46 protein-coding genes and 1 pseudogene (2 of these 47 cut by a window edge) are annotated in these 47,158 nt (G+C 53.0%); 42 read left to right on the forward strand and 5 right to left on the reverse strand.

Annotation, left to right across the window (positions count from 1 at the left end; genetic code table 11):
- From E1757_RS13095 to E1757_RS13170, 16 genes are all read left to right on the forward strand, one after another.
- Window positions 1-502: the end of a glycosyltransferase family 4 protein gene (locus tag E1757_RS13095; protein ID WP_133228716.1), read on the forward strand. Its footprint begins 665 nt before the window's first position; 502 of the gene's 1,167 nt are visible here — the last part of the coding sequence; its start codon lies off the left edge, out of view; its stop codon occupies window positions 500-502.
- A gap of 180 nt (window positions 503-682) precedes the next feature.
- A complete protein-coding gene (locus tag E1757_RS13100) occupies window positions 683-1,339 on the forward strand; it encodes a chromate transporter (RefSeq protein WP_133228718.1) in 657 nt (218 codons plus the stop codon).
- A gap of 31 nt (window positions 1,340-1,370) precedes the next feature.
- Window positions 1,371-1,910 (forward strand): chromate transporter, encoded by a 540-nt coding sequence (locus tag E1757_RS13105; protein WP_133228720.1) that lies wholly within the window; start codon window positions 1,371-1,373, stop codon window positions 1,908-1,910.
- 169 nt (window positions 1,911-2,079) lie between these two features.
- On the forward strand, window positions 2,080-2,754 hold the full coding sequence (locus E1757_RS13110; RefSeq protein ID WP_133228722.1) for a WIAG-tail domain: 675 nt from the start codon (window positions 2,080-2,082) through the stop codon (window positions 2,752-2,754).
- A gap of 306 nt (window positions 2,755-3,060) precedes the next feature.
- Window positions 3,061-3,498 (forward strand): MarR family winged helix-turn-helix transcriptional regulator, encoded by a 438-nt coding sequence (locus tag E1757_RS13115; RefSeq protein WP_133228724.1) that lies wholly within the window; start codon window positions 3,061-3,063, stop codon window positions 3,496-3,498.
- Entirely contained in the window at window positions 3,495-4,151 is a 657-nt protein-coding gene (locus E1757_RS13120) for an HlyD family efflux transporter periplasmic adaptor subunit (RefSeq protein ID WP_133228726.1), read from the forward strand. Before E1757_RS13115 ends, E1757_RS13120 begins: the two co-directional genes overlap by 4 nt.
- A gap of 13 nt (window positions 4,152-4,164) precedes the next feature.
- Entirely contained in the window at window positions 4,165-5,484 is a 1,320-nt protein-coding gene (locus tag E1757_RS13125) for an efflux RND transporter periplasmic adaptor subunit (RefSeq protein WP_246079175.1), read from the forward strand.
- Window positions 5,485-5,495: 11 nt separating this feature from the next.
- Window positions 5,496-7,154 (forward strand): DHA2 family efflux MFS transporter permease subunit, encoded by a 1,659-nt coding sequence (locus tag E1757_RS13130; protein ID WP_133228728.1) that lies wholly within the window; start codon window positions 5,496-5,498, stop codon window positions 7,152-7,154.
- A 66-nt stretch (window positions 7,155-7,220) separates the two neighbouring features.
- Entirely contained in the window at window positions 7,221-9,677 is a 2,457-nt protein-coding gene (locus E1757_RS13135; RefSeq protein WP_133228730.1) for an S-layer homology domain-containing protein, read from the forward strand.
- A 99-nt stretch (window positions 9,678-9,776) separates the two neighbouring features.
- Window positions 9,777-10,247 (forward strand): MarR family winged helix-turn-helix transcriptional regulator, encoded by a 471-nt coding sequence (locus E1757_RS13140; protein WP_165972097.1) that lies wholly within the window; start codon window positions 9,777-9,779, stop codon window positions 10,245-10,247.
- A gap of 99 nt (window positions 10,248-10,346) precedes the next feature.
- Complete coding sequence (locus tag E1757_RS13145; RefSeq protein ID WP_133228734.1) at window positions 10,347-11,312, forward strand: ROK family protein; 966 nt, start codon at window positions 10,347-10,349, stop codon at window positions 11,310-11,312.
- 226 nt (window positions 11,313-11,538) lie between these two features.
- Entirely contained in the window at window positions 11,539-12,261 is a 723-nt protein-coding gene (locus E1757_RS13150) for a sugar phosphate nucleotidyltransferase (protein WP_133228736.1), read from the forward strand.
- Entirely contained in the window at window positions 12,258-13,352 is a 1,095-nt protein-coding gene (gene rfbB / locus E1757_RS13155) for a dTDP-glucose 4,6-dehydratase (protein ID WP_181956644.1), read from the forward strand. The genes E1757_RS13150 and rfbB overlap by 4 nt, the downstream gene beginning before the upstream one ends.
- The gene (gene rfbD, locus E1757_RS13160) at window positions 13,352-14,329 is read left to right on the forward strand and encodes a dTDP-4-dehydrorhamnose reductase (protein WP_133228738.1); all 978 of its coding nucleotides are present in this window, start codon (window positions 13,352-13,354) and stop codon (window positions 14,327-14,329) included. The genes rfbB and rfbD overlap by 1 nt, the downstream gene beginning before the upstream one ends.
- Window positions 14,277-14,738 carry a dTDP-4-dehydrorhamnose 3,5-epimerase family protein gene (locus tag E1757_RS13165; RefSeq protein ID WP_133228740.1) on the forward strand — a complete coding sequence of 154 codons (462 nt, stop codon included), beginning with the start codon at window positions 14,277-14,279 and terminating at the stop codon, window positions 14,736-14,738. Before rfbD ends, E1757_RS13165 begins: the two co-directional genes overlap by 53 nt.
- A gap of 70 nt (window positions 14,739-14,808) precedes the next feature.
- Window positions 14,809-15,939 carry a CgeB family protein gene (locus E1757_RS13170; protein WP_133228742.1) on the forward strand — a complete coding sequence of 377 codons (1,131 nt, stop codon included), beginning with the start codon at window positions 14,809-14,811 and terminating at the stop codon, window positions 15,937-15,939.
- A 629-nt stretch (window positions 15,940-16,568) separates the two neighbouring features.
- On the opposite strand, the gene E1757_RS13175 is transcribed toward E1757_RS13170, so the two are convergent.
- Window positions 16,569-17,267: a C40 family peptidase gene (locus tag E1757_RS13175; protein ID WP_133228744.1), complete on the reverse strand. Its 699-nt coding sequence runs from the start codon at window positions 17,265-17,267 to the stop codon at window positions 16,569-16,571.
- A 281-nt stretch (window positions 17,268-17,548) separates the two neighbouring features.
- Between E1757_RS13175 and E1757_RS13180 the strand changes: the two genes are divergently transcribed.
- The 6 genes and pseudogenes from E1757_RS13180 to E1757_RS13205 all read left to right on the forward strand — a co-directional run.
- Window positions 17,549-18,127, forward strand: coding sequence for a class I SAM-dependent methyltransferase (locus tag E1757_RS13180; protein WP_133228746.1), 579 nt, complete (start codon window positions 17,549-17,551; stop codon window positions 18,125-18,127).
- Window positions 18,128-18,542: 415 nt separating this feature from the next.
- A complete protein-coding gene (locus tag E1757_RS13185; RefSeq protein ID WP_165972098.1) occupies window positions 18,543-19,049 on the forward strand; it encodes a glycosyltransferase family 4 protein in 507 nt (168 codons plus the stop codon).
- A 145-nt stretch (window positions 19,050-19,194) separates the two neighbouring features.
- Window positions 19,195-20,181 carry an SDR family NAD(P)-dependent oxidoreductase gene (locus E1757_RS13190; RefSeq protein WP_133228750.1) on the forward strand — a complete coding sequence of 329 codons (987 nt, stop codon included), beginning with the start codon at window positions 19,195-19,197 and terminating at the stop codon, window positions 20,179-20,181.
- Window positions 20,178-21,023 carry a dTDP-4-dehydrorhamnose reductase family protein gene (locus E1757_RS13195; protein WP_133228752.1) on the forward strand — a complete coding sequence of 282 codons (846 nt, stop codon included), beginning with the start codon at window positions 20,178-20,180 and terminating at the stop codon, window positions 21,021-21,023. The genes E1757_RS13190 and E1757_RS13195 overlap by 4 nt, the downstream gene beginning before the upstream one ends.
- Window positions 21,020-21,280 carry a hypothetical protein gene (locus tag E1757_RS36450; RefSeq protein ID WP_246079176.1) on the forward strand — a complete coding sequence of 87 codons (261 nt, stop codon included), beginning with the start codon at window positions 21,020-21,022 and terminating at the stop codon, window positions 21,278-21,280. The genes E1757_RS13195 and E1757_RS36450 overlap by 4 nt, the downstream gene beginning before the upstream one ends.
- A gap of 25 nt (window positions 21,281-21,305) precedes the next feature.
- A pseudogene (locus tag E1757_RS13205) lies at window positions 21,306-21,608 on the forward strand (glycosyltransferase family A protein); the annotation flags it as partial.
- Between the two features lie 279 nt (window positions 21,609-21,887).
- On the opposite strand, the gene E1757_RS35775 reads toward E1757_RS13205, so the two are convergent.
- A complete protein-coding gene (locus E1757_RS35775) occupies window positions 21,888-22,046 on the reverse strand; it encodes a hypothetical protein (RefSeq protein WP_165972100.1) in 159 nt (52 codons plus the stop codon).
- Between the two features lie 120 nt (window positions 22,047-22,166).
- Here E1757_RS35775 and E1757_RS13210 point away from each other — a divergent pair, with 120 nt between their 5' ends.
- Complete coding sequence (locus E1757_RS13210) at window positions 22,167-23,885, forward strand: proline--tRNA ligase (protein WP_133228754.1); 1,719 nt, start codon at window positions 22,167-22,169, stop codon at window positions 23,883-23,885.
- Window positions 23,886-24,107: 222 nt separating this feature from the next.
- Here E1757_RS13210 and E1757_RS36455 read toward each other — a convergent pair whose 3' ends face one another.
- Genes E1757_RS36455 through E1757_RS36465 form a run of 3 tightly spaced genes read right to left on the reverse strand, consistent with a single transcriptional unit; the run spans window position 24,108 to window position 24,900 of the window.
- On the reverse strand, window positions 24,108-24,521 hold the full coding sequence (locus E1757_RS36455) for a glycosyltransferase (protein WP_246079177.1): 414 nt from the start codon (window positions 24,519-24,521) through the stop codon (window positions 24,108-24,110).
- Window positions 24,518-24,661: a hypothetical protein gene (locus E1757_RS36460; RefSeq protein ID WP_246079178.1), complete on the reverse strand. Its 144-nt coding sequence runs from the start codon at window positions 24,659-24,661 to the stop codon at window positions 24,518-24,520. Before E1757_RS36460 ends, E1757_RS36455 begins: the two co-directional genes overlap by 4 nt.
- Before the next feature lie 29 nt (window positions 24,662-24,690).
- A complete protein-coding gene (locus E1757_RS36465; RefSeq protein ID WP_246079179.1) occupies window positions 24,691-24,900 on the reverse strand; it encodes a hypothetical protein in 210 nt (69 codons plus the stop codon).
- 369 nt (window positions 24,901-25,269) lie between these two features.
- On the opposite strand from E1757_RS36465, the gene E1757_RS13220 reads away from it, so the two are divergent.
- From E1757_RS13220 to yhfH, 19 genes are all read left to right on the forward strand, one after another.
- Window positions 25,270-26,043: a glycosyltransferase family 2 protein gene (locus E1757_RS13220; RefSeq protein ID WP_133228757.1), complete on the forward strand. Its 774-nt coding sequence runs from the start codon at window positions 25,270-25,272 to the stop codon at window positions 26,041-26,043.
- A 6-nt stretch (window positions 26,044-26,049) separates the two neighbouring features.
- Entirely contained in the window at window positions 26,050-27,243 is a 1,194-nt protein-coding gene (locus E1757_RS36470) for a glycosyltransferase family 2 protein (RefSeq protein ID WP_246079180.1), read from the forward strand.
- Complete coding sequence (locus E1757_RS13230; protein ID WP_133228759.1) at window positions 27,243-27,971, forward strand: glycosyltransferase family 2 protein; 729 nt, start codon at window positions 27,243-27,245, stop codon at window positions 27,969-27,971. Before E1757_RS36470 ends, E1757_RS13230 begins: the two co-directional genes overlap by 1 nt.
- Before the next feature lie 79 nt (window positions 27,972-28,050).
- Window positions 28,051-28,191 carry a hypothetical protein gene (locus E1757_RS35780; RefSeq protein ID WP_165972101.1) on the forward strand — a complete coding sequence of 47 codons (141 nt, stop codon included), beginning with the start codon at window positions 28,051-28,053 and terminating at the stop codon, window positions 28,189-28,191.
- Window positions 28,188-28,529, forward strand: coding sequence for a hypothetical protein (locus tag E1757_RS13235; RefSeq protein WP_246079181.1), 342 nt, complete (start codon window positions 28,188-28,190; stop codon window positions 28,527-28,529). Before E1757_RS35780 ends, E1757_RS13235 begins: the two co-directional genes overlap by 4 nt.
- Window positions 28,530-28,651: 122 nt before the next feature.
- Entirely contained in the window at window positions 28,652-29,131 is a 480-nt protein-coding gene (locus E1757_RS13240) for a ferritin-like domain-containing protein (protein WP_133228761.1), read from the forward strand.
- Window positions 29,132-29,378: 247 nt separating this feature from the next.
- Window positions 29,379-30,599 carry an S-layer homology domain-containing protein gene (locus E1757_RS13245; RefSeq protein ID WP_133228763.1) on the forward strand — a complete coding sequence of 407 codons (1,221 nt, stop codon included), beginning with the start codon at window positions 29,379-29,381 and terminating at the stop codon, window positions 30,597-30,599.
- Window positions 30,600-31,520: 921 nt separating this feature from the next.
- A complete protein-coding gene (locus E1757_RS13250; RefSeq protein ID WP_165972102.1) occupies window positions 31,521-37,052 on the forward strand; it encodes a CARDB domain-containing protein in 5,532 nt (1,843 codons plus the stop codon).
- Between the two features lie 72 nt (window positions 37,053-37,124).
- The gene (locus E1757_RS13255) at window positions 37,125-37,946 is read left to right on the forward strand and encodes a sensor histidine kinase (RefSeq protein ID WP_133228767.1); all 822 of its coding nucleotides are present in this window, start codon (window positions 37,125-37,127) and stop codon (window positions 37,944-37,946) included.
- A 5-nt stretch (window positions 37,947-37,951) separates the two neighbouring features.
- Window positions 37,952-38,629: a response regulator gene (locus E1757_RS13260; RefSeq protein ID WP_133228769.1), complete on the forward strand. Its 678-nt coding sequence runs from the start codon at window positions 37,952-37,954 to the stop codon at window positions 38,627-38,629.
- An 82-nt stretch (window positions 38,630-38,711) separates the two neighbouring features.
- Window positions 38,712-39,359, forward strand: coding sequence for a YcnI family copper-binding membrane protein (locus tag E1757_RS13265; protein ID WP_133228771.1), 648 nt, complete (start codon window positions 38,712-38,714; stop codon window positions 39,357-39,359).
- Between the two features lie 159 nt (window positions 39,360-39,518).
- Window positions 39,519-40,622, forward strand: a complete 1,104-nt coding sequence (locus tag E1757_RS36475; protein ID WP_246079182.1) for a peptidoglycan-binding protein — start codon at window positions 39,519-39,521, stop codon at window positions 40,620-40,622.
- A gap of 197 nt (window positions 40,623-40,819) precedes the next feature.
- Window positions 40,820-41,290, forward strand: coding sequence for a large conductance mechanosensitive channel protein MscL (gene mscL / locus E1757_RS13275; protein ID WP_181956648.1), 471 nt, complete (start codon window positions 40,820-40,822; stop codon window positions 41,288-41,290).
- 275 nt (window positions 41,291-41,565) lie between these two features.
- Window positions 41,566-42,660 carry an alginate lyase family protein gene (locus E1757_RS13280; RefSeq protein WP_133228775.1) on the forward strand — a complete coding sequence of 365 codons (1,095 nt, stop codon included), beginning with the start codon at window positions 41,566-41,568 and terminating at the stop codon, window positions 42,658-42,660.
- 137 nt (window positions 42,661-42,797) lie between these two features.
- Window positions 42,798-43,022 carry a helix-turn-helix domain-containing protein gene (locus E1757_RS13285; protein WP_089200926.1) on the forward strand — a complete coding sequence of 75 codons (225 nt, stop codon included), beginning with the start codon at window positions 42,798-42,800 and terminating at the stop codon, window positions 43,020-43,022.
- A gap of 220 nt (window positions 43,023-43,242) precedes the next feature.
- Entirely contained in the window at window positions 43,243-43,935 is a 693-nt protein-coding gene (locus E1757_RS13290) for a TraX family protein (RefSeq protein ID WP_133228777.1), read from the forward strand.
- Window positions 43,936-44,030: 95 nt separating this feature from the next.
- Window positions 44,031-45,881 carry a PAS domain-containing sensor histidine kinase gene (locus E1757_RS13295; protein WP_133228779.1) on the forward strand — a complete coding sequence of 617 codons (1,851 nt, stop codon included), beginning with the start codon at window positions 44,031-44,033 and terminating at the stop codon, window positions 45,879-45,881.
- Window positions 45,882-45,913: 32 nt separating this feature from the next.
- Window positions 45,914-46,756 carry an alpha/beta hydrolase family protein gene (locus E1757_RS13300; protein ID WP_133228781.1) on the forward strand — a complete coding sequence of 281 codons (843 nt, stop codon included), beginning with the start codon at window positions 45,914-45,916 and terminating at the stop codon, window positions 46,754-46,756.
- 178 nt (window positions 46,757-46,934) lie between these two features.
- Window positions 46,935-47,158, forward strand: the 5' portion of a protein-coding gene (yhfH, locus tag E1757_RS13305) for a protein YhfH (protein ID WP_246079183.1). The gene runs 34 nt beyond the window's last position; 224 of the gene's 258 nt are visible here — the first part of the coding sequence; its start codon is at window positions 46,935-46,937; its stop codon lies beyond the right edge, outside the window.

The following is a 47,158-nucleotide window of genomic DNA, read 5'->3' on the forward strand; positions in this document are numbered from 1 at the left end:
GCCGCGTATCGTCGCGCAGGTGCCTGAGGCGATGCTGATCGTTGTGGGGAGTGCGTTTTACGGCTCCAAACGAATGACTCCGTATGTCCGGCGGCTTCGCCGGTCAAGCAGGCGAGTTCGACGCCACATCAGGTTCATCCCGTATATCCCGCATTCGAGCATTCCGGAATGGTTCCGGTTGGCGGATGTGCTTGTCGTGCCGTCGCCTTCGAATGAAGCGTTCGGGCTTGTCAATGTGGAGGCAATGGCCAGCGGGGTTCCTGTCATTGCATCGCGGTCGGGTGGAATGAAGGAAATCATCGAGCATGGGGTGACCGGCTTATTAATTGCCCCTTCGGAGCTCCGCAGAGACCTCGCGGCGCAGATCATCGCTTTGCTGAACGACGACGAAATAAGAGAGCGGATGGGCGAGGCGGGTTCGCAGAGGGTGGAGGAGCACTTTACATGGTCGAATACGGCAGAACGGCTGCTTCAACTCTATAAAACAGATATGAAAATTTAAAAATGGAATAAAGTCCTCAAATTATTCATAGTATTCCGCTGAAAATAGACTTATTTATGACTTATAATTCATTATTTATTAGTAATTCAAAAAGAATTATGCGATAGTTTATTCCAAAAAGGAATAAAGTCGGTTATAATATGGACATAGAGCGGCAACATGACAGGGGATGCTTGAGCCATGAAAATAACCGAAAAAAAACATGCGCAATTGCTTTGGCATATTTTCGTATCATTTTGTAAAATCAGTCCAATCTCGTTTGGCGGCGGCTATGCAATGATTCCCGTTATCGAGAAGGAAGTGGTGGAACAACGAAAATGGATGGACAGTGATGAAATGAATGACGTGCTATCCATTGCGGGTTCCTCGCCGGGCGGAATTGCCGTCAATGCCGCAACACTGACCGGCTTCAGGCTCGCCGGACTTCCGGGTGCCCTGGCGGCCGTTTTAGGGATATCTCTGCCTAATTTTATCATTATGCTCGCCTTGACGATCGGTTATGCGGCCGTGCAAAACTTGCCGAAGGTGACGGCTGCATTTGAAGGGATTCACGCAGCTGTCGTGGGCTTCATTGCAGTGGCCGGCTGGAGAATGTGGCGCTCAGCCGTATATGATAGAAGCACGCAGTTGATTTTTATCGGTGCCGTCGCCGCGCTGCTGTTAACTCACCTGCACCCGGCCGTACTGTTGATTATCGGAACCGTCATCGGCGTTATGCTGTATAAATGGCAGGTGAAGCTGGGAAAGCTCGCTGCCAAGGAAGACGAGCAAGACAAGGCGGCTTCCGGGCATCCTCCGATTGTATCCGGTCAATATATATGGGGAGATGGAATTTAAATGAAATTCCACGGCCGGAAAGGGGAGATGGGTGTTGCTTCTATCGTTGTTGTGGACCTTTTTTAAGGTTGGTCTTGTTTCGTTCGGCGGCGGCTATGCTATATTGAGCATCATTGAGCGCGAGGTGATGCTTCATCACTGGCTGTCGGCGGCAGATTACGCCAATGCGGTTGCACTGGCCGGCATGTCGCCGGGACCGATTGCAACAAATATCGCCATTTTGATCGGCTATCAAACATCCGGCATTTTGGGCGCAATTGCCGCTGTAGCCGGAATTATTTTACCGTCGGTGCTGGTGGTCATCCTGATTGCTATATTTCTATTTAAAGCGGGACGGGAGCGCTGGCTTCAGGTTCTGCTTTACGGGCTCCGTCCGATGGTGGCTGCGTTGATCGTATATGCGGCGATCCGGGTCGGCATGAGGGGACAGTCTTTTCTCGGTATAAACGGATACACGCTCGCGTCACTCGGCATATTTTTGTTTGCCGTTATTGCCATCATGAAATACAGGCTGCATCCGTTATTGGTACTATCGGTGTCAGCTCTGCTCGGAATCGCTTTTTTTATGTAAGCATACAACGGTCAGCCGGAACTTCGGCTGGCTTTGTTGTTAGGCGCCTATTTTGGTCAGCCATAATAACTTCCGTTTAGGTGTATGCATATGTTACAAATGACTGCACATAAATTTGAAGCATGCCTTGAATGCATTTCCGGGTACAACGATCAGGGAGGAAAATCGGATGAACAAACAGAGCGGACGAAGCAAGAGGACGCCGTTTCGGGGCAAACGTATCGGCACTTATGTGAATGAATTGAAATGGCTGGATGAAGCGCCGGCCAGAACGAAAACAAAGACGAAATCAGCAGCATCGCCATCCAAGGCGATTGTGCACGCCCAATTGCTCGAAGAGGCTAAGGAAAAGACAGCGCCTGCTATACCCGCGGGGGCTGTAAAATCGGAGCATATTGCCGCAGGCGCCGTAAACGGCGAGCATCTCGTCAATGATTCGATTGACGGCCTGCATGTCAGACAGGAATCGCTTTCAGGCTATCATCTTCTTCCGGGAAGCATAACGCTGCTTCATCTCGACCGCGGGCTGCAGGCCAGGCTGCAGACGGCCCGGGCGCTCATGACATCGGCGCACACCCAGCTGTCGATTACCGCCCAGCAGTACGGACTATCCATGTTTAAGATGAGTTTTGAAGATGAGAATATTTATTTGACGGTTACGTTCGAGCAGCCGTTCGCGGATGAGGAATACGTATTGGTTGCAACGACGGATCATGAAACCTGCTTTGCGGTAGTCGAAGAAAAACGGAGAGACAGCGCTACCATACGGATTGTGCGAACCAAATTTACATCGGAGCTGCGCGGCAACGTCAACTGGATTGCGATCGGGGTGCTCGCACCATAAAAGGAAGGAAACCATCCGGAAAATCGGGTGGTTTTTTTCTTTGCCAAGAAAACATAAAAATGTCTTTTCAAAATGAATGAAAAGTGATACTATTTCGTGTATGAATATTTCTTATACGAAATATACAGAGGTTCAATGATTTTTTTTATAGTTGATTAACACAATACGGAAAGGGTGATTCGGTTCGATTTTTTGGCATGGATTTTATCTTGTTCAACCTCCATCGATATGATATATTTTTATGAGTAAATATTTCGTTTACGAAATAATTAGAATTTGCGAAATAAATGAGGAGTTGAAATTATAATGAGCCGTGCTACAGAGATCGGACATTTCCTACGAAGACTTACCAAGATGTTTAACATTACAATGAACCGCGACCTTAAAGAGCTGGGGCTGACCAAGCCGCAGATGATTGTGATTGGCACAGTGTACATGGAACGCAAAACAATCGGTCAAATCGCGGAAAGCACTGAGTTGTCTTACAGTACGGTTTCCGGCATTATCGACAGATTGGAGAGGGATGGGTGGTTAGAGAGAACCCGCGACGATTCGGATCGGCGTATCATTTGGATCAGTAAGACAGATAAATTTGAGCAGCTTAAAGAAAAGCTCCAATTTTTCCAGGAAAGCTTTTATGAAAAAATGCTTGCCGATCTTTCGGAACAGGAGCTCGATACGGTCATCCACTCTCTGGAGCTGCTAACTACTTATTTGGAAAAGAAGGTTGAGGAGAAACCATGAAGAGGAAACAAGTCTTGTATTTGATCCTTGCAGTTGCAATACTGGGGGCAGCAGGCGGGGGAGGTGCCTATTGGTATCAAGCACATTATTTTATTAAATCGGAAGACTCCCGCATTACCGGCGATATTTATCGCGTCATGCCGCGTATTTCCGGCAAAATGACCTCGCTGCAGGTGTCCGAAGGCGACAGCGTGATCACCGACCAAATCGTCGGTCAGCAGGACAACACGAATTTGTCAACGAGCATGCTGGATCAGGCCGCGCTCCGTTCGCCGATCAGCGGTACGGTTATCAAGACGATGGCCAAGGCGGGCGAAGTGGTATCCCCTGGGCAGACCATCGCAATGGTTGTAAATAAAAAGGATCTTTACATTTCAGCCAATATCGAAGAGGGAGATATTCACCGGGTGAAGGTCGGTCAAACCGTCGAATTTACAGTCGATACTTTTTCCGGCGCCAAGCTTATGGGTACAGTCAAAGAGATCGGCGAAGCGACAGCATCGACATTCTCATTGCTCCCCGCGACCAATACAAGCGGCAACTTTACAAAAGTAACGCAGCGAATTCCGATTAAAATTTCGATCGACGACCAACAAGGACTCGATTTGGCTCCGGGTATGAGTACAACCATTAAAATACATTTGAAAGACTAGGGGACATAAGACCATGAGAAAAAAACAAATGACATGGATCCCGGCGATCCTTTCATTGTGCGCAGTAATCGTATTGCCGGCATGTGGGGCTGCCGATTCGCCGAAAGCAAACGCCGCTCAGGCGATATCCGTCAAATCGATAAAGCTGGGACAAATAACTGAATCCGGACTCAGCGGTAAGGTTATCCCGGATCAGGAAGTAAAGGTCGTAGCGAAAACGACCGGTAAAGTATTGGAAGTCAAAGTGAATGAAGGCTCTGTCGTGAAAAAGGGCGATGTGCTCGTCCAATTGGAGACGGATGATTTGACCCAGCAGGTCAAGCAGGCCGAATCCGGAGTTATTGCCGCACAAGCCAAGCTGGCTGATACGCAAGCAGGCGCCAGAAGCCAAGAAATTCAAGGTCTGGAGAGTGCCGTGCAGAGCGCGAAAGCGGCCAACGAGCAAATTAAGGCCGCTGCCGATACAGCGAAGTCGGCCTTCGATCTGGCGCAAAAAAATTACAACCGTCTGCGCAACATGTACGACAGCTCAAACAGCGTGAGCAAGGACGATATGGATAAAGGCACGTTCGAATTTGATAAAGCCAAGTCCGCCTACGATCAAGCGCTGGCTCAAATGCAATCGTCGTCGGCACAAGTGACGGCTGCCCAGTCGAAGCTTGATTTGGCACGAAGCGGTCCTACCGGCAATACGGTCGAAGCGCTCCAGGCTGAGGTCAACCGGTTGAATGCAGGTTTGGAATTGGCGACCAGCGCATTAAATAATGCTACTATAATTGCGCCGATGGATGGTATTATTGTGAAGCGAAGCATCCAGCCTGGCGAGATGGCGCAGCCTGGGGTCACGTTGATCAATCTGGTCAAAATGGATCAAGTGCAGATCGAACTCAGCGTACCGGACACGCTGATCGGAACATTAAAAAGCGGTGCCGACGTTAGCGTGAAGATCAGCAATTTGCCTGATAAAACTTTTACAGGTAAACTAAACTTTGTAAGTCCGGTATCCAATACGAACAGCAGCACCTTCCCGGTCAAAGTAACCGTCGACAATAAAGACGGCCTCATATTGGCCGGTATGATGGCCGAGGTTCGTTTAAAGGATACCCAACAAAGCAAGATGGAAATACCTAAAGCCGCATTGGTAAAAAAAGACAATAAAACGTACGTTTATCTCATCCAAGATAAAACAGCCAAGGCCGTTGAAGTTTCCGTACAGGACAAAAACCAAGATTGGGTCTATTTGCAGCAAGATGCCGGTATCCAGGCCGGACAGCAAATTATTATTAATCCATCGGAAGCACTGACGGACGGCAGCACTGTGAAAGTTGAATAGGGGGCGATGGCATGTCTGAGGATGCTCAAAAAAATGCCGCTCCCGATGCTCCTGCCGAAGAAAAGGAACCGAGCTTCTGGCTGCCGCTAATTGCGATTATACTGGGGACCTTCGTTTCCGTTCTGAGCAGCAGCTTGGTCAACGTGGCTCTTCCCAAGCTGTCGACGGTATTCGGCGTGCCTACCTCGACCATTCAATGGGTCGTGACCGGATTTATGCTGGCCTCGGCAGTCGTCATTCCGGCCAGCGGCTTCCTGTCCGCACGGTTTGGCAGCAAGCAGGTGCTGGTGCTTTCGGTTATAGGCTTTACCATTGGCTCCTTGCTGTGCGGCATTGCCTGGAACGATTCCAGTCTGATCGCGTTCCGTATTTTTCAGGGCTTGACCGGCGGTTTTATTATGCCGGTCGGGATGTCGGTCATCTACACCATGGTGCCGCGTAACCAGATCGGGCTCGCGATGGGGATCTGGGGGGTAGCCGCGATGGTGGCCCCGGCGCTGGGGCCGACACTGGGCGGTTACCTGATCCAGTATTACAGCTGGAGAACCTTATTCCTGCTAAATGTACCTATCGGCATCGTAGCTGCTACAGCCTGTTTTTTCCTGCTGAAAGAATCGGTCAAGAACAAGGATTTGAAATTTGATGTGGCCGGCGCCATTTTTTCAGTCACGTTCTTCGGGACGCTGCTGCTCGCTTTAAGTAAAGGTCAAACCGAAGGCTGGACGTCGCTTTATATCATGTCTTTATTTTTTACCGCTGCGGTTAGCCTTGCCCTGCTGCTATGGGTGGAACTGACTACCAAGCAACCTTTGCTCAATTTGGCCGTATTTAAGAATATCAAGTTTTCCGCAAGCACCTTAATGTCGGGTCTTGTCATGATGGCGATGATGGGCGGGACGTTTCTCATGCCGATTTATTTGCAAAACGTCCAGTCGATGACCGCCTTGGATGCAGGCATCCTGCTGCTGCCCCAATCGGTGGCGATGGCGCTCATGATGCCGATCAGCGGAAAGCTGCTCGAGAAAGTCGGCATCATGCCGCTTGCCATCGTGGGTCTGCTCGTGCTTGGTGTCACCACGTATGAGCTCCACTCTTTAACGGCCGATACGTCGCATATCTGGATCAACGTAGTGCTGACGATCCGGGGCTTTGGCATCGGACTTTGTATGATGCCAGTGTCCACGGTCGGGATGGCGGATATACCGAAGGCGCAGATCAATGATGCATCGCCGCTATCGAACGTATTCCGTCAAGTTATGGCTTCCATGGGGATTGCGGTGCTGACCACCATCATGAGCAGCCGTCAGTATTTGCACTACTACCGGATCACCGAGAATGTTCCGTCCACTTCCGAGCCGGCCAATCAGTTTATGACCGCGATCTCGGGAGCTTACTTCTCGGGCGGTGTCGATTTGGCGACGGCAAGCGGAACCGCGGCTGCGTACCTGGCTGGCCTTATGCAAAAAGAAGCCATGGTCCGCTCGATTGCCGATACGTTTTATGTTTCAGCGATTCCGGCCTTTTTATGTCTTCCGCTCGTGTTTTTTCTTCGTTCGAAGAAGCAGCCGAAAGAGCAGCCGGTACAACAGGCCGCTTCGGCTCCTGCCGAGCCTGCGCCTGCGGCAGCCGGACGGACTCCGGTAAAAGTTCCGGAAACCGTCAAGGCATAGGCAGAGGCGCAAAAACACGCAAGGCAACGAACCATTTTTTATACTATTTTTAGGAGGAATACGCTAATGAAGAAAAGTTTATCTTTAATTTTGTCGGCGGCAATGGCATTTTCCATGTATTCATCGGTTGCCTTGGGTGCGGGCAAATCTTCCGCCGATTTTAGCGATCTGGCCAATTTGGATGCAGCAGCCAAGGTGAAATTCGATGCGATGATTTCAGCGGGCATTTTTGATGGAGTAGGAGAAGGCAATTTTGGCTTGAAGGATAAAATGAATCGGGCACAATTCGCTAAGGCGGCCGCTTTGGTATTCGGGCTTCCGGTCGATTCGTCACTGACAACTTCAAGCTTCGGCGACGTACGTGCCGACGATCCCGCTAACGGATATGCGCTGCCTTACATCGAGGCATTGAAAAAAGCGAATCTTACGGACGGTTACGGCGCCAATACGTATAATCCGGCCGGGGAAGTAACCAAGGAACAGCTGGCCGCTTTTCTGATCCGCGGCTTGAATAAGGATGCGGAAGGCAAAGCCGCTCAAGGTGCAAATGACGCTACCGTTTCCGGTTGGGCGCAAGGATATGCTTCATTGGCGAAGCAGCTGAAATTGATGGACAACGGCTCCGACGGTACATTCGGCGGCACTGCCGCTGCAGATCGCGAGCTGCTCGTAACATCCTCTTATGCAGCGAAGCAGCAATACGTACCGGGCTCCGGCAGCGCAAGCAAGCCCGTACAGCCGTCCGGCGGCAACGTTATTTCGACCGGCGATTTGCCGACCTACAACTTGAATGCCAATGTTAAGGCTCAGGCCAAAGGCGTTCTGCAGGAGAAAACAGCGAACGGCTGGCGGTTCGGTGCCGTTGTCAAGCTGTCCAATACGTCCGGATCGACGACCCGCGTACCCGATCATGAGCTTCGTGTCAAAGCTTCCGACGGTTCCGTATATACGTTGAAAGCAAGCACGGACAACGTGAAATCGATCGAGCCGCAAAGTACGGTAGAATTGACGTTTATGACGGAAATCGATAAAACATCCGATTTCAACCTGACGAATTTGCTTTGGGTCGATGTGGATGACGAAGTGTATCCGAAGAAAGAAACGGTGCTTGCCGATGCGCCGATTGAAAATTTCACATGGCACGGGACAGATGCCGTTATTCAAGATTCCGCTTTGCTCGGCAGCTGGGGCACCGGCTTTACGGTTCCTGGCGAAACGTCGCCGTTGAAGTATACCGCGACGAACTTGACCAAGCAGTTTAGCGGTCAGTCGCCGACCTATATCGTTCAGGTGAAAGTCGAGAATCCGAGCAATTATGCCGCTACCGTTCCTAATTTTACATTAAGCGGTAAAGCGAAAGACCGTTCCTATGTCGGGAATCGGGTAGAGCAGTCCGCGGTAGTCCTGAATCCCGGAGAGCAAAAATATATTAATTTTGCCGTTACAACCGAACCGGATACGCAGCTGACCGCTTTCTATGTGCTTTCGACGAGCAACTTCCTGAAACAGGGCGCAACCGCTCCGGTGCAGTTCTATACCGGCAGAATCGGATTTACGGTGCCGGCTTCCGGACAAAATCAGGCCAATTTGCCGGCTTACACGCTGGGCAGCCCGATTGCGATCGATACGCTTAGCAAAGCCGTTAACCCGCAAATGCAAGTAGCGCTGCAAGATATAGAATGGTTTGAAAATGACGGCAGAGACTACAAGACGGCTGTCGCCAAAATCAAATTTACGAATAATAGCGGAAATGTCATCCCTGTTCCTCAATTAGGCGCCGAAATTGTTTCGGATAGCGGGGTATCTTACGACGGGGTACAAAGCACAAGCTCCGTCAACGATGTGCTCCCTGGAATGGGCTCGGTTCAAATGTTTGCTTTCACTGTGCCTCAATCGGAAAAAACGAATCAGTTTACATTGCGATTGCTTGAGCAGCAAGGCAAGCAGACTCAGCCAGCCGGTCAATCGTCACAATCTCAAGCGCAGGCTGCACAAGGCCAAGCGGCACAAGGGCAAGCGGCGCAAGGACAGGCAGGCCAATCGGCTGCAGCTCAGGCTCAACCAAGCGCGGCTCAAACGTCGCTTTACAAAACGCCGATTGCACAAGTGTATGTAACGATCAACACGACCAGCTCGGTTGATAATGTATTCTCGTTCTATCCGTACGAAATGAGAATGGATAGCTTCAACGTTTCGAACTACGCCGCGAAAAACGGGGTAACGAACAGCTACGGCTACACCTACAAGCTGGAAATGGGCATCGATATTAAATCGACGGATGCTGTTTTGGCCGATCCTTCCAATCCGAAATTGCTGTTCCAGTTGGAAGGTCCTGACGGCAAACGTCTCGGCTCCAAAACATTCGCATTAACCGGCGATAACCGGTTGATGAGCGGTAATCAGTCGATCATGTTCGACAGTACTTCCGACACGCTGGAAGCTCCGGTATCCATCAAAGTTTACGAATTGGTAACAACGCCGTACGGCGACGCCAGACATTTGCTGACAACTTTAAAAGATTAATCCCCCATAAAGGCATTACGAATTCAAAGCACCTTAGGAATGCTTATTCCTAAGGTACTTTTTTTAAAAGAGCATTCAATACGTAAGGAGGGTTGTATCATGGAAACGATTCAATCGGATGGTGATCTGCAGCAAATTTTTCAGCGCATACTTCGGAAGCTGGTCGTCTACGGTAAATATGTAGATCCACGCTTTTCCGGATCGCAGGTTGCGGCATTGGACGTCATTCACGCTCAGGGACCGATTAAAGTGACTCATCTGGCGGAAAGCTTGACGTTATCCTTAAGCGCTGTCACACTGCTTTGCGACAGGCTGATCCATAACGGATATGTAAAGCGCGAGCGCGATGATGAGGACCGCCGCGTCGTTCATTTAAGAATAACCGATGAGGGCCGCGAAGCGCTCGCCGCCGTATTGGCCGCCGAAGGAGAAATTATATGCCGGTGGCTGAATGGCATTTCGAAGGCGGATTTAATTCAGTTCAATAAAACGTTTCAACAAATCGTTGATAATGTCGATCTGGACAGGCAGGTCAAAAAGAAAACCGATGATTCGGTATGCTGTCAATAAAAATGATGAAATAAATCAAGTTTTTGATTGAATATGTCAGATGAAACCCCTATAATATCGGTGATGGAAATGTGCCGGCAGAGAGGGGAACGATCTGGAATGAGTTATTTAATCGGTATGGATATTGGCGGAACGAATATCGTCTGCGGATTGACCGACGAAAATGGAAAGCTTCTTGATAAAATCAAGGAGCCGACCGAAACGGCAAAAGGCAGCGGATATGTGTTCGATAAAATAGAGCGTATGGTCGGGGAGCTGCTGTTGAAATCAGGCATCGACAAGTTCCATGTACGGGCGATTGGCGTAGGGACGCCGGGGTTTATCGATCCTGTAAAAGGCGTCACCGTGTTTGCCGGCAACCTGCAATGGCGGCAGGTACATACGGCGGACGAAATATCACGCCGTACAGGACTGCCCGTTTTTATAGACAACGATGTACGCATGTATGTTTACGGCGAAGCGATCTGTGGGGCTGCGCAGGGCTTCAGCCATGTTCTGGGTATCACGATTGGAACGGGGCTGGCCGCCGCCATGATCAATGACGGCAAGCTGTACTATGGCGGCGGCTACATGGCAGGGGAGCTCGGTCATATTTTGCTGCCGGACATTCCGTACCCATGCGGCTGCGGCATGACCGGCTGCCTGGAGACTGCGGTGTCCGGCACCGGAATTGCCCGGCAAGCAAGAGATCGAATCGCTGCGGGACAACCAAGCGTGCTGCAGCAATGGCTGGAAGGCAGGCCGCTTGAAACGATTACGGCGGCCGACGTATCCAAGGCATACGATGCGGGCGATGCAATGGCGATCGAGGTGCTGAACCATACCGGCATGCTGCTCGGTAAAGGCTTGGCCACCGCGGTTACGTTGTACAGCCCCGATATAATTATAATCGGGGGCGGCGGCGCGTTGGCCGGAGAACGGTTGTTTGCGCCAATGCGGCATTATTTGCAGCAGTCCGTATACAGCGGATACTGGGAAAGGCTGACGATCCGGACCGCGCAATGGATCGACGATGCCGGCATCGTCGGCAGCGCCATGGCCGCAAAGCAACGGCTGGGAGCCTGATTGTACGGCAGCTTAAGAGAATAAGATAATTGAATTAGCCTGAGAGTCGGGTTTTGCGACTACTTAGGCTTTTTCTTATGTTAGGCTAACACACATTATTTTACACGGGTCATCAGCCAATTTTCCGCTATTCGTGGTATTCGTCCACTTGAGGGCTGAGGCAAGCGCATATTATAGCAGCATGGAATTTTACAGCAAGCAATACTTTAGGGAAAGGGGAGATACCATGAAAGGCGTTATATTGGCTGGCGGTACAGGTACAAGGTTGCGCCCTTTAACCAATATTATAAATAAGCATTTGCTGCCAGTAGGTAAATATCCCATGATCCATTACGCGATTGAAAAAATGGCGAATGCGGGCATTCAGGATCTGATGCTCGTTACAGGCAAGCACTCGGCGGGACTGTATACGGAATACGTGGGAGACGGCCGGCAGTGGGGCTTGGAGGTTAGCTATAAAATTCAGGAAGAAGCGGGCGGAATTGCACAGGCTTTGTCATTAGCGGAAGATTTTGTCGCTCCCGACAAGCAGGTGCTTGTCATTCTCGGCGATAATTTGTTCGAAGATTCGCTCCGTGAAGCGGTAAATGATTTTAAAAGTCAGGAGCAGGGGGCCCGCGTTTTTTTGAAGCAGGTACACGACCCGTATCGTTATGGTGTCCCCGTCATGAAAAAAGGCAGGATTGAGACGATTATGGAAAAGCCGGAGATACCGCCGTCGAATTATGCGGTAACCGGTATTTATTTATATGATTCGCAGGTTTTCGATATTATCCGTCAGCTGCAACCGTCGGAACGGGGGGAGCTGGAAATTACGGATGTAAACAACGCTTATGCCCGGCAGGGCTTGCTGTTCCATTCGCTGCTGACAGGCTGGTGGACGGATGCCGGGACGCATCAGGCGCTGCTCGCGGCCGGAGCTAGACTTCTGGAGCGTGAAGCGCCATGACGGGGATCACAATGCTTGTCACCGGCGGAATGGGGTTTATCGGCAGCAATTTTGTCCTTTATTGGCTTGACCGCCATCCCGAGGATCGTATTATAAACCTGGATGCCCTTACCTATGCGGGAAATCCGGATAACGTCGCGAGCGTATGCCATCTGCCGAACTACCGGTTCATCCGCGGAGACATCTCCGACGCCGCATGCGTCCAGCGCATATTCCGGGAAGAGCGTATAGATACGGTCGTCCATTTTGCGGCGGAATCTCATGTCGACCGCAGCATTGCGGATCCGCAGCTGTTCGTCCGCACGAACGTCCTCGGCACGCAATGCTTGCTGGAGGAAGCGCGGCGCCATTGCGTAACGAAGTTCGTGCATATCTCAACCGACGAAGTATACGGAACGCTCGGCCAGGAGGGACGGTTCACGGAATCGACGCCGCTTGCACCCAACAGCCCTTATTCGGCGAGCAAGGCGGGCTCCGATCTGCTGGCCCGCGCCTACTACGAAACGTTCAACCTTCCGGTTGTCATCACCCGCTGCTCGAATAATTACGGTCCATATCAATTCCCCGAAAAGCTGCTTCCCACCGTCATCACAAGGGCATTGCAAAATATGCCGATCCCGATCTACGGAAACGGATTGAACGTACGGGACTGGCTGTACGTCGAAGATCACTGCTCGGCAATCGAGCGTGTCATCCGGAGCGGAACGCCGGGCCAGGTTTATAATGTCGGCGGCGGCAATGAGCGCACGAACCTGCAGATCGTGCAGAACGTACTGGCCGAGCTGGGCAAGCCGACGTCGCTTATTCAATTCGTCCCCGACCGGCCAGGACACGACCTCCGCTATGCGATCGACGCCGGCAAGCTGCGGCGGAAGCTTGGCTGGCAGCCGCGCTATACGCTGGAGCGCGGATTGAAGCTGAGCGTTGCGTGGTACTTGGAGCATGGGTCGTGGTGGCGCAAGCTGCTGAAGGCTCCATCTCCGGACGATCCGGCTGCGGCGCCGGACACGGCCGATTCCTCCGGACCGTCCGGCACATCGGCCGCGGCGTCCGTGTTGTCAGAGAAAACTGCGAAAGGGGGCGGGACGTGATGCATATTCTCATCACGGGTGCCGGCGGACAGCTTGGCTGCGATTTGATCCGCGTGCTTGACGGCCGGCATCGTCTGACCGCCAAAATGCGCGATGAGCTTGACGTCGCGGATGAAAGCGCGGTCCGGGAGGCGGTGCTGGAAAGCCGCCCTGACGCGATTATTCATGCAGCCGCATACACCGAGGTTGATGCGGCCGAAAGCAGGCCGGAGGAGGCGTACTCCGTCAATTCCAACGGCTCGCGCCATATTGCACTGGCGGCTCAAGCGGTTGGCGCGAAGCTCGTCTATATAAGCACGGACTATGTATTTGACGGCGCCAAAGGAGCTTCCTACCAGGAGCACGACCGTACGAATCCGCTCGGCGTTTACGGCCATTCCAAGCTGCATGGCGAAAAGTTCGTACAGCTGATCTGCGACCGCTATTATATTGTCCGGACATCCTGGCTGTACGGCAAATACGGCAGCAATTTCGTCAGCAAGGTGCTGGCGCTGGCCGACCGGCGGAATGAACTTTCGATGGTTGACGACCAGCTCGGTTCGCCGACTTATACGTACGACCTCGCGCAATTCATCGGTCAGCTGCTGGAGAGCGAGCATTACGGGATTTATCACGCCTCGAACAGGGGCTGCTGCTCCCGTTATGAATTTGCTCGCGAAATATTGCGCATTGCGCACCGCAGCGATATTCGCCTTAATCCGGTGAGTGGAGATGCCTTCCCGCTCCCGGCGGCCAGGCCTTCCCGTTCGGATTTGGACGATCTGGCCATCCGCCAGCGCGGGTTTATGAGATTCCGTACGTGGCAGGAAGCGTTGCTCCGCTTTATGCTGGACGATTTGGGGATTGCCGGCGGGGAGAGCCATGCGGGCAATCGGACGGATAGAAAGGACGATACGAAGGTTACTGAAAAGGAGGATCCGGGCAATGGCAAGCATTCAAGGCGTTATGAAAAAACAGCTCGTCAAGCATTCCGATGACCGGGGCTACTTTATGGAGCTGCTGCGCAATGACGATGCGATGTACGGAAGCTTCGGGCAAGCTTCCTTGTCAATGTCGTTTCCGGGAGTCATTAAGGCGTTTCATTACCATCGCCTGCAGGATGATATCTGGTATTTTCCCAGCGGTCATGCTCAAGTCGTGCTTCATGATATGCGCAAAGACTCGCCAACCTATAGGCAGACCGATGTTTATTATATGGGCGAAGACAATTCGTTTTTGCTGTTTATTCCCCGCGGCGTCGCTCACGGCTATCGGGTGCTTGGGCCAAAACCGGTATCGATCGTCTATTTCACGAATATGGCGTACAACGCCAACGAACCGGATGAATCTCGGCTGGCTTACGATGATCCGGAGATCGGGTTCGACTGGTCGACCAAAAACCGGTAGCCCGTCCGTTCAAACTGTTACGAAGGCCAGATACGAATCATACATCTGAATCGGAAAGCGAGGAGCTTGCATGGCAAGGAAGACTGTACGCAGACGCTTACAAGTTCGGCATATGACCGCCGGCTGGCGCAAAGGCCGGTCGAAAGGGCTTGAACTGGGTAACGAACACGGCTATCACTTGGGTCGGTGCGAGGCAGCCATCCAAAAGTCCAAACCGTCGCCGCCGGGATGGTGGAACGTTAGGGTCCTGTATATTACATCCGGTAAAGGAGTCCCTTATTCGCCGCTCGACCAGTCCATTATCGAAGCATTCCAGCTGCTGGTAAGAGAGCTCGTTATTGTCACGCCGACGCAGGACTTCGTCAGTGCGGCCAGGCAGCTGCGGCCCGATTTTGTACTGGTGCTGGACGGCATGTACATTCCGGCCTATCAGGTCGACCAGATCCGGGCGGAAGGAATCCGGACCGCGGTCTGGTTTACTGACGATCCCTACTATACGGATGCGACGGTGCAGATGGCCGTTCATTACGATTTCGTGTTTACGCTGGAGCTGGAATGTGTCGACTTTTACCGGCAGAACGGCTGCGCGCAGGTGCATTACTTGCCGTTTGGCTCCAACGTTTCCGTCTTTCGGCCAAAGCGAATCCCGCTGAAGTACCGCAAAGATATCAGCTTTATCGGCTCGGCCTACTGGAACCGGGTCGGCGTGTTCGATCATCTTGCAGGCTATTTCAAAAACAAAGACTGCTATATCTCGGGTATTTGGTGGGACCGGCTGCGGCATTACAGTAAGCTGTCCTCCAAAATCGATCTGAACAAATGGATGGATGCGAAGGAAACGGCGAGCTATTATAACGGGACGAAAATCGTCATCAATCTGCACCGCGCCAGCGACGATACGACATTTAACTATACCAGCCGGTCGATCGGCGCCGTTTCTCCGAATCCGCGAACCTTTGAAATCGCCGGCTGCGGCACGCTGCAGTTGTCGGATACGCGGAGCGACCTGCCGCGGTTTTATACGCCGGGAGTGGAGATCGTGACCTACAGTTCGCCGGATGAGCTTAAGGAAAAAATCGATTATTACTTGAACCATGAGGAAGAACGCCGTGAGATTGCGCTTAACGCGCTGCGGCGAACGATGCAGGAGCATACGTATACCCACCGGATTGCTTCGATGCTGCGGCTTATATTCGGTTAATATGGGTGGCTGCCCTGTGCGCATGCCCGCATTGCCGCATATTGTATAGTGAGGCTGCTCGCAAATATGCCGTTTCGTCCGGAATCGGAAGGCCCCTGTCCGAAACAGGAAGGCGTGGCTGCGGTCGACAGCTCATCTCACAAGCAAGCGTCAAGGAGGTTCGGGAAATGGCCCGAAGAAAAAAGGGCAGGAAGACGCGTTCTCAAAGCGGAGCAGGCAAACGAAGACGAGTTCTGAAGGCGAGAGGGCGGCGCCCGGCTCCCGGCACGGCCGTCCCGGCAGAACCATGAAAGGAAAGCTGCATGCACGGCGGCGCAAAAGGAACTCGGAAGACTCACGCCGGGGCAGACGCGCGCACCGCCGCGGACATCACAGGCTATCCGGCTATAAGCGGGCTTATAATAAAGCGTTCAACGAAGCTTATAACGAAGGCTTTAACGCAGGATTCGCCAAGGGGGTTCAAGACGGACAGCAGGCTTAGGCGACAAGGATAAACGGCTTCGCCGTCCTTCGAAAACGAGCCCGTTTGTCAAGGTTGTGCAAAGCAAAGTATAAAAAACTTATACTTTCCATCCAACCGGCAAAAAAACCTAGCGGTTTGGCATCCGCTAGGTTCCGTTCAGTCTATGTTAATGCTCGCCGCGTTCATTTTCACCCTTGGACGATTTCGCTTTTGCATGCGTTCCGTGCGGCTTGGATGAAGACGATTTGGACGATTTGGATGGCTTGGACGAAGTTGTTTTGTACGGCTTCACAGACGGTGATTTGGACGGCGTGCTTACTGGCTGCGGAGCGGGTGCGGCCACAGCTTGTCCGTTGTCGGGAATTACGCGGCGCGCAGTCACGAAGGTTTTATCCCAGGTGCTGCCCGCATAATTGGAAATCGTTACGCCGATACCGACGCGGTACGTATGAAGAATTTGACCATTGCCCATATAAATGGCGACATGATTGATTATACCGTCATGATTCGTATCGGAGAATACCAGATCTCCGGCCTGCAGTTGGCTTTTCGCTACCGGCGTACCGGCAGTGGCCTGTTGTCTGGACGAGCGCGGCAGGCTGATGCCATTTTGCTGGAATACATACTGTGTGAACGATGAGCAGTCAAAAGCGCTCGTATTGCCCTTGCTGGCGCCAAATTGGTAACGGACGCCCATAAATTGTTTGCCTGTTGCGATAACATTGTCCGCCACGGACGAACTTGAAACAGTCGCGGCATGGGCGGATTGCGGTGTTATTAGCATACCCCCGGAAAAAGCAATCGATAAACTAAGACCGATTCCAACGAAAGTTTTAACAAATTGGCTTTTTTTCGCGTTGTTCATAACTTCCTCCCTGACGAATGTTTTGAGGTGGGGTGATCACCTGAAATCAGCATACCACAAATAAAAAATCCACTATTTTACAGGGGGCGTGAAAACCATTACAAAGCCTTGCATTTTCCGTTATTGTTAGAAAACCGTGAGAATTCTCTCATTAAAAATCCATTGACAACCTAAAAAGTTAATTATACTTTAAGAATTTCTTAAGGACTTCCCCCCTTAAATCCTTAAATGTTTAGGATAAGATAACTAGCATAGATGGAGCCAAGGGGAGCGATGACGAGATGTACAAAGAAACGATAGTAAAAACGACGCGATTGGATAGATGGCTGTTTTTCAAAAAGTTTTTTCAAAATCCGCGTGAAATCGGCAGTTTGGTTCCAAGCTCCGCCAGCCTTGCAAGACAGATGCTCGCGCCAGTCCGGTGGGACGAAGCAACCTCCATTGTCGAGCTGGGAGCCGGGACAGGCGTATTTACCCAAGCGATCCATGAGAGCAGACGGCCGGAATGCAGCGTCGCCGTGTTTGAAAAGGATGATGAGCTGCGCGGCAAATTGCAGAAGCAGTTTCACGGACTTCATATGTTCAAAAATGCAATGGAATTAAAAAAGAATATAGACCGGCTCGGCCTGAGCGAAGTGGACTACATCATTTCGGGCCTGCCGTTTGCCAATTTTTCGGTTGCGGACCGGTGCGAAATTATCGGCCAAATCAAGCAAACGCTGCGCAAAGACGGTGTGTTCGTCACGTTTCAATATTCGCTGCAAATGAAAAAAATGCTTCAAAACGAATTCGGCAGGGTCAACATTTCGCTCGTTCCATGGAATGTGCCGTCGGCATTCGTGTATGAATGCAGACCATAAGGGCCAGGGAGGCCCTCCTGTATTGGAAGGCAGCGCAAAAAAGGACCCTGTCTTCCAATCGGTCTACGAATCGAAGCACAATGTCTAGTAAACCATGCTTCGAAGGAGAAGGTTAAATATAATCGAATGATAGAAAAAAGAAGCAGAGATGCGCCGGTTTCAGGCAAATCTCTGCTTCTTTTTGTCCCCAAATTGTACGAATGGATGGGGGATATGTGTCGTGCCGATACAGTTGTCCAACTAATATATTGGTAGTACTTAAGCGGGGATGCTTACGAACATAGCTTTCCTATGGAAAGCTTCAAGAAAGATATTTCGGAAACGACGCTCCGTCCTTTTCGGCAGGCGGGACTCGACGGCAAGCTCCTGGAGCCAGGAAGAACTACATCCGGAGGCATGGGCATTTTTACGCTATTTGAAGCGTAATGAGTGGGCAGTGAATGACGGCTGCCGAATAGTCGGCTTTATCGCCTCCAGTCTGCATTCGGAGAAAGGGTTGGAGCATTTTGTCCACATGGCCTTATCGGTGTGCCCAGAGGTGCAGGATGTTCAATTTCTGATCGTGGGCAATGCCTTCGACGCTTATTACATGACGTACTGCCAGCATATAATCGGCCAATCCGGTTACGCCTCGCGGTTTCATCGGATGCCGTTTGAAGCGCGGATCGAGCTTGTGTATCCGGCGATGGATCTGGTCATCATTCCGAACCTGATTGATGAGGGATTCGGCATGACGGCGCTGGAGGGGCTTGTCTTTGGCAAAGGCGTAATTGCTTACCGCGCCGGCGGGCTTGAGGAAATATTGCGCACGACGGGCAATGCCGACTGGCTGGTCGAGAAGGGCGATTCCTCGTTGTTAACCGCCAGCGTGAAGGGCAGCAAGCGGCTCCGGTCCTCGGAAGCTTGGGCACAATGGACTTGAATCTGGCTAAGCAGCCGTTCACGATATGTTTCCAGACCGAATGCGGACATGGCTGACTTCAAATGGCTGTTGGCCGCTGTCCGCCTGTGGTCGTCGCTGCTGTGTCTGCAAAGGTCGTTAAATTTGTACTGGGAGGAAAGTGATCATGTTTACGAACAGCCGAATATTAGTTACGGGAGGCACTGGCTCCTGGGGCTATGAGCTGGTTAAGCAGCTTTTGAATAACAACCCGCGGGAGATCGTCGTTTTTTCCCGCAACGAATCCAGTCAAGTGGCGATGAAGCGGGCGTTTGAGGATTCGCGGCTCAGCTTTTGCATCGGGGATGTGCGCGACGCGGATGCTGTGCTCAAGGCATGTCAGGGGATCGATTATTTATTCCATCTGGCTGCGCTGAAGCATGTTCCGGTTTGCGAGGATCAGCCGTACGAAGCGCTGAAAACGAATGTTGTCGGCACGCAAAACGTTATCGAAGCGGCTATCGATAGCAAAGTCAAGAAGGTCATCAATATTTCAACCGATAAAGCGGCCCACCCGTCCAATTTTTACGGGATGACTAAGGCGATCGGCGAAAAGCTGATCATTCACGCCAATTTGCTGCATTCGGACACGACGTTCATCTGTGTCCGCGGAGGCAATGTGCTCGGCACGAACGGCAGCGTTATCCATTTGTTCCGCAAGCAGATTATGGAACGCGGTCAAGTCGGCATTACGCATAAGGATATGACGCGTTTTTTCCTGACGCTCGAGGAAGCGATCGGCATGCTGCTGCGGGCGGCGGCGGGAGGCCGGGGCGGCGAAACGTTCGTGATGAAGATGCCGGCATGCCGCATTATGGAATTGGCCGAAGTGCTCGCCGATGCGCTCGGTAAAAAAGATGTGGAGTTCATCGAGCTGGGCGTACGTCCCGGCGAAAAAATTCATGAAATTTTGTATTCCGATTATGAGGCGCAGAGCGCCGTCAGCTTTGATGAAGAATATTTGGTCATTTTGCCCCAGCTGAATATTCCCGGGTTGAAGGAGTTTTACTGGAGCTATCCTTACGTCAGCTCGGAGAGCTACTCATCGGCGCATTCGCTGATGGACAAGGAGCAAATCTTGAAGATGCTGGAAAAAGGGGGGTTATTATTATGAGAATATTAGTGATCGGCGGCAGGGGGATGGCCGGTCATCTGCTGCTCCAATACTTAACCGGGACCGCCTCATATGAGCTGTTCCATACGACACGCGAAACGACCCGGCCGAATCGGATCGGCGGGCTGTATTTGGATGCGCTGGATTCGCCGGCCGTAGAAAAGCTGGTGGAGGCGGTGCGGCCGGATGTCATCGTAAACTGCGCCGGTATATTGAACGATGCCGCCCGCCGGCATGAGCTGGACGCTTATCGCATCAACGGGCTGCTGCCGCATCTGCTTGCCGGCTTGGCGGAGCGGGTCGGCGGGCGGCTCATTCATATCAGCACCGATTGCGTGTTTTCGGGCTGCCGGGGGAAGTACGAGGAACGGCATGTGCCGGACGGGACATCCGTCTATGCGAAGACGAAGGCGCTCGGCGAAATATTCGCCAAGCCGCATGTGACGATTCGCACGTCCATTATCGGGCCGGAAATCCGCAGCCACGGCATCGGGCTGCTGCACTGGTTCATGCAGCAGCAGGGTGTCATCAAGGGCTTTTTGCAGGTGCCCTGGAACGGGGTTACGACGTTGGAGCTGGCCAAATTCATTCATTATTTGCTGGGGACGGGCAGTCCGGTTACAGGGCTTGTCCATTTGACCGCTGCGGAGACGGTGAGCAAGCACGAGCTGCTGCACAAGTTCCGGCGCATATTCGGGAAGACGGATGTCGACATCCAGCCGGACGACGCGATTGTGCTGGACCGGACGCTTAGGAGCACGCGCACGGACATAACCGGCTACACACAGGCCGGATACGACGCGATGCTTGCTGAGCTGCGCGATTGGATGCGTGCGGAATGAACGGGAGACGGATTGTCATTACCGGCGCTTCCGGGTTTACCGGCCGGCACGCATGCGCCCACTTTGCCGGCCTCGGCTTCGAGGTGGTCGCCGCCGTGCCGCTGCGCCTCGAGATCGGCAGCGCTTCGGCCCCGCCGCCGGAGCCGGTCGACAGCCTCGCTCTGCACAGGCTCGGCTGGGTACCCGAAGTGCCGTTCGAGCAATCGATCGGCGATATTTTAGCTTATTGCCGCGAGCAGTACCGAGCATTCGAATAAACCGGACAGGGAGGGGAAGCCGCCAATGTTTCCGAAAGTGTCGATCATCATCCCGTTTTACAATGACCCGTTTGTCGGCCATGCGATTCATAGCGCCTTGGCCCAGACATATCCGAATGTCGAGATCATTGTCGTCGATGACGGCTCCTCGTCCCATGTCGATCAGTTAGCCCCCTTTCGAAACCGGGTTTATTATTTGGACAAAGCGAACGGCGGCACCGACTCCGCACTGAACCACGGTATCCGCATGTCATCGGGGGAGTATATTGCCTGGCTCAGCTCGGACGATTTTTTTTATCCGCACAAGCTGTCCATGCAAATCCCGTATTTCTGGATCAGGCGCTGATTCAGTACCGGGTTCATTCGCAGATGGGCACGGTGTGCCACCGCCCGGCGATCGATCGCGAGGTTCAGGCAATCCGCAAGCATTATTATCCGTACCTGTACGCGTATATCAAAGAACTGGGAGGCTGAGGCATTCCGATAGTGCGCCCTGCTATTGAACCTTGGCCTGTTTTGGTGTAAAGTAATGGAAACCGTCATTTGCATATCGCAGGCTTTGACCAAGGGCATAAGCGCATGTACGCCGCTGACAGAGAGGAATTCCTCAGGCTGAAAGGATTCCCGGACCGTCATGATTGCTTTCCGCCTTGCAGCCGCAGCGGGGAATCGAAGTATCCGCTGCCGGATTAAAATCCGTTATCGTAACGAAGAACCGCCGCAGCGCGTATACAGCTGCCGGCCGGTTGAATTTGGGTGGTACCACGAGCGCATTCGTCCCTTACGAATGGGCTTTTTTTGAGTTCGCACAACCTTGATAAACGCGCCCGCCTTTGATGGCCGGCGAAGCCGTAAGGAAAATGACATTAGCCGAGGAGGATATCCGATGAGACAACAATTCATGCTGCTGCCGACGTTGCGCGAAGCTCCGGCCGAGGCGGAGGCGGTCAGCCACCGCTTGATGATCCGCGGGGGATATATCCGTCAGGTCGCCGCCGGAATTTATACGTACCTGCCGTTGGGACGGCGGGTGCTGAGGAAGCTGGAACGCATCGTCCGCGAGGAGATGGAGCGCGCCGGAGCGCAGGAGCTGCTCATGCCCGCGATGCAGCCGGCGGAGCTGTGGCGGCAGTCCGGCCGATATTCGGAATACGGCCCGGAGCTTGTCCGGCTTAAGGACCGCCACGACAGGGAATTTGCGCTTGGACCTACGCATGAGGAAGTCGTTACCGCGCTGGTCGCCGGGGAAATTAATTCGTACCGGAAGCTGCCGGTCACGTTATATCAGATTCAAACGAAATTCCGCGACGAGCGCCGGCCGCGGTTCGGACTGTTGCGGGGCAGGGAGTTTTTGATGAAGGATGCCTACTCGTTCGATACGGACTGGACGGGGGTGGATCTGACATACCGGAGCATGTATGAGGCGTACAGCCGTATTTTTACAGCTTGCGATTTACGGTTCCGCGCCGTTGAGGCGGATGCGGGGACGATCGGTGGTGAAGGCGGGACCCACGAGTTTATGGCGCTTGCCGATATCGGCGAAGATACGGTCGTCAGCTGCACGCACTGCGGCTATGCGGCTAACCTTGAAAAAGCGGAAGGACGAGCTGAGCCGGTTCGACAGGATGAGCCGGCGCCGGAGAACCGGGCCCGTATGGAAAAGCTTCATACCCCCGGCATCCATACGATCGAACAGTTGGAGCAAGCCCTGGGAGTGCCGGCATCCGGATTGATTAAAACGCTCATTTTTCTCACTGCCGACGGTACCCCTATTGCGGTTGCGGTGCGGGGCGACCACGAGGTGAACGAGCTTAAAGTCAAACATTATTTGAACTGCGGCGAGCTGCAGCTCGCCGATGCGGAGACGACGCTCCGGGTGACCGGCGCTCCCGTCGGTTTTGTCGGGCCGGTCGGTTTGCCGGACGGGCTTATGCTTTTGACGGATCATCGGGCTGCTGCACTGTCGGATGCGATAGCAGGCGCGAACGAAGCCGAATATCATCTGCGTCATGTGCAGCCGGGTGCCGATTTTCCGTTGGAGCGGATCGGCGATTTCCGCAACGTGACGGAGGGTGAGTCTTGTCCCCGCTGCGAAGGGTCCCTCGTATTTCACCGCGGCATCGAGGTCGGCCAAATTTTCAAGCTGGGCGCCAAATACAGCGAGAGCATGGGCGCCCGTTTTCTGGACGCCGACGGCCGGGAGCAAACGATGCTGATGGGCTGCTACGGGATCGGCATTTCCCGTCTGCTGTCGGCTGTTGCCGAGCAGCATCATGACGATAGCGGCTTGGTGTGGCCGGCGGCCATTGCCCCGTTCCAGGCGCATCTTATTCCGGTTTCGAACAAACGGGACGACCAGATGAAGCTGGCGGAGGCTATGTATGAGCGACTGAGCGGACAGCGGATCGAGGCGCTGCTTGACGACCGGGACGAACGGCTTGGCGTCAAGCTGAACGATGCCGATTTGATCGGCTGTCCCATCCGGATCGTAATCGGCAAGGACGCGGCGAATGGCCTTGTTGAATATAAGGAGCGCACAGCAGCGGAAACGCGGCTGGTTACCGTTGACGAGGCGATTGAGCTCATCGCAGCCGCCGCCCGATAAAGCAGGCAGCCGTTATCGCAAGACAGGTAAGCCTTTCGGAGGCAGGCGGCAGGCAGAGCAGGCCGGCATCGGGACCAGGGAGCGCGCAGGTTGGCACCAGGGAAAGCGCACGGGTTGGCACCAGGGAAAGCGCACAGGCCGGGACCAGGGAAATCATGCCGGCCGGCTCTTCGGCTTGAAGCCGCGTCTGCCGCCGACAGCTTGCGTGCGGATCGCAGCGCCTCAGCGCACGCCGAGCGCGCGCAGCATTTGGGTAAAATGATCGCAGTACGCCTGCGGCGTAAACTGTTGGCGAATGCGGCCCACTCCCTGCGTCTGTATTTTTTCCCGCAGCGATTTGTCGGCGAACAGCTCCATAGCCTGGGAAACCGCTTCTTCATTGCGGCCCAGGCTGAAAAATTTCCCCGTTTCGTTATGCGTAATAAAACTCCGCATGCTGTCCGAGTCCGTCGAGATGACCGGGCACCGGCAGCTCATCGCTTCTGTGACGGCATAGCCGAATTCTTCCATAATCGATGTCGAAAGCAAAAAGCCCCCGGAGTCGCCGATTACCGAGAAGTAATCCGGCATTTGCCGGTGCGGCACATTCGAAAACCGCGATAAATAGCCGGACATGCCGCTTCGGCCAACCATCATTTCGAAAGCTGTTTTTCCTCCGCTTCAAAAAGCGTCACATCCTCAAACATCCACAGCCGCAATTTCGGAATCGCCGCCCGCAGCTCTTGACCGATCTGCAAAAAGGTGCGCCAATTTTTATTGCGTTGGATTCTCCCCACCCAGCCGATCACCGGATTGGAGATCTGACTCAGCTTGCGGTAGCGGAAGCGCTGCGTATCGACGAAATTTCTTGTAGTTCCAGCCGCGAACCCGCTCCACCATCCAATAATCCGACGATGGCATCGTACTTTTGCTGATGCACCAATTGGAACAGCTCATGATCGCTGTTCGTAATAAAGGTCGGAATCTTGCTGATGTTTTGCATGCCGGAACCGCTGCGCTGGTAATAAGATGGCATTCGATTCCACGGGCCGTTAACGCTTCCGCACGGATTCGGTTTAAAGTTTCCACTCCGCCGCTCGGAAGGTAGTACGAGAATAACAGCTTCAAGTTTTGCAGCCCGTTCCATATTAAGGACATGTCATGCCGGGTTATGGTTCATTTTATAAGTGTGCCGCTCATCGGGTGTAGCTCCGCCGTAGGCGGCTAACCGCTGGGCTCAGCCTATATTTGAAGCCGCTGTACTTTTGCATCGCGTTGGCCGGGCCGCCCAAGAGCGCCTTTTTCGCCGCGTTTACGCTATAGCCCTTGCCCTTGTGACAACCGCTCATACACTAATACGGAAATGCTGCAACTGACTTTGCGATGATGGGAGTTGAGTCAACGGATGCGTGCAATACGCAAAAACGATTCTGCGGGCATGCGGGCAATCCGCTCCAAAGTGTCCGTTATCATCCCTGTCATGAATGAAAGCCGCACGCTGAAAAGGGTGCTCCTCGAAGTGAAAAAGCTGCAGCCTCACATCGAAATCATCGTCGTCGTCAACGGCTCGAGAGACGGTTCGGCGGCAATCGCCCAGGCATTCGGCGCGCGCGTCATTTTTTTCGAGCAGCCGCTGGGCCACGATGTGGGCCGAAGCGTCGGCGCGCGACATGCGAGCGGAGATATCTTGCTGTTTATGGACGGCGATATGGTGCTGCCCGCCGCCAAACTGATGCCGTTTCTCCGGGCAGTGGAACGAGGCGCGGATCTCGCGCTTAATCAATATAACGGCCAGGTGCTGAAGCAAAAGGTGCACCCGGTCGTTGTGGCCAAGCACGCATTGAATGCGGCCCTGCGGCGGCCGGACTTGAAGGGGGCCTCGATGACGACCGTACCGCATGCGATGAGCCGTCGCGCGCTCGAAACGATCGGGGCGGAGCATCTGGCCGTCCCGCCCAAGGCGCAGGCGATAGCCATTCAGCGGCGGCTAAGGGTAAGAGCCGTCTGCTTCATCCATGTCGGCGCACTGAACCCGGTCCGCCGCCGGAGCCGAAAAGGCGACCCGCTCGCGAAGCTGATCGTCGGCGACCATTTGGAAGCGATAAGCTGGCTGACCGAGGCAACCGACGAACGGGGATTGCATTCGGATTTTTCAAGAAACCGCAGTATCGTGAGGTGAATGAATGTGCAGCGTAAGGCAAAAAGAAAGACGGCGGCAGTTTTTCGAATATCAGTTGCCCGAGCGATCGGGAAGAGAGCTGTCGCGAACGGCTCTGTTACCGGTATGCGCAAACGTCGAAGAAGAAGGAGCACGGTAACGGCAGGCGGCAGCCGGAAGGCGACGCGCCTGCGGTCCGCGATCCGGCGCGGCAGAAGCGCTGCGGTGCCGCTGCATACGGCTTCCGCTGCGTATCAAGCGGGTTTCCGCGCAGGCATTGCGGATGCGGCGCATCTGTCGATCGAACAGGAGCCCGATAGAAAGAAGGCATTGAACCGTCACTGGCTGGAGCGAGTCCGCGCGATGCGATGGCTGGGGCCTCCATGGGACCGCTATGTCGAAGCGGCGCGAGGCTATGTGAAAGGCTTTTTCATCGGGAAAAAGAAGCCGGCCCCCGACTGGCTGATGCTGCCGACGGCGCAATCGGTCGCCGCCATTGTGGCAGTCATGAATGAGGAGCGTACAATCGCAAATATAATGAAACAGCTAAATCGGCTACCTTTTGACGAGGTGTTCGTTATTGTGAATGGTACCTCCGACCGCAGCTTCCTGAAGGCGCGCCAGGCATCCCAGGCCGTTATTGCAGCTTATCCGGAGCCGTTGGGCCATGATGTAGGGCGGGCATTGGGAGCGAAGCTGGCGCAATCCGACATTTTGCTGTTTTTGGATGGGGATATGGTACTGCACGCGGAGGACCTGATTTCTTTTATCGGCGGCGTCGAAAGCGGCCTGGACGTGGCGTTGAACAATATTACTCCTTATATGCGGGTGTTCGCCAAGCGCGATTCGGTTACGCATATGAAGCAGTTTTTGAATGCATCGCTGGACCGGCCCGATCTCGAAGCGAATTCGATGACGGCCGTACCGCATGCCTTGTCGCGAAAGACAGTGGCGACGCTCGGCATTCCTAACCTGATGGTACCGCCGAAAGCGCAAGCGCTCGCCGTCCATCACGGTCTGCGCGTAGGCATCGCCGGCAGTATCGACGTGATTCGGAGCAATAAGCGCAGGAAGCATAATACAGGCAAAAAAAACCGGCTGGCCGAGCTGATCATCGGCGATCATCTGGAAGCGCTGAAGGCGGTCGGAGGGCTTACCGGCGAACGGTTGGCGTTCGTTGACAACCTGCGCAGCCGCGCCGGGGCAGGAGGGGAAGTCTGATGCAGCTGACAAGCGTCATTATTCCTAATTATAACGGTCTTCATTGGCTGAAGCCTTGCGTGCAGTCGATTCGCCAGCATACCCGCATACCGTACGAAATCATCGTCGTCGACAACGGCTCAAAGGACGGTTCGCTTGAATACTGTCTGGCCCACCGGATCAAGCTGATTTCTTTGCCGGCCAACCGTGGTTTCCCGGCCGCATGCAACATCGGGATCCGTGCCGCCAGCGGGGATGCGCTGCTGCTGCTCAACAACGATACGCTGATGACGCCGGGAGGCCTGGAAAATATGGTGCGCTGCCTGTACAGCAGTGAAGAGATCGGCATCGTCGGTCCGATGACCAATTATGCGAGCGGCAAGCAGCAGATTACCGAGCCGTTCACGAATGTGGCGGATATGGCCGCACGGATGAACGAGCCGGACAGCGGCAAATGGCTGGAAGTGGATCGGATCGTCGGTTTATGCTTTTTGTTCCGTCGGGAGCTGATAGATCGGATCGGGCTGCTTGACGAACGGTTTTCACCGGGACATTTTGAAGATGACGATTACTGCTACCGCGCCAGACAGTCGGGCTTTCGGCTGATGATCGCAGGAGATTCGTTCATTTACCACCATGGGAGCGCGAGCTTCCAGAAAGAAAACGGGCAGACGGTGAAACAACTGGTCCTTCGCAACCGTCAGCAGTTTATCGACAAATGGGGCGTGGACCCGCTGCAGTTTATATGAGCGCCGCCAGGACAAATGCGGATCTGTGCGGCAGCGGCAATTTTTTGCGGCAGTATATCTGATCGAGGTCGTCGACGGTATGACGAAGATGGAGCAATTATTTTCCAATAATTTACAAATATTACTCAATTCCCAGGAAGACGAATCCAATAGCGATAGCGGAAGTGGCGGAGCGGGTGATTTTGGCGACATGTTTCCTTTTGGGGGCGGCGGCAAGTGAACTGGCATGAAGAGGAGAACCGGGCCAAGCTTCATATCCTGATCTCGCTGGCCCGAAGCCAGCGGGCAGTGGCCCGCATCATCGAAAGCATGGCGGATATGATCGAAGGCGCCACCTCCTCGGGGGACGCTTCGGAGCAGGTAATTTCGGGCAGCTGGAGTCCATCAGCCGCTTTCAGCAGCAATTGTCTGGTACCATTGCGGGCATGCGCGTTCATAAGTTCCGTCCGGGAGCGCCGGGCAAGCCTTGGCTTAACGAGCGGGAGCTGCCGACCCGGGAATAGCGGCAGACTGCCAGTGGCATACCGTCCGGCTGTGACAATCAATTGTCCTGTATGAAAAAACTCGCCGACGCGGGATTTTTTCTGCGGGCCTATTTTTGTTGTGACTTAGGCAGGCTGTAGCGAATACGCTATATTATAGTGGTTTGCCTATCCTGTGTTAGGAATGGAGGAAACAGCATGAGCCTACAACCCCTCTCCGAACAAGCCGGTTACCCATCTGTCGTCAAGCTGCCCTACCGTGATGTCCGTAAATTTCTGGAGCAGATCGCATGGTGCGTCGATCATACGGCCACGCTTATCCGCGCATATGCGCAGCTTGTTAAGCTGGCGCCAAGCGAAGTCGAGGCCGAAGAAGTGAAAACGATGATGCAGCAGGAGAAAAAGCAATTCACGCTGCTCGAATCGCTGTACCGGGAGCTTATGGGAGGCGAGCCTATGGCCCGGCCTGAACCGCATGATTTTACGACATACGAGGATGGCCTGAAGTACGCCGTCAGTTTGGAGCGTGTGGCAATCCGGCATTACAGGGATACTTATTTATTGACCCCGAGTATGAAGGTGCGGGATATTTTCTTTTATGCGTTAAGCGACGGGACGGAGCATATCGTCGGTCTTTTGATGCTTCAGCTCGGAAAGCCGCATCAAACGGACATATAGGCTGACGCGGCTTGCTTCGAGCCGTTTTGCAATCGCTTGCCGGAGCTCGCTCCGTACAATTTCGTTATTGCATAATCGGACAGCGTTCGGGTATAATCGACTCACAAAGGAAAGTTTTGGAATTGATGTGGGATATTTCATATTCATTGGACGGAAGCACCGCCGATCAGAGGGTTTTTTACCTATGCTTGGGGTGCTTTTTTCATGACAATGTGGAGGTCTCCAACCGACAAAGGAGCGAATAATAATGAGAAAAACAATTTTAGCCGCAGCAGCACTCTTAACAATAACCGTTCTGGCCGGTGGAGCCTACGCCTCCAAAGATTTTACCGATGTTTCCGGCCATTGGGCCAACAGCAGCATTAACGCAGCCGTCAGCAGAGGGTATGTGGACGGCTACCCGGACGGCACGTTTAAGCCGGAGCAGTCCGTAACCCGAGCGGAATTTATTAAGATGGCTATCGATGCCATGGGGTATAAGAAAGCAGCAGGCGCAGCTTCGCCGTGGTACAGTCCGTATGTGGACGCAGCGATTACGAACGGGCTGAGCATAAAGGGGGAGATTTCCAATTATGATCAACCGATCTCACGGCTCGAAATGTCCAGGATCGCCGTTCGTTCAACCGGCGAGCAAAACACGGATGCCCTGAAATGGATGTATCTCGCCACAAGCAAGGGCATTATTAACGGCATGGACAATCAAGGAACGCTTGGCGAAGATCAGCCGACAACCAGGGCGCAGGCCATTACCGTCATCGAACGCATGTTGAAGCTGAAGGCTGGCGAAAAGCTGCCTTGGGACCGATACGCAACTTCGGCCGCAGAGATTGCTTGGCATAAGGCCAACGTGTATACGATGGCGCCGGAGTATTTCGGCTACGGTAAGGACCGGAACAGACCGTTTCGAACGGATCTGTTGCGTTATGACGGACCGAACGGCTATTCCGAGGTTGAAAAATACGTCATTGTCGATCTGGATGATCCGAACGATCCGAACCGAAAGCTGATTCCGGAGGGGATGATGTGGGAAAGAGTAGGTCCCAGCACTCCAAGAGGTGTATTCGATAAAACTACAGAGTTACCGACCAAGGCCTACTTATTTTTGAGCTTTAATCATTTTGTGGTGGATTTGGATAAAACAGCAAATCCTTTTCGTTTTGCTTACTTAACGGTTCTTCCTTTCAATTCCTCAGGTGTTAATTTGAATGAGAATGGTGATCTAAGCAACATTACAGGGTACATGATCTATGAACCAAAATATAAATCTTTTCTCGCAGGAGTAATGCCTTGGTTGGAACCGGGCCATTACGATACTCGAATCATCACAGGCACTTTGGTTCCAAAAGGGAAAGGTGGTATTGATGGTGATGGGTTTGGAGTAAAACGGGAACCAGCGCAAGAATTGGGAGAAGATAGGGTTACGGTTATATATTCCTCCCAAATCGATTACAGCCTCTCCGGGAGGTAAACGAACTTGAGAAAGTTACTTCATTGTTTGCTTATTTGTTCTATACTGCTTTCCTTGTTTCCCGGATTAGATTTGAGCGTAAGTGCAGCCAGTAACGAGCACGATCTCGGAAATGTTACTTTTGGATCAGGGGACGCACTCTTTGAATTGGATGGCAACGCCTTCGCATCTGGAAAAAGCGGCATCACACCAAATACCGTTACGGTCCCATCGCTACCGGACCCAATTGCCAGAGTGGAGTTGCGGGATATGAACAATACCCCTATTCAGCAGCTAACGAATATTGGTGGGAACAATTACAAAGTATCCACTCCGGTTAGTCCCATTGGAGAAATAGACGTTAAAACGGAGTTTCCTGTAGATATTCCAGAGGGGTATTTTGAATGGTTCCGTGACCCTAATCAAGTAGTATGGATGTATGACTATGCTAAAGAAGGAGAAGCTGCCAAAAGATATCATGTTAGCACTCGACCGAAAACTTTTGATCAGCCTCCAAATGATTCAGAAGTGCCGGGGGGCTGTAAAGCAGCAACTAGTCCGACCGATACGACAACCACAACTGTACGTCCTTGTAATATTGCAGAAGATTATCGGTCTGGGAATCTGTATCTTTCTACCCTGAAGGTTGTTGGGATGGATCAATACATTCCGATTTCTGAGGCACATGCTTTAGAGTTCGATAAAAATTTTACTTTTGTCCAAGGCTCGGGTAAACATCTTTCTGAAAACAATATTATCCGGGACTCCTTCGACACAGTAAATGATATTGATCCAGTTACTCAAAACTATCGGTTTAACTTTAAGATAAAGTTTGATGTTGAGCCAGATAATATTTATCCTGATACTGGTAACGGCTTAGTACTACGCTGGTACAACAAATGGGCGCTGAACGTCAACGGAAAAATCTACAAGTACCCAAAAATGAAAGTCGTAGCCATTACGTTGCCGCCAACGGCCAAACCCGATCTGATAGCCGAATCTTTTACCCCGCCAGCTTGTGTTAAGGTGGGCCGGTCTGAAACGTACACCTACAAAATCAATAACGTGGGAGCTTCAACGAATCAATCGTTTAAAGTTAAAGTTACGGCAGACGGAACGGAAATCGCGACCCATACGTATCCGTCCGGCATCGCGACGAACCAATCGGCGGATGGAACGTTCTTGTATACCTTCTCGACCGCCACAACGAAATCGTTTACGATCAACGTCGACAGCGACAACAGCATTGCCGAAGATAACAAAAGCAATAACGTTCTGATCGTGCCCGTCACGGCCAAAAGCTCCTGCCCCGGGGACGGCGGGGGCGGTGATCCGGACCCGACCGTCTCGATCAGCGGCGATTTTACGATCAGAAAGCCGACGGTTGTTTGGGGAACCGGCAATTTTATCGAACCCCAAGATATTACCGTCACCGGCAATTGCGCCTATGCAGCGCATACCTTTAAATATGCGCAAGGGACCAACGGCTACACCACCGACAACTTGACGCCAAAAGACAAGGATGATGCCTTTGCGTACGATCCCGGCTTGCGCGGCTATGACGGAGGAATTAAGCTGGGAACGGTCAGTGTGACGATGACCATCAAAACGACCTGCGGCCAGTTTTCAACTATCGGCCCGAAGACGTTCGAAGTGATCCCCGATCCGAACAAACGGCCGCCTGTCATTGAAATTAAATGGTTTCGCAGCGGCGAAAGCACACCGGTTACATCGGTTACACAGGATGAATTCGTGGAGCTGCGGGTAACGCAGGAATCCTCTCCGGACGGGGACCGTACAACGCGATTATGGGACTTCTCCAAGGATACATGGACGAGCAGCTTACCGAGTACGTACCGCTGGTCAACACCCTACGATAGCGTGAGATACACCGGGATTAAGGCGACGGTGGAAGGGGCGCATATCGTCTGCGCAACCGCCTACGATATGAGCGGAACGCCGTCCACGCCTTCCTGTACCACTTTGTTTGTTGAAGGGAAATCGCCGATCCCGGTCATCAAGGGCGGAACGGTCGTGAAAGAAGGGAGGAAGCTGAATCCGCCGCTCGACTCGAACGACAGCTATACGAAAGTGCCGGGACGAACTATCGACCATAGCCGCGACGAGTGGACGAACTGGTATGGCCCCAACCAAGTGTTTGTTACCGAGGGCACGATACTTGTCCAGTTGCATGTATACGACAATACGGGACTGAAATCCGAGCGCCCGGCGTACCATGAAATTACGGTCGTACCGGATTTGCCACCCGTCATCAATTTCGAATATACGGCCACCATGACACGGATGGAGCGGCAATTCCGGAATACGTCCTACAGTCCGGACGGAGATCCAATTGAACAGTACCGGGTTACCTACGGATACGACTGGTATAATAATGGAGCTTGTAACCCGTTGGAAGCAACACTTTCCAACAACAACAACTATTTTGCGTTCCGTCCGGATCGGGTCGGCAACTACTGCTTCCGCGTCTATGCAAAAGAGGCCGTTGTCGAGGGAGCAGGTGGGAAAGATGCGTTCAAGGATTATATGGTGAACGTTATCAACGATGGTCCAACCGCGGAATTTACCGCAACCGGAACGTCAACCGAGCCGCTGCCGGTCAACGTGACGCCGTATAAGGCAACCAACTTGGCCGGATGGCCAACCAGCAGCCTCGATACGTCATCGATGATCAACGGGTGGTCGGCCAACAGTGACGGCCTGCTGATCAGCCCGCGTCGGGAAAGCATTTTTGGACGCACGACCGGCAGCAACAGCTCATTTGATTTCATAAGCCGTTTTTCGCTGCCTTTGGGTACGGCCAATTACGGATTATCCAAGCAGGATATCGTTCTGTCCGTTAATGATTATAATGAACCGTTTAGTCAAGCTTATCCGCTCGGAAACGGCCGGATGATTGTTCGAAACACTGTAACCGGTCAAGGAGCGTCGGGTCGGTATTATTTAACCGGAGTAAGCCAATCGCCTGTCCTCCTCACCTGCGGTACGAACAATATGTGCACCGATATGGCCATCCGAAAAGAATTGGACGAAGTGATTATTGCCTATATCAATGACGGTTCGTTAAGCGGTGTGATGCGGCATTCTAACTATTGGACGCGTTACAAACTGAGCGATCTAAGCAATGGGGTCATTTCATCCCAAGGCAATTCGAATTTCATTGCCAATGAAAGTTTAACTGCGGGCTACGCCAGTTCAGGAACACCCGCAACATTCAGCAATGGCGAGCGGATGATCGGCAATTATGAAGGGGGATACAGCGGGCGGGTCGGCGGTTTTTCGAGGCTCAAGTTTAACTCGGATTACAAAATGATCAACTTGACCACCCGAACCATTTCATCCTTTAAGTACGGCAGCGCGACCGCTTATAAGACCGATACGTATACGAGCCTACCGGCCTTGACGCCAAAACGATCAACCCTGTGGCCGTACCGAACCTTAGGCCAGCTGGACGAAATCTTATATCCGATGCAGGACACGACAGATAAATCGCAGCCGAAAGGCGTCTCGGACGCCAAGGGCAATTACTATTCGGTCGTGATTATGTCGGACATGACGAATCGGTATCTGGTTCGCTGGGATGGCAATACGGGAATGCCTACGGAATTGAAGCGCACGACCGATTTGATTACGTTGAAAGGCGTGTCGGGAGATGGCAAATACGTCTATCTCGTTTCAGGCGTTTACGATTACGATATTTACGATTACGTGTATTCCGACCACTATATCAACACGTCCAACGGCGCCGACACGACATCGAAGCCATGGGATTATACCGACTATTTGCCACAGCTGAACAACTGGATCAACACGTACCAAAACGGCTTTGGCGATACGTACACCGGTTCTAACCCAAACAACGCGGCGCTGATCGACCGAGGTTCAGGCGTCATGATGAGCGAGAGCACAAACATTACGGACAGCTCCGCCACCGGTTCTGCAGGAACATTCAATGCCTTTATGAGTGATACCCAGTATATCGGCAGACCGGTCGGAAAGATGCTTCCGCTCTATACGTACGTTCCGTTCACCGGTCAATCGCTGTACAGCAATGAAGCGTTTACGTTCGGCCAACTAATCAATCCGGCCTCGCAGCGCGTTGTGAACGGGACGGTCGCCTGGAGCGTGCTGCAGCATGGTTTGACAACTTCCAATATTCATGCGGGCATGAGCTTCCGGATTCAGGATTACCGGAACATGTACAGGCTGGAGTCGCATTATAATCTGCTCCGGCTGGTCAAAATCGTGAACGGCCGAAAAACCGTGCTGCATCAAGTGAACCGCATCGTTTTGTCCGACCAGTGGATCAGCTACAGCGTGAAGCTGACCGGCAGCCGCATCCGCGTGTATGAGGGCGGGGGGCTGATCATGGAACTGAATGACGGGACGTTCACGCAAGGCACGATGGGGCCATACTCCGTTTCGGACAATGCGGCGTTTAAAGGCATCACGTATACATGGAATGATGCCGACTTAAGCTTTGCAACGCCGGGGGTCGCGATCGTCGATACGGATGTCGCCTACGATGTGAATTACTCCGATCCGGAACACGATCCGAAGCTCGACAGCTCGACGCAATGGCAGTACGCGCATGTCGACACGACGAAGTTTTTGGATGCCAGGGACGGCAAATCCGGACTCTCCGGTCATCACGGCAGAACCGTCACAAGTCCGATTTTGACCTTTGACAAAGTGGGCGTCTATAAAATCGATTACCGCGTAGCGGACGATCCGCATCCGGATCACCGGCTGGCGTGGGGCGATGGCATGTTCGCCGCATACTCGAAATATTCGGACTGGTACACGCAATATTTGATCGTTCACCGCAGGCCGATTGCCAACTTTACGCTCGGATTGGATGGGGGCGGCTCCGTCACCTGGACCGACTACAGCTACGATCCGGATCGCTGCTACAACGTGGGCAGCTGCCAAAGCGGCTATGAAACGACGCACGGCATTTTGAAGAAAAAGTTCTATTACATTACGCCAAGCGGCGATCGGGTCGACGCCAAGCTGGTGAAGCCGCGTGAAGCCGGCATGTATACGGTCGCGATGGCCGTAGCCGACGAGTACAACGCATGGAGCGATTGGTACGAGCAAACGATAGACATAGCCAACCCGGTTGCGCCGAACAACCCGCCGACCGTTGCGCTGACGTTCCCGAACGGGACGCAGGCCGCGCCAAGCTATGTCAGCCTGCAGCCGACGATTACTTGGAACCAGTACGATCCGGACCCGGGCACGATCTTTTCCACATTTGATCTCGATATTAAGGACGAATGGGGCGGCTGCGTCGAGTGCATCCGGAACATCGTGATGGATACGAGGGCCAACAGTTGGGCGTGGACGATGGATAATCTGCTGCAGATGGGGCGTAAATATTCTGCCCAAGTCCGCGTCAGTGACGGCGAATCGTGGTCGGCATGGAGCAATATCGGCTGGATGGCCACGAACAGCCCGCCATCCGCGTACATGACGTTCCCATACGGCACTCAGGCTGCGCCGAACATTATCAACACGCTGCGACCGCTGTTGACTTGGAGCCAAACCGATCCGGATCCGGGAGCCGTATTCCATTACTTCCAGATTCAAATTACGAACGAGGCGAACAACGTCACGATTCTGGATAGCGGCAAAGTATGGCAGGGCACGACATCGACGTCTGGAAGCTGGACGGTGCCGATCGACCTGCCGACAGGCCAAAAAATGCGGGTACGCGTCAAGGTATGGGACGAATACGGGGCCGAATCCAATTGGTCGCCACAAACATGGTTCTTGATCAACCGGCCGCCGCATGCCGATTTCGATTGGACGCCGAAGCCGGCTTTCGAAGGGGATGAAGTAAGATTGCTGAACCGGTCAAGCGACCCTGACGGAGATCCCCTTTTCTACGAGTGGATTATTACCGGTCCCGCCTACAGCGCGGCCCATACATCGGTTGATGCGGCGATTCCGGCTGCCGTGACGGATTTCCATCCCGGCGATTATACGGTAACATTAAAAGCAACCGATATTCATGGAGCGTCGGATACGATAACTAAAATCGTTCGGGTCGGCGATCTGGCTATTGAAGGCTTTGTCCGGCACACACAGCAGTGGGAGGAAAACCGGAAGTCTTACAACATGCAAAAATCAGGTGATCCGGAGCGCCCGCGGCCGGTATCGATGTTCTGGTCAGGGGAGGCGTTCGTACTTGAAGCGATAACGAATGAGCCCGCCGCCAAAGTGAGCGCCCGGATGTCCTACACGGAGCTGAGCAGCGAGCTGACTTCCGCCAATCGGAGAGCGTGGAAGACCCAGCTGCAGCGGGATGATTTTGAAAGCTTGCCGGATCAGGCATATACGTTTCAGTTTACTGCCGTATGGCCGAATGGACATACGGAGTCGGCAAGCTGTATAATAACCGTGAAAAATGCATGGACGGAATATACAAGCAGCGTTCGAAAGGAATAGAGCTGCAGGCCGCCTGTTACAACGCATGTTGGCGAGGACGGCAAATTTTTATATTGAATCGAGTTGAGGCTAATGACGCTTGGTAAACTGAAGCTGCTGACCATCTTGCTGCCGCCGCTCATTATCGGAGGCTTTGAGTATATTCGCCATGATTATTTGCTGGAGCATCTGTCCATGGAGGCGGGCAATTTCTACATTACGTTGATCACCTTGCTATTATCGTATTTGTATGCTTCCTGGATGTTCCGCAGTATAGCTCGGAGCAATGAGAAGCTGGCGGCCGAGCAGGCACGCCGCGCCGTTTATGAGGAGCGGGAACGGCTGGCGCAGGAGCTGCACGACAATATTGCGCAAATATTGTTTTTTCTGAACGTTCAATTGAAAAAAGGAGAACTGCAGGAAGCGCGATCCGCCGTCTCGGAAATTGACGAGCAGCTGCGGCAGGCAATCTTCAATCTCCGGACACCGCCGGAGGAAGGCGCCGCATTCTCGGTCAGATTATGTGCATGGCTCGATGAATGGTCCCGGACGACAGGCATTGCACTGGAGCGGCAAATCGAGCTCCCTGCCCACCAAGTGCCGCTGTCGGCGGAGGTACAGCTGTTTGCCATTATTCGGGAAGCTTTTACGAATATACGCAAGCACTCGCAGGCGGACCATGCTTACATCGAGCTTGTAACGGCGCAAGAGGAAGGCCCATGGCGGCTGGAAATCCGCGACAACGGCGTCGGGCTTGTCAGGGGCGAGCAAGCGGACGAGAACCGTTACGGCTTATCGCTTATGCGCAAGCATGCGGCGCAGCTGCAGGCAGTGATGACGGTAGAAACGTTGGCCCAAGGGGGGACCGCAATCCTCGTCAACGGACCCGGGCCGGACGCAAAAGGTGGGATATGAAACTAATGAAATACCGCGTATTAATAAGTGACGATCATCCGCTGGCCCGCAGAGCCGTACGCGCTTTGCTTGAGGGAGAGCCGGATTTTGAAATTGCCGGAGAAGCGGAGAACGGCGAGCAGGCCGTGCGGATTTGCGGCGAGCTGCTCCCCGATCTCGTGTTGATGGATATTCAGATGCCGATCATGAACGGGTTGGAGGCAACGCGTAAAATCAAACAGCTGAATCCCCGCATCAAAATTGTGATGCTGACCGTTTCCGACGATGTCGGCGATTTGTTTACGGCTATCCAGAACGGGGCGCAGGGCTATTTGCTTAAAAACATGGACCCCGATGAATGGATCGTTTACCTGAAAGGGCTGTTGGACGACAACAGCGACATCTCCCGGGGAATGGCGGACCGGTTGTTCCAGCTGTTCCGTTCCGGCCAAAACCAACTGCAGGGAGCGCCGGAATCGAAGCCGAATGTGCTTTCACACCGGGAGGGCGAAATATTGATGTGCGTAGCCGGGGGACTAAGCAACCGGCAAATTGCCGAGCAGCTGATTATTACCGAAAATACCGTTAAAAATCATATCAAAAATATTTTAGCCAAGCTGTCTTTGGACAATCGGGTTCAACTGACTGCGTATGCGATCCGTCACGGCTTGACACCGTTTAGCCATAAAAACGACCAAAGATAGCCCGAAGGGGTCATATTCACCGCGATCCGTTTAAAGTAGGATAAGATAGGTAAATATGATTGCTTGAAGGGACGGGTCAACCATGAAATTAACAAGTCGCATTATCGGATTATGCCTGTTGTTGGCATTGATAGGAGGCGGCGCCGCCAGCGCTCACGTAACGGTGCAGCCGAGTGAAGCGGTGCAGGGATCGTACGAGAAGTTCGCAGTTCGCGTACCGACCGAGAAAGACATACCTACTGTAAAAATTGAAATCAAATTTCCGACGGATGCCGTGTCCATATCCCGTTTCGAGCCGAAACCGGGCTGGAAATACGAGCTGAGCAAGGATGCTTCGGGCAAAATAACCGGCGTCACCTGGACGGCTACAGGAGACGGTTTGTCGGCTACGGAATTCGGTGAATTTTATATGCAGGGCAAGGTAGCCGACAATGCTACGGCCATCAGCTGGAAATCTTACCAAACGTATAAGGACGGCAGCGTCGTTGAATGGGTAGGCGCCGAAGGCTCCGATAAACCGGCCTCGGTGACGAAGGTGAAGCCGAAGCCTGCAGGCGCAGCCGCCGACAGCCATGGCAACACATCCGCCGCCGTCCCGGCAGCGGGAGCGCAGCAGCCGCCTGCAGCCGCCCCGGCACAATCGCAAGCTCCGCTGTATTTGTCCATTGCGGCGCTGTTGTTGGGTATTGTATCGATTTTCATCGCCGTTTCCAAACACAAGGGACGCTGAGCGGCCAAAACGACGGTTCGCCATAGTGCACCTACTATTACCAACCTTCCAGATCAAGTGACGCTTGATTGGAAGGTTGGTTTTTTTTGCATAAGAAGTCCGGCTTATTGGGGATGCTTGGAATAAGAACAATATTGAACCATGGAGGTTTCTTGAAGCATGATCAGCAATTTCAAAACGCGGAGAATGTACGTAACTATATTGCTTTGCCTGCTTTTGTTCCTGTCCGCGCATACAACGGCGTTCGCCTTTGGAAAAGGAGCCAAAGGACCGGATGTGTATGCGGTGCAGGGCATGCTGAAATCGCTTGGTTATTTTAACGGCAGCATTTCCGGCTATTACGGACCGGCTACGGTACTCGGCGTCAAGCTGTTTCAAAAAGCGTACGGGTTGCCGGTAACCGGCGTGATGGACGATAAAACGCTGGAATCGCTTTTATGGGCTTACGGGAATGCCAAGCTGCCCCCAAAGCCCGCGCCTAAGCCGGGCCCGCAGACCGGCCCGACGCCGGCTCCGGCGCCGTCCAAGCCGGGCCCTCAGACCGGCCCGACGCCAGCTCCGGCGCCATCCAAGCCGGGCCCGCAAGCCGGCCCGACGCCAGCTCCGGCGCCATCCAAGCCGGGCCCGCAAGCCGGCCCGACACCCGCTCCGGCGCCGTCCAAACCGGGCCCGCAAGCCGGACCGATACCAGCTCCGGCGCCATCCAAGCCGCCGGGTCCGCAGACCAGCCCGACGCCGGCTCCGGCGCCACACAAGCCGGGTCCGCAAGCCGGACCGACGCCGGCTCCGGCGCCATCCAAGCCGGGCCCTCAGACCGGCCCGACACCTGCTCCGACGCCAGCCCCCGAACCCGCTCCGATTCCGCTGATCCCCGGCGAGCTGTCGTCCGAGGAGCGGCAAATGGTCGAATTGATCAACCAAGCCCGTAAAGACGCCGGGCTGGCGCCGCTGATCGTCAATGCGGAGCTATCCAAAACCGCTCGGATGAAGAGCCGGGATATGGCCGACCATAATTATTTTTCGCATCAATCCCCGACTTACGGTTCGCCCCTCGAGTTGATTAAGAAGTTCGGAATCAGCTACGCGTCGGCGGAGGAAAATATTGCCTGCAATCAGACAGTTATGGCGGCACAGCTCGCATTGATGAATTCATCCAGCCAAAGAGCGAATATTTTAAGCAAAGATTTTACTGAAATCGGCGTAGGCATTGCGGATGGGGGCTCATGCGGCAAAATGTTCACTCAACAATTTATTCGTAAGTAGATTCGATACCAAAACGCGATACCATCCTGGTCAGCATCAAGGCTGCGGGATGGTTTATTTTTGTTGTAACGGCGAGCCGCCTATCCCTCCCATGTGAAATATAGCGCCCCGGGCACATCGACCTCCTCGTAAAAATCAGTTATCATAGATGTAAAAATAGAGAAACAGAGGAAAGGAAGTACTGTATGCCGTCCAAAATATTAAAAGAATTCAAAGAATTCGCCATGAAAGGAAATATGATCGAGCTCGCCATCGGAGTGATCATCGGCGGCGCATTCGGCAAGGTCGTCACCTCCATCGTCAACGATGTCGTCATGCCGCCGATCGGCTTACTGCTGGGCCGCGTCAATTTCTCGGACCTGTTTGTCAGCTTGAACGGAACGAGCTATTCCAGTATCGCCGAGGCCAAAGCGGCTGGAGCGCCGACGCTGAATTACGGACTTTTTATTAATACGCTGCTCGATTTTTTAATCGTATCGTTCGTTATTTTTATTGCCGTCAAGCAGGTTAACCGGTTCCGCAGAAAGCAGGACGACAAGCCGGAGCCGAAAAAGGATACGGTGGAATGCCCCGAATGCCTGTCGGAAATTCCCGAAAGAGCTGTACGCTGTAAATATTGCACCGCCCGACTAGAGCCTTCCGTTGATAAAAAACAACTTACCAATTAAATGGAAAATGCGAATAAGACAAGTAAGCGGCCAAGTCTGCCGCATCATAATAGAGTCACATGTATAGCGGGTGCACGCTGTCCATCGCGATGAGACAGGCTGTGTCCGCTTTTTTTCGCTAGCATGGCGCTTAAGCTAAGGCTGTCAGTCGTTTGGTAAAAGCGAGGATAAGCTAAAAACATCCGAGAATCATCTATTTCCGGCAGGCTGCGATTCCTTTATAATTTGGGGGCGTTATTCCTGAAAAGACATTGCATAAGAAAGGAACGATAACGATGGACACGCTCTCATTATTTGATACAGCATGGATTCGCAAGCACGCCGACGCGTCGCTCAAGGCGGGTCCGATCCATATTACGGCTGCCGTCGCCAACATGAGCGAAGGCGGTCCCCATGATTACTACTCCAACGGCGATTACTGGTGGCCGAATCCCGATACGGCGGACGGCCTTCCCTATGTACGGCGCGACGGGGAAAGCAACCCCGGCAATTTCGACAGCCACCGGCTGCTGCTGCGCAGCATGAGAACCCATGTGGCGAACTTGGCCGCGGCCTACAAAGTCAGCGGAGAGGAATCTTATGCGGCGAAGGCGGCGGGTCTGTTGAGTGTGTTTTTCCTGGATGAGGCGACGCGGATGAATCCGCATTTGCTCTACGCGCAGGCGATACCCGGCATTTGCGCCGGCAGAGGCATCGGCATTATCGATACGCTGCATCTGATCGATATTCCGTTCGCCATTGAAGCGCTACGGCCGTCGCCATCGATGACCGATGAGCTGTATCAGGGGCTGCGGCAATGGTTCAGCTCCTACTTGACCTGGATGAGCACGCATGAAAATGGCATCGAAGAAATGAACGCGGACAATAACCACGGCGTATGCTGGTTTGTGCAGGCTGCGACCTTTGCGCGGTTTACCGGCAACGAGAACATGCTGCGCTTTTGCAGACAGCGTTACAAGGAATCGCTGCTGCCGGATCAGATGGCGTCGGATGGCAGCTTTCCCCGCGAGCTGGCGCGGACCAAGCCATACGGCTATGCGATATTTGTACTGGACAATATGGCGACGCTGTGCCAGGTCCTGTCGACAACGGAGGACAATCTGTGGAGCTTCGAGCTGCCGGACGGACGCGGCATACGCAAAGGATTCGATTATTTGCTCCCTTATATGCTGGATAAAGCGGCATGGCCTTACCCGCCGGATGTCGAGCATTTTGAAGGCTGGCCGGCCAAGGTTTCGTCATTGCTATTTGCCGGTCTGGCGTTGGGCAAGGAGGATTGCGTTCAGCTGTGGAAACGGCTTGACCCCGATCCTGCGGGTTTGGAGGTGCGCCGCAATATGGCGATACGCCAGCCGCTGCTGTGGCTGTGAGCACATCAAGGAGCTTTAAAGAAAAAGCCCATTTTTCCACGTAACTGCACCATTGATTGCTGCTCTTCATAAAATAACCTTGACTGTATCCCTACACCTTGTAATGATACAAAAACCCGGGCAAGGAGGGGTGACACTTGAAGGGCAGCGACCAAAAAAGTAAATTTTTGCTTACCAATCGTGAACGCGAGGTTTTCGAATTGTTGGTGCAGGACAAAACAACCAAGGATATCGCACAGCAGCTGTTTATCAGCGAGAAGACGGTGCGCAATCATATATCCAACGTCATGCAAAAACTAAATGTAAAAGGTCGTTCACAAGCAGTTGTCGAGCTGATAAAGCTTGGGGAGTTACAAATCTGACTGACACTTTTTTATACCCGCCATGCCCAGCCTTCTTTCTACGTATCTTACGGATACGCAAGAAGAAGGTTGTTTGCATTTTACGGCGATCCGGAGGGGCCGACGCACAAATCGACAGCCGGTTCATAACGCCGCCAAGCTGATTGGAGCAGTATCTTCTCCGAAACGGACTTTTGTTGTATGATGAAGAAGGAATCCGAACCAGGAGGGGCAGATAGCTATGAGCGAAACCGCCGGTTATGCGGACAGACGTCTCGGCAGGATCAGACCGTTAGGCTTGCAGCGAGAGCTTCTTCAAATAGCGGCCATGCTGACGATGCTGATCGACCATATCGGCGCCGTCCTGTTTCCTGAACAGCCGGAGCTCCGGATCGTCGGAAGGCTGTCTTTTCCGTTCTATGCGTTCGGTATCGTTCAAGGTTATTTGCTATCCGGCAATGTGAAAGCTTATATGAAGCGTATTGCCCTGCTGGCAGTTATTTCCGAGCTGCCTTATGTGCTGGCGTTCGGCGTATGGGAGATCAATGCGCTCGGTACGTTGTTCATCTGTCTGACGACCCTGTTTGTCATGGATCGCATCCGTTTCCTGATCGGCAAGCTGCTGATAGCCGGCGCCGCAATTGCATGCTTGGCGTGGGTTCCGGCAGATTACGGGTTTTATGCGGCTGTGCTTATACTGATTTACCGGTACGCCCAAGCGCATGCTGCGATCGTGTTCCACTGCTTGTTAAATACATATTATGGATTGAGCCAGGGCGCGCAAATTCAGCATTTCAGCATATTGTCCACCGTCTGGTTGGCTGCCGGCCCGAATGTCCGGTTCAGCGGCCGACCCGTTCCGCGCTGGCTATGGTTGTCATTTTATCCGCTGCATTTAACACTGCTAGTTGTCATCAAACGGTTATTTTTCTAATTTTTGTTAGAAAAGCTTGAGAAAACAACATCATGAACGTATTGTAGTAGAAGAGGTCAAGCTGTCAAATAAACTGTATAGGTGATAGACATATTATGAGGATAAGAGGAAAAGGAATCGGCCCGTCCAAATTAAGAAGCATCTACAAGCTCCGGAAATCGGAAGAAAAGCTGCGCCTCGCCCGGGAAGAGTTGGCGACGATGATTCGCGAACAGCAGGGACTTATTTTTAAATATAAACAGATTGACGGTCAAATCATGTTGACGCTTTGCGACGGGGAGCTGCTGCACAGGTTCGGCATGACTCCGGATCGCATCGTCGGACAAAATTTGTTGGAGCTCATTCCGCAGGAAAGCGCCTATTTAATCAATCATTTTTACGATGCCATGAACGGCAAGGAAAATGTGTATTTTGAAGGATCGAGCAACGGAATTACTTACATAGCTACGCTTAGGCCGATCGTACGGAACGGAACGGTTGTCGAAGTTGTCGGCTCCTGCATCGATATAACGGACCGCAAGCGCATGGAGCTCACCCTTCAGGAAAGCGAGCAGCAGTACAGACAGCTGGTTGAAATGTCGCCGGAACCGATCATCGTTTGCGACCGCAGCTGTACGCTGCTGTTTGTTAACGATGCGGCTGTCAAGCTGCTGGGAGCGGCTTCGGCCTGCGAGCTGATCGGCCAACCGTTTATGACGTACGTGGATCCGGATTCCGCCAACGTGCTTGCAGCGGCATTGGAGCATTTGTTTGTGAAGAACAGCCCTTTCTATACTTTTGAAAAAAAATGGATCGGGCGGAGCGGTAAAGTTACCGATCTGGAAGCCCGGGGCGTGCCAATTTTGTATGCGGGTCAAAAGGCGGTGCAGTTTTTGTGCATCGATATTACAAACAGGAAAATTGAGGAAGAAACGATCCGCGAAAGCGACCGGAGATACCAGATGCTGTTGAAGCTGTCGCCCGAGCCGGTGATTGCCCATGACGAGGATATGCTCGTCTATGCGAATGACGCTGCCGTCAAATTGGTCGGCGCCGACTCCCGCGAGCAATTAATAGGAAAGTCGGTGTTTAACTTTTTGCATGAAGACTTTCATGAAGGCTTTCGGCAAAAAATGCGTCTTGTGAAAGCAACCGACGAGCAGTTAACGCTTGGGTCGGCCAAGGTCATTACGCTGCGCAACGAGGTTGTGGAAGTCGAGGGCAGCTCGATTTACGTCTACAAGCATCTGAATGTGCCGCTGTTTCAAACCGTCTTCAGAGATATTACCGAACGCAAACGAACGGAAGAAATGATGATACGCTCCGAAAAGCTGTCGATTGTCGGCCAGCTGGCGGCAGGCGTCGCTCATGAAATACGCAATCCGCTCACGACCTTAAAAGGGTTCACCCAATTGATCAAGGCTGGAAAAATAAGCGATGGCTACATCGATCTGATGCAGGTGGAGCTGGAAAGAATCAACCAGATCGTCAGTGAATTCATGGTCATCGCCAAGCCGAAAGATGTGGAGCTCAAACGGCATGATCTTCATAGAATCATTGTCGATGTCATTCATTTTATGGAAATGCAGGCCATCATGAACAACGTGGAGTTCAAGTACAGTCTGCAGGAGCATGTTTGCTGCCTGTGCAATGAGGACCAGTTAAAGCAGGTTTTTATGAATATTTTGAAAAACGCGATCGAGGCGATGCCGAGCGGAGGTTTCATCGAGATTGCAATGGCCTGCGAAATCGACAGAATCGAGATCGATTTTACCGATCATGGGGTCGGCATCCCCAAGGAGATGCTATCGAGGCTTGGCGAGCCCTTTTTTACAACGAAGGAAACGGGTACGGGTCTCGGACTTATGATCTGCCACCGGATTATCGAATCGCATAATGGCACGATGCAGATCAGGAGCAAGCCGAAAAAAGGGACAAACATTAAAATTACACTGCCGAATGGGTGAATAACCGCTTCGGCGGACGAGGAGTGAGCCGAATGAATGAAGGAGCCGTCGTCAATTCGACGTTCAGCTTGGCCGCCGGAGAAGATGCCGTCATACGGGGGCACGTGCAGGTTGTGGAAGCCGGCGGGAGGAAGCCGGTGCTGATCGTATGCCACGGCTTTAAAAGCTTCAAGGATTGGGGTTTCTTTCCATATATAACGAAGCGGTTTGCGAAAAGCGGATTCTACGTGATTCATTTCAACTTCTCCCACAACGGGGTGAAAGTGACCGACTTTGACGAGCTGTACAAATTCGCGGTCAATACGTTTTCCCGGGAGCAGGCGGATTTGGAGCTGCTGCTGCAGCGTCTGCTGCAGGGAGAGCTGCCTCATGCGGAGCAGGCGGATTTAAGCCGGATCGCGCTGCTCGGTCACAGCCGGGGCGGAGGCAACAGCGTGCTGTTCGCTGCAGCGCACGCCGAGGTTCGGGCGGTCGTGACGTGGAACGGCATCGCCGATGCGGATTTATTCGACGATGCATTCAAGGAAGAAATAGCCCGCAGCGGGGTGGCGTACACGCGGAATGCGCGGACGCAGCAGGATATGCCCATTGCTGCTGCATTTTATGAAGATCTTCAGGCGAACCGGGAGCGCTTCGATATTACGCGCCATTGGGTGCAGCTTCAGATCCCGATGCTGGCCGTTCAAGCCGATCACGATTCGCCCCGGCTCGCGCAGGGCTTCGAGGCGCTTCGGCAGGCTGCGCCGGAACATAGCTACGTTATCGTTAAGGACGCCAACCACACCTTCGGCGCGATCCATCCTTTTGCAGGCACGACGCCGCAGCTGGAGGCAGCGATCGAAGCGTCGCTCCGTTTTTTGCAGCAGCGTATGTAAAGAAAGCCATGAGGCTTTGCCGTCCGGCACGCAGTCGCTCGGCAGCGGCGGCACCACCGATTGACCGATCCGGAAAGGGGACGGTCTTTTATTTTGTACACGCAAAAAAGTTTTTATTTTTTTATTGAAAGCGCTCGCATTAATTGACCGTTCTGTTATATAATAAGGGAAGAAATTGATGACTGTTACAGTAACAGAGAACGCTGTCAAAGGAGTGTTAGCGTTGGCCGTTGAACCGATGAATCCCTTTGAATTGTATGCTTCAAAACGGTGCACCCAGTGCGGTTCCGTGCTTGAGGAGCAGTCCGAGTGCCACAAAACCACTTGCGACGAATGCGAGGGCAACACGTTTTATCCGTTATCGCCGCTTCAGCCGGCGGGCAAGCCGGTCCGTTTTATGCA

It is taken from the genome of Paenibacillus piri (assembly GCF_004354045.1).
GTDB classification, from domain to species: domain Bacteria; phylum Bacillota; class Bacilli; order Paenibacillales; family NBRC-103111; genus Paenibacillus_S; species Paenibacillus_S piri.

Bases quoted from the DNA above. Each gene is read 5' to 3' on its own strand.
- E1757_RS13100 (WP_133228718.1), top strand. From the start codon at position 683: ATGAAAATAACCGAAAAAAAACATGCGCAATTGCTTTGGCATATTTTC.
- E1757_RS13110 (WP_133228722.1), top strand. From the start codon at position 2,080: ATGAACAAACAGAGCGGACGAAGCAAGAGGACGCCGTTTCGGGGCAAA.
- E1757_RS13115 (WP_133228724.1), top strand. From the start codon at position 3,061: ATGAGCCGTGCTACAGAGATCGGACATTTCCTACGAAGACTTACCAAG.
- E1757_RS13120 (WP_133228726.1), top strand. From the start codon at position 3,495: ATGAAGAGGAAACAAGTCTTGTATTTGATCCTTGCAGTTGCAATACTG.
- E1757_RS13125 (WP_246079175.1), top strand. From the start codon at position 4,165: ATGAGAAAAAAACAAATGACATGGATCCCGGCGATCCTTTCATTGTGC.
- E1757_RS13130 (WP_133228728.1), top strand. From the start codon at position 5,496: ATGTCTGAGGATGCTCAAAAAAATGCCGCTCCCGATGCTCCTGCCGAA.
- E1757_RS13135 (WP_133228730.1), top strand. From the start codon at position 7,221: ATGAAGAAAAGTTTATCTTTAATTTTGTCGGCGGCAATGGCATTTTCC.
- E1757_RS13140 (WP_165972097.1), top strand. From the start codon at position 9,777: ATGGAAACGATTCAATCGGATGGTGATCTGCAGCAAATTTTTCAGCGC.
- E1757_RS13145 (WP_133228734.1), top strand. From the start codon at position 10,347: ATGAGTTATTTAATCGGTATGGATATTGGCGGAACGAATATCGTCTGC.
- E1757_RS13150 (WP_133228736.1), top strand. From the start codon at position 11,539: ATGAAAGGCGTTATATTGGCTGGCGGTACAGGTACAAGGTTGCGCCCT.
- rfbB (WP_181956644.1), top strand. From the start codon at position 12,258: ATGACGGGGATCACAATGCTTGTCACCGGCGGAATGGGGTTTATCGGC.
- rfbD (WP_133228738.1), top strand. From the start codon at position 13,352: ATGCATATTCTCATCACGGGTGCCGGCGGACAGCTTGGCTGCGATTTG.
- E1757_RS13165 (WP_133228740.1), top strand. From the start codon at position 14,277: ATGGCAAGCATTCAAGGCGTTATGAAAAAACAGCTCGTCAAGCATTCC.
- E1757_RS13170 (WP_133228742.1), top strand. From the start codon at position 14,809: ATGGCAAGGAAGACTGTACGCAGACGCTTACAAGTTCGGCATATGACC.
- E1757_RS13175 (WP_133228744.1), bottom strand. From the start codon at position 17,267: ATGAACAACGCGAAAAAAAGCCAATTTGTTAAAACTTTCGTTGGAATC.
- E1757_RS13180 (WP_133228746.1), top strand. From the start codon at position 17,549: ATGTACAAAGAAACGATAGTAAAAACGACGCGATTGGATAGATGGCTG.
- E1757_RS13190 (WP_133228750.1), top strand. From the start codon at position 19,195: ATGTTTACGAACAGCCGAATATTAGTTACGGGAGGCACTGGCTCCTGG.
- E1757_RS13195 (WP_133228752.1), top strand. From the start codon at position 20,178: ATGAGAATATTAGTGATCGGCGGCAGGGGGATGGCCGGTCATCTGCTG.
- E1757_RS36450 (WP_246079176.1), top strand. From the start codon at position 21,020: ATGAACGGGAGACGGATTGTCATTACCGGCGCTTCCGGGTTTACCGGC.
- E1757_RS13210 (WP_133228754.1), top strand. From the start codon at position 22,167: ATGAGACAACAATTCATGCTGCTGCCGACGTTGCGCGAAGCTCCGGCC.
- E1757_RS36455 (WP_246079177.1), bottom strand. From the start codon at position 24,521: ATGATGGTTGGCCGAAGCGGCATGTCCGGCTATTTATCGCGGTTTTCG.
- E1757_RS36465 (WP_246079179.1), bottom strand. From the start codon at position 24,900: ATGCCATCTTATTACCAGCGCAGCGGTTCCGGCATGCAAAACATCAGC.
- E1757_RS13220 (WP_133228757.1), top strand. From the start codon at position 25,270: ATGCGTGCAATACGCAAAAACGATTCTGCGGGCATGCGGGCAATCCGC.
- E1757_RS13230 (WP_133228759.1), top strand. From the start codon at position 27,243: ATGCAGCTGACAAGCGTCATTATTCCTAATTATAACGGTCTTCATTGG.
- E1757_RS35780 (WP_165972101.1), top strand. From the start codon at position 28,051: ATGACGAAGATGGAGCAATTATTTTCCAATAATTTACAAATATTACTC.
- E1757_RS13240 (WP_133228761.1), top strand. From the start codon at position 28,652: ATGAGCCTACAACCCCTCTCCGAACAAGCCGGTTACCCATCTGTCGTC.
- E1757_RS13245 (WP_133228763.1), top strand. From the start codon at position 29,379: ATGAGAAAAACAATTTTAGCCGCAGCAGCACTCTTAACAATAACCGTT.
- E1757_RS13250 (WP_165972102.1), top strand. From the start codon at position 31,521: ATGAAAGTCGTAGCCATTACGTTGCCGCCAACGGCCAAACCCGATCTG.
- E1757_RS13255 (WP_133228767.1), top strand. From the start codon at position 37,125: ATGACGCTTGGTAAACTGAAGCTGCTGACCATCTTGCTGCCGCCGCTC.
- E1757_RS13260 (WP_133228769.1), top strand. From the start codon at position 37,952: ATGAAATACCGCGTATTAATAAGTGACGATCATCCGCTGGCCCGCAGA.
- E1757_RS13265 (WP_133228771.1), top strand. From the start codon at position 38,712: ATGAAATTAACAAGTCGCATTATCGGATTATGCCTGTTGTTGGCATTG.
- E1757_RS36475 (WP_246079182.1), top strand. From the start codon at position 39,519: ATGATCAGCAATTTCAAAACGCGGAGAATGTACGTAACTATATTGCTT.
- E1757_RS13280 (WP_133228775.1), top strand. From the start codon at position 41,566: ATGGACACGCTCTCATTATTTGATACAGCATGGATTCGCAAGCACGCC.
- E1757_RS13290 (WP_133228777.1), top strand. From the start codon at position 43,243: ATGAGCGAAACCGCCGGTTATGCGGACAGACGTCTCGGCAGGATCAGA.
- E1757_RS13295 (WP_133228779.1), top strand. From the start codon at position 44,031: ATGAGGATAAGAGGAAAAGGAATCGGCCCGTCCAAATTAAGAAGCATC.
- E1757_RS13300 (WP_133228781.1), top strand. From the start codon at position 45,914: ATGAATGAAGGAGCCGTCGTCAATTCGACGTTCAGCTTGGCCGCCGGA.